The sequence below is a fragment of the Vagococcus proximus genome, from assembly GCF_029143285.1.
GTDB lineage: Bacteria > Bacillota > Bacilli > Lactobacillales > Vagococcaceae > Vagococcus_D > Vagococcus_D proximus.
Map to the genome: position 1 here is coordinate 115,344 of NZ_JAPDSH010000004.1, position 57,671 is coordinate 173,014.

The 57,671-nt window shown below is 35.4% G+C and carries 53 protein-coding genes and 1 riboswitch (1 of these 54 only partly in view); of the genes, 50 read left to right on the plus strand and 3 right to left on the minus strand.

The genetic code is table 11. The annotated features are described in order from the left end of the window. Positions 1–191 carry the end of a carboxylate--amine ligase gene (locus OL233_RS06695; RefSeq protein WP_275471564.1) on the plus strand. The gene continues 1,051 nt to the left of window position 1, outside the view, so only the last 191 of its 1,242 coding nucleotides appear in the window; the start codon falls outside the window, past its left edge; its stop codon occupies positions 189–191. 5 nt (positions 192–196) lie between these two features. Further along, positions 197–907: an aspartate/glutamate racemase family protein gene (locus OL233_RS06700; protein ID WP_275471565.1), complete on the plus strand. Its 711-nt coding sequence runs from the start codon at positions 197–199 to the stop codon at positions 905–907. A 32-nt stretch (positions 908–939) separates the two neighbouring features. Here OL233_RS06700 and trhA read toward each other — a convergent pair whose 3' ends face one another. Beyond that, the gene (trhA, locus tag OL233_RS06705; RefSeq protein WP_275471566.1) at positions 940–1,584 is read right to left on the minus strand and encodes a PAQR family membrane homeostasis protein TrhA; all 645 of its coding nucleotides are present in this window, start codon (positions 1,582–1,584) and stop codon (positions 940–942) included. Between the two features lie 129 nt (positions 1,585–1,713). On the opposite strand from trhA, the gene OL233_RS06710 reads away from it, so the two are divergent. From OL233_RS06710 to OL233_RS06800, 19 genes are all read left to right on the plus strand, one after another. Further along, positions 1,714–2,553 (plus strand): DegV family protein, encoded by an 840-nt coding sequence (locus tag OL233_RS06710; protein ID WP_275471567.1) that lies wholly within the window; start codon positions 1,714–1,716, stop codon positions 2,551–2,553. A gap of 71 nt (positions 2,554–2,624) precedes the next feature. Next, positions 2,625–3,509 (plus strand): GDSL-type esterase/lipase family protein, encoded by an 885-nt coding sequence (locus tag OL233_RS06715; protein ID WP_275471568.1) that lies wholly within the window; start codon positions 2,625–2,627, stop codon positions 3,507–3,509. 8 nt (positions 3,510–3,517) lie between these two features. Continuing rightward, on the plus strand, positions 3,518–4,153 hold the full coding sequence (locus OL233_RS06720; protein ID WP_275471569.1) for a YpmS family protein: 636 nt from the start codon (positions 3,518–3,520) through the stop codon (positions 4,151–4,153). 5 nt (positions 4,154–4,158) lie between these two features. After that, positions 4,159–4,377 carry a YozE family protein gene (locus tag OL233_RS06725; protein ID WP_275471570.1) on the plus strand — a complete coding sequence of 73 codons (219 nt, stop codon included), beginning with the start codon at positions 4,159–4,161 and terminating at the stop codon, positions 4,375–4,377. A 314-nt stretch (positions 4,378–4,691) separates the two neighbouring features. Then, positions 4,692–6,515: an acyltransferase family protein gene (locus tag OL233_RS06730; protein ID WP_275471571.1), complete on the plus strand. Its 1,824-nt coding sequence runs from the start codon at positions 4,692–4,694 to the stop codon at positions 6,513–6,515. Between the two features lie 141 nt (positions 6,516–6,656). Then, positions 6,657–7,697, plus strand: coding sequence for an AI-2E family transporter (locus OL233_RS06735; RefSeq protein WP_367618495.1), 1,041 nt, complete (start codon positions 6,657–6,659; stop codon positions 7,695–7,697). 124 nt (positions 7,698–7,821) lie between these two features. Then, the gene (locus tag OL233_RS06740; RefSeq protein WP_275471573.1) at positions 7,822–8,979 is read left to right on the plus strand and encodes an MFS transporter; all 1,158 of its coding nucleotides are present in this window, start codon (positions 7,822–7,824) and stop codon (positions 8,977–8,979) included. A 142-nt stretch (positions 8,980–9,121) separates the two neighbouring features. Continuing rightward, positions 9,122–10,840 (plus strand): ABC transporter ATP-binding protein, encoded by a 1,719-nt coding sequence (locus OL233_RS06745; RefSeq protein ID WP_275471574.1) that lies wholly within the window; start codon positions 9,122–9,124, stop codon positions 10,838–10,840. A 1-nt stretch (position 10,841) separates the two neighbouring features. Continuing rightward, positions 10,842–12,614, plus strand: coding sequence for an ABC transporter ATP-binding protein (locus OL233_RS06750; RefSeq protein WP_275471575.1), 1,773 nt, complete (start codon positions 10,842–10,844; stop codon positions 12,612–12,614). A 354-nt stretch (positions 12,615–12,968) separates the two neighbouring features. Continuing rightward, entirely contained in the window at positions 12,969–14,750 is a 1,782-nt protein-coding gene (locus OL233_RS06755) for an ABC transporter ATP-binding protein (protein WP_275471576.1), read from the plus strand. Continuing rightward, positions 14,743–16,503: an ABC transporter ATP-binding protein gene (locus OL233_RS06760; RefSeq protein WP_275471577.1), complete on the plus strand. Its 1,761-nt coding sequence runs from the start codon at positions 14,743–14,745 to the stop codon at positions 16,501–16,503. The genes OL233_RS06755 and OL233_RS06760 overlap by 8 nt, the downstream gene beginning before the upstream one ends. Positions 16,504–16,681: 178 nt before the next feature. Beyond that, complete coding sequence (locus OL233_RS06765; protein WP_275471578.1) at positions 16,682–17,356, plus strand: hypothetical protein; 675 nt, start codon at positions 16,682–16,684, stop codon at positions 17,354–17,356. A 13-nt stretch (positions 17,357–17,369) separates the two neighbouring features. Next, positions 17,370–18,401, plus strand: coding sequence for a hypothetical protein (locus tag OL233_RS06770; RefSeq protein WP_275471579.1), 1,032 nt, complete (start codon positions 17,370–17,372; stop codon positions 18,399–18,401). After that, positions 18,394–19,599 carry an ABC transporter permease gene (locus OL233_RS06775; RefSeq protein ID WP_275471580.1) on the plus strand — a complete coding sequence of 402 codons (1,206 nt, stop codon included), beginning with the start codon at positions 18,394–18,396 and terminating at the stop codon, positions 19,597–19,599. Before OL233_RS06770 ends, OL233_RS06775 begins: the two co-directional genes overlap by 8 nt. Continuing rightward, positions 19,596–20,273, plus strand: a complete 678-nt coding sequence (locus tag OL233_RS06780; protein WP_275471581.1) for an ABC transporter ATP-binding protein — start codon at positions 19,596–19,598, stop codon at positions 20,271–20,273. Before OL233_RS06775 ends, OL233_RS06780 begins: the two co-directional genes overlap by 4 nt. A gap of 158 nt (positions 20,274–20,431) precedes the next feature. Continuing rightward, entirely contained in the window at positions 20,432–21,118 is a 687-nt protein-coding gene (locus tag OL233_RS06785; protein WP_275471582.1) for a hypothetical protein, read from the plus strand. Positions 21,119–21,515: 397 nt separating this feature from the next. After that, positions 21,516–22,517, plus strand: a complete 1,002-nt coding sequence (gene trpX / locus OL233_RS06790) for a tryptophan ABC transporter substrate-binding protein (RefSeq protein WP_275471583.1) — start codon at positions 21,516–21,518, stop codon at positions 22,515–22,517. A 15-nt stretch (positions 22,518–22,532) separates the two neighbouring features. Then, positions 22,533–23,417: an ABC transporter permease gene (locus tag OL233_RS06795; protein WP_275471584.1), complete on the plus strand. Its 885-nt coding sequence runs from the start codon at positions 22,533–22,535 to the stop codon at positions 23,415–23,417. After that, the gene (locus tag OL233_RS06800) at positions 23,418–24,185 is read left to right on the plus strand and encodes an ABC transporter ATP-binding protein (RefSeq protein ID WP_275471585.1); all 768 of its coding nucleotides are present in this window, start codon (positions 23,418–23,420) and stop codon (positions 24,183–24,185) included. It begins immediately after the preceding gene. Between the two features lie 27 nt (positions 24,186–24,212). Here the strand turns inward: OL233_RS06800 and OL233_RS06805 are convergent, their stop codons facing one another. Then, positions 24,213–24,935, minus strand: a complete 723-nt coding sequence (locus OL233_RS06805; protein ID WP_275471586.1) for a GntR family transcriptional regulator — start codon at positions 24,933–24,935, stop codon at positions 24,213–24,215. A gap of 197 nt (positions 24,936–25,132) precedes the next feature. On the opposite strand from OL233_RS06805, the gene OL233_RS06810 reads away from it, so the two are divergent. The 8 genes from OL233_RS06810 to thiD all read left to right on the plus strand — a co-directional run bounded on the left by OL233_RS06810 (position 25,133) and on the right by thiD (position 35,634). Further along, positions 25,133–26,869: a class I mannose-6-phosphate isomerase gene (locus tag OL233_RS06810; RefSeq protein ID WP_275471587.1), complete on the plus strand. Its 1,737-nt coding sequence runs from the start codon at positions 25,133–25,135 to the stop codon at positions 26,867–26,869. A 15-nt stretch (positions 26,870–26,884) separates the two neighbouring features. Beyond that, complete coding sequence (locus OL233_RS06815; protein ID WP_275471588.1) at positions 26,885–27,790, plus strand: ROK family protein; 906 nt, start codon at positions 26,885–26,887, stop codon at positions 27,788–27,790. Between the two features lies 1 nt (position 27,791). After that, positions 27,792–30,257: a glycoside hydrolase family 38 N-terminal domain-containing protein gene (locus OL233_RS06820; RefSeq protein ID WP_275471589.1), complete on the plus strand. Its 2,466-nt coding sequence runs from the start codon at positions 27,792–27,794 to the stop codon at positions 30,255–30,257. An 11-nt stretch (positions 30,258–30,268) separates the two neighbouring features. Then, a complete protein-coding gene (locus OL233_RS06825; RefSeq protein WP_275471590.1) occupies positions 30,269–32,356 on the plus strand; it encodes a DUF5054 domain-containing protein in 2,088 nt (695 codons plus the stop codon). 26 nt (positions 32,357–32,382) lie between these two features. Beyond that, a riboswitch (TPP riboswitch) is annotated at positions 32,383–32,471 on the plus strand. Between the two features lie 185 nt (positions 32,472–32,656). Further along, positions 32,657–33,328 (plus strand): thiaminase II, encoded by a 672-nt coding sequence (gene tenA / locus OL233_RS06830; protein ID WP_275471591.1) that lies wholly within the window; start codon positions 32,657–32,659, stop codon positions 33,326–33,328. A gap of 15 nt (positions 33,329–33,343) precedes the next feature. Next, positions 33,344–34,180, plus strand: coding sequence for a hydroxyethylthiazole kinase (gene thiM, locus OL233_RS06835; protein ID WP_275471592.1), 837 nt, complete (start codon positions 33,344–33,346; stop codon positions 34,178–34,180). Beyond that, positions 34,170–34,820 carry a thiamine phosphate synthase gene (thiE, locus tag OL233_RS06840; RefSeq protein ID WP_275471593.1) on the plus strand — a complete coding sequence of 217 codons (651 nt, stop codon included), beginning with the start codon at positions 34,170–34,172 and terminating at the stop codon, positions 34,818–34,820. The genes thiM and thiE overlap by 11 nt, the downstream gene beginning before the upstream one ends. Beyond that, the gene (gene thiD, locus OL233_RS06845; protein WP_275471594.1) at positions 34,807–35,634 is read left to right on the plus strand and encodes a bifunctional hydroxymethylpyrimidine kinase/phosphomethylpyrimidine kinase; all 828 of its coding nucleotides are present in this window, start codon (positions 34,807–34,809) and stop codon (positions 35,632–35,634) included. The genes thiE and thiD overlap by 14 nt, the downstream gene beginning before the upstream one ends. Positions 35,635–35,684: 50 nt before the next feature. Here thiD and OL233_RS06850 read toward each other — a convergent pair whose 3' ends face one another. Next, the gene (locus OL233_RS06850; RefSeq protein ID WP_275471595.1) at positions 35,685–38,039 is read right to left on the minus strand and encodes an ABC transporter ATP-binding protein/permease; all 2,355 of its coding nucleotides are present in this window, start codon (positions 38,037–38,039) and stop codon (positions 35,685–35,687) included. Positions 38,040–38,166: 127 nt separating this feature from the next. Here OL233_RS06850 and OL233_RS06855 point away from each other — a divergent pair, with 127 nt between their 5' ends. The 21 genes from OL233_RS06855 (at position 38,167) to OL233_RS06955 (ending at position 57,660) form a co-directional block, all read left to right on the plus strand. Continuing rightward, positions 38,167–38,844, plus strand: coding sequence for a response regulator transcription factor (locus OL233_RS06855; protein ID WP_275471596.1), 678 nt, complete (start codon positions 38,167–38,169; stop codon positions 38,842–38,844). Then, positions 38,837–39,880, plus strand: a complete 1,044-nt coding sequence (locus tag OL233_RS06860; protein WP_275471597.1) for a HAMP domain-containing sensor histidine kinase — start codon at positions 38,837–38,839, stop codon at positions 39,878–39,880. Before OL233_RS06855 ends, OL233_RS06860 begins: the two co-directional genes overlap by 8 nt. A gap of 219 nt (positions 39,881–40,099) precedes the next feature. Further along, positions 40,100–40,936, plus strand: a complete 837-nt coding sequence (locus OL233_RS06865) for a PRD domain-containing protein (protein WP_275471598.1) — start codon at positions 40,100–40,102, stop codon at positions 40,934–40,936. 128 nt (positions 40,937–41,064) lie between these two features. Then, entirely contained in the window at positions 41,065–42,960 is a 1,896-nt protein-coding gene (locus tag OL233_RS06870; RefSeq protein ID WP_275471599.1) for a beta-glucoside-specific PTS transporter subunit IIABC, read from the plus strand. A 29-nt stretch (positions 42,961–42,989) separates the two neighbouring features. Next, positions 42,990–44,411 carry a glycoside hydrolase family 1 protein gene (locus OL233_RS06875; protein WP_275471600.1) on the plus strand — a complete coding sequence of 474 codons (1,422 nt, stop codon included), beginning with the start codon at positions 42,990–42,992 and terminating at the stop codon, positions 44,409–44,411. A 130-nt stretch (positions 44,412–44,541) separates the two neighbouring features. Then, a complete protein-coding gene (pnuC, locus tag OL233_RS06880; RefSeq protein ID WP_275471601.1) occupies positions 44,542–45,180 on the plus strand; it encodes a nicotinamide riboside transporter PnuC in 639 nt (212 codons plus the stop codon). A gap of 173 nt (positions 45,181–45,353) precedes the next feature. After that, positions 45,354–45,794, plus strand: a complete 441-nt coding sequence (fabT, locus tag OL233_RS06885; protein ID WP_275471602.1) for a fatty acid biosynthesis transcriptional regulator FabT — start codon at positions 45,354–45,356, stop codon at positions 45,792–45,794. Positions 45,795–45,806: 12 nt separating this feature from the next. Further along, positions 45,807–46,793 (plus strand): beta-ketoacyl-ACP synthase 3, encoded by a 987-nt coding sequence (locus OL233_RS06890; RefSeq protein WP_275471603.1) that lies wholly within the window; start codon positions 45,807–45,809, stop codon positions 46,791–46,793. A gap of 56 nt (positions 46,794–46,849) precedes the next feature. Next, a complete protein-coding gene (locus OL233_RS06895; protein ID WP_275471604.1) occupies positions 46,850–47,083 on the plus strand; it encodes an acyl carrier protein in 234 nt (77 codons plus the stop codon). Positions 47,084–47,160: 77 nt separating this feature from the next. Further along, entirely contained in the window at positions 47,161–48,111 is a 951-nt protein-coding gene (gene fabK, locus OL233_RS06900; protein WP_275471605.1) for an enoyl-[acyl-carrier-protein] reductase FabK, read from the plus strand. 16 nt (positions 48,112–48,127) lie between these two features. Then, positions 48,128–49,084: an ACP S-malonyltransferase gene (fabD, locus tag OL233_RS06905; RefSeq protein ID WP_275471606.1), complete on the plus strand. Its 957-nt coding sequence runs from the start codon at positions 48,128–48,130 to the stop codon at positions 49,082–49,084. Next, complete coding sequence (fabG, locus tag OL233_RS06910; RefSeq protein ID WP_275471607.1) at positions 49,077–49,802, plus strand: 3-oxoacyl-[acyl-carrier-protein] reductase; 726 nt, start codon at positions 49,077–49,079, stop codon at positions 49,800–49,802. The genes fabD and fabG overlap by 8 nt, the downstream gene beginning before the upstream one ends. Before the next feature lie 44 nt (positions 49,803–49,846). After that, positions 49,847–51,085: a beta-ketoacyl-ACP synthase II gene (fabF, locus tag OL233_RS06915; RefSeq protein ID WP_275471608.1), complete on the plus strand. Its 1,239-nt coding sequence runs from the start codon at positions 49,847–49,849 to the stop codon at positions 51,083–51,085. Continuing rightward, complete coding sequence (locus OL233_RS06920; protein WP_275471609.1) at positions 51,086–51,553, plus strand: acetyl-CoA carboxylase biotin carboxyl carrier protein; 468 nt, start codon at positions 51,086–51,088, stop codon at positions 51,551–51,553. It abuts the gene before it with no gap. A 23-nt stretch (positions 51,554–51,576) separates the two neighbouring features. Beyond that, complete coding sequence (gene fabZ / locus OL233_RS06925; RefSeq protein ID WP_437184411.1) at positions 51,577–52,014, plus strand: 3-hydroxyacyl-ACP dehydratase FabZ; 438 nt, start codon at positions 51,577–51,579, stop codon at positions 52,012–52,014. Beyond that, complete coding sequence (gene accC, locus OL233_RS06930) at positions 52,014–53,372, plus strand: acetyl-CoA carboxylase biotin carboxylase subunit (RefSeq protein ID WP_275471611.1); 1,359 nt, start codon at positions 52,014–52,016, stop codon at positions 53,370–53,372. Before fabZ ends, accC begins: the two co-directional genes overlap by 1 nt. A gap of 26 nt (positions 53,373–53,398) precedes the next feature. Continuing rightward, entirely contained in the window at positions 53,399–54,274 is an 876-nt protein-coding gene (gene accD / locus OL233_RS06935; RefSeq protein WP_275471612.1) for an acetyl-CoA carboxylase, carboxyltransferase subunit beta, read from the plus strand. After that, positions 54,267–55,055: an acetyl-CoA carboxylase carboxyl transferase subunit alpha gene (gene accA / locus OL233_RS06940; RefSeq protein ID WP_275471613.1), complete on the plus strand. Its 789-nt coding sequence runs from the start codon at positions 54,267–54,269 to the stop codon at positions 55,053–55,055. Before accD ends, accA begins: the two co-directional genes overlap by 8 nt. A gap of 21 nt (positions 55,056–55,076) precedes the next feature. After that, positions 55,077–55,868, plus strand: coding sequence for a biotin--[acetyl-CoA-carboxylase] ligase (locus OL233_RS06945; protein ID WP_275471614.1), 792 nt, complete (start codon positions 55,077–55,079; stop codon positions 55,866–55,868). Beyond that, a complete protein-coding gene (locus OL233_RS06950; protein WP_275471615.1) occupies positions 55,865–56,365 on the plus strand; it encodes a biotin transporter BioY in 501 nt (166 codons plus the stop codon). Before OL233_RS06945 ends, OL233_RS06950 begins: the two co-directional genes overlap by 4 nt. Before the next feature lie 104 nt (positions 56,366–56,469). Beyond that, the gene (locus OL233_RS06955; RefSeq protein ID WP_275471616.1) at positions 56,470–57,660 is read left to right on the plus strand and encodes a GNAT family N-acetyltransferase; all 1,191 of its coding nucleotides are present in this window, start codon (positions 56,470–56,472) and stop codon (positions 57,658–57,660) included. The last annotated feature ends 11 nt before the right edge of the window (positions 57,661–57,671 follow it).

The following is a 57,671-nucleotide window of genomic DNA, read 5'->3' on the forward strand; positions in this document are numbered from 1 at the left end:
AAATCGTTAAGACTTACGTTAAAGATGGTAAGGATAAAGATGAAGCAATGGATATGATTTCAAAAGGTAAATGGGGAACGACAGTCTTTTATAAACAAGATTCTAGTCCAAAACGTTTTGCTTTAATGAAATATAGCTTCTACTTATACCACAAACGTTACAAAGAATACTTTAAAGAAAACAAGGGGTAGAGTCCATGAAAAATTTCTTTACAATATTAGGTGGCATGGGAACTCTTGCCAGCGAGAGTTTTGTTCGTGTCTTGAACCAACGTACAATCGCTAAGACTGACCAAGATTACTTAAATTATGTATTGGTTAATCATGCGACAGTGCCAGATAGAACAGCCTATATTCTTGATAATACCAAAGCAAGTCCCGTTGCGGCTCTTGCCGAAGATATTAAGCAGCACGATCAGATTGGGCCAGAATTTTTTGTATTGACATGTAATACGGCTCATACATTTTATGATGAGCTATGTGAGGTCACAGAGACACCAATTCTTCATATGCCACGTCTGGCGGCTGAAAAGGTTGTTTTAGATTTCAAACCGACGGAAGATAAAGTTATAAAAGTATGCCTATTAGGGACACTTGGTACGGTTAATTCCGGCGTCTATCATAAAGAGTTTGAACAAAAAGAAGGGTACGAGTTAGTGACACCTTCAGAAAAAATTCAAACTGATGTGATGAACTTGATTTATCGTGATGTTAAAGAACATCAATTCCTAAACGAATCATTATTTAAAGATATTTTAGACCAAGTATTAGTACAAGAGGGCTGCGATGTTGCGATCTTAGGTTGTACAGAATTATCTTTAATGAATGAAGTAACGAAACATAATTATGCTGCTGTAGATGCACAATCTGTTTTAATTGACGAAACAATTAAACGTGCACGTAGATAAAAAAAGAAGCCCTTTTGTTAAGGGCTTCTTTTTTATGTATAAAGTAATATAGAAAAATACATTAGCGCAGCAGCTAAAATAACAAATAAATGCCAGACAACATGCATGTATTTTATGTGTTGAAATTTATAGACTAATGCGCCTACAGTATAAGCAACACCACCTAAGACGAGTAACAGGGTACCATTGAATCCTAGTCCATCGTATAGGGGCTTGGCAGCGATTAGACAGAGCCATCCCATAATTATATAGATGAAGACAGCAGCGTTTCCTTTACGACTTAGGAATACTGATTTATAAACAATCCCTAGAATTGCTAAAAACCAAATGACTCCAAATAAAGTCCAACCTAACCAACCTTTAATTGTTAGTAAACAATATGGGGTATAGGTACCTGCAATAAGTAAATAAATCGAGCTGTGATCAAATACTTGAAATACTTTATTCGCCCTTGTAAAAATTAAACTGTGAAATAATGTAGATGCTAAAAATAATAAGATTAATGTTGACCCATAAATCGAGTATGACACGATATGAATAGGGGAGTGAAGTTGTGCGCCTTTGATAATTAAAATAACGAGACCAGCAATACTCAAAGCAGTCCCAATTCCATGTGTGACAGCATTTAGAACCTCACTAATAATCTCATGTTTTTTTGAATGTTGTGTTGAATTCATAATTTCCCTCCTTTTTTATTGGTCTAAAGAGTGAAAAACTAAATAGTTTCTGTTATACTAAAAGTATCAGAGCACTCTGATACCTATTCTACATGAATAATTTCTTTTTTTAAAGGATGGAGTAAAAATATGTCTAAAGTAAAAATTGTAACAGACTCATCTTGTAATATGGAGCCTGGATTAGCAGAAAAGTTAAACATTGAAGTGATTTCATTATCAGTAATGATTGATGGTGTAATCTACAAAGATACCGATTTAACAGGTGGAGAGTTTATGGATATGATGGCAAAAGCTGCTGCATTACCTAAAACAAGTCAACCGCCAATTGGTGAATTTGTTGAGCTCTATGATGAGCTAGGGGCTGACGGAAGTCAAATTATCTCAATTCATATGACAGATTTGATAAGTGGGACAGTTAATACCGCGGAACAAGCTGCTCAAATTTCACAAAGTGATGTTACTGTCATTAACAGTACATTTACGGATCAAGGTCTTTCTTTCCAAGTTATTGAAGCAGCGAAAATGGCTGCAGAAGATGCTGAAAAAGAGGAAATTATTACTAAAGTGAATCAAATCAAGGAAGATACTAATTTATATATTGGTGTAGCCTCTCTTGATAATATGGTTAAAGGTGGCCGCTTAAGTCGCGCGACAGGTGTTATCACAAATTTATTCAATATTCGAGTTGTCATGCAGGTCTTGGCAGAAGAGATGGTAACATTATATAAAGGTCGTGGTGCTAAGGCATTTACTAAATGGTTTGAAGATTTGAAGTCAGAATTAGCCACTAAAGAAAATGTGAAACAAGTAGCAATCACTCATGCTGATGGATTAGAAACAGCATTAAAATTTAAAGAGGAACTTCAAGAAATGTTCCCTGATATGACAATACCAGTATTAGAAGCATCATCTATTATTGCGACTCACACAGGTAAAGGTGCATTTGCTGTCATGTATTATAGCGAGTAACCTCTTTGACAGACCACATTGTTGGTCTGTTTTTTTAAATCAGAAACTAAGTAAATGAGAGGAGTGTTCGCGTGTCGTATATAAAGAAACATTTATTCAGTATTACCATTTTTTTAGCGACAGTAGTAGTTGCTGTAATCATACTTGGGCTTTCATTACCAACAGCTAAGCCTTTACTGAAAAAAACAGCTTCGCAATCTAGTAAAGTGAAATATAAAGAGGTTATTCGTTTTTCTGCTATAGGAGATTCTTTGACTGAAGGGATAGGGGATAGTACTGATTCTGGAGGTTATGTTCCTTTATTAAAGAATGATCTGGTAGAAGCTGAAAAAATTTCTGTTGTAGAAAGTTATAATCACGGAAAAGCCGGGGATACGGTTGAAGATTTAATGAAACGAATTAATAATTCTAAAACTATCCAAGAAGATTTGAAAAAATCTGACTTTATCACAATAACAATTGGTGGCAATGATTTGATGAAAGTGATAAAATCGGAATTATTAAATGGTTTAACATACGAAACATTTAAAAAACCGAGTGAAGAGTACCAATCAAATTTAAAAGATTTATATAAATTAGTGAGACGTTTTAATAAGAAAGCACCAATTTATCAACTCGGTATTTATAACCCATTTTATTTAAGTTTAGATAATATGGATCAATTACAAGAGATAGTTGATTTTTGGAATCAAGCTAGTAAAGAAGTGGTCGTGAAATCTAAAAACAGTTCTTTTATTTCTATAAATGAAGCTTTATATAAAGGGTTAGATGGACAACGCGCATTTGGAAATGATGACACAATACAGAGTAATGATGAAGAAAAAGAATCTGGTATTAATAATCTTATCTCAGATACGGATAATTTTCATCCGAACAGTTTAGGCTATCAAATTATAGCAAATGCTTTTAAAGATGAATTAGTAAGAACCAAAAATGAATGGTTAGAAAGTAAGTAGGTTAGATAATGAAAAATAAACTAGTCGAAAAAGTAAGTGAAATACAAAATAATCCTTGGAAATTTGCTTTCCTTTTATTAGCTGGATTATTATTAGCGATAACCTTAGTTGTTAGTTTTAAAGCCTTTGGGGAAAGAGAACCAGATTACAAGCCTAAGGTGTCTCAACAAACAAAGAAAGAAGATCCAAGTTTTCAAGTACAATTAAAAAAAGAGCAAGTGAATCAAATTATTAGTTTTTATTTGAATGACTATTTGAAAGAGTCTGGAGTGAAATACAACTTTTATCTAGAACAAAATGCGTTGCTGAATGGAACATTCAATGTTCTAGGTTTTGATATGCAATTTTATCTTTACTTTGATCCGTTTGTGATGGATGATGGAAATGTACAACTAAAGGCAACGAGTTTATCAATTGGAAAATTAGCATTACCGATTTCTCAAATAATGAAGTATGTGTCTAAGGAATTCAAATTACCAGAGTGGGTAGAAGTAAGTCCTAAAAAACAAACTATAACCCTTCATCTTAATGATTTTGAATTGCAAAATGGGATGTATTTAAAAGCAGAAAAAATTAATTTAATTGATGATGATATAAAATTTAATGTGTATCTTCCAATAGAGGATACTAAAGGTAAGGAGTAGATCGTTTGAAAAGAAGTTTTTATCATTATATTATGACCCTTAGAGGTCCTAAAATTTCCGATGCAATTACAAAATTTGCTAATGATTTAGCGCATGATAGTCTGTTTCCTAAACAATCCACTGATTATCATGAGGTAAGTGATTATTTAGAAATGACAACAACATATTTAGAAAATATGACCATCTTTGATGAAGCTTGGGAATTATATCTTGAACATAATTAAAAGTACAGCGAAAGCTGTACTTTTTTTAGTAATATTTTGGTAATAAAAAAGATAATAGCTCAATACTATGAATTATTTATTAATTTTTGTTTTCTTACAGTATTTTTTGTTACATTGCTGTAATTATTATGATACAATGTAACATGTGCTAGATGAGGAAGCCGAATGAGCTTACTCATGTTTTTTTATTTTTGTATGAGAGGTGTATTGGAAAAGTGTTTTAAAAAACTGAAATTTTTCATAAAAAATTCAAGTAATTGCTGTAGGGTTACATAGTATTATTAAAAGAAAAATAAATCGGGAGGGAAGGAAAGATGAGGACCAACCGTAACCAAACAAGTTACTTAGCCAGCCTTGATGGTGTGAGAGCATTAGCCATTATTTTAGTGTTAGCTTATCATTTCAATATGTCCTTTTTTAAAGGTGGATTTATTGGTGTTGATATATTTTTCGTATTATCGGGTTATCTCATAACGAGTAAACTATTACAAGAATGGCAAACACATAAACAAATTAATTTGAAAGTGTTTTGGATTAAACGGATTAGGCGTTTAATGCCGGCTGTCATTGCTTTAATAAGTGTGACATTACTTGTCTGTCTTATTTTATTCCCAGCCGTATTTAAAAAAAGTTGGCAGGATGGGATTGCTTCATTATTTTATGTAAGTAATTGGTGGTATATCGTCAAAGAAATTCCGTACTTTGAATCATTTGGTATACCGAGTCCATTTAAGCATTTATGGTCATTAGCAATTGAGGAACAATTTTATTTGATTTGGCCGATAGTTTTTGTAGCTCTACTAAAAACCTTAAAGAAACGTCAGCATGTTCTTAAAGTGATAGTGGGTTCTGCTTTAGTATCAGCTGTATGGATGGCTTTTCTTTACTCACCAGAAAATATAGACCGTGTTTATTACGGAACAGATACGCGACTTTTGACATTAGCAGTGGGGTGCAGTTTAGCTTTTGTCTGGCCTTATTACTATTTAAAATCGGGTATTAGTGAGTTTTCTCGTAATGTTATTGATAGTATTGGTATAGTATCATTAGTAAGCTTGCTTGTGATAGCCACAACGGTAAGTGCTGGTCAGCCATTTTTGTACTATGGTGGTTTTTTATTAGTAGCCATTCTTTCAGCTTTATTATTAGCTACATTAGTACACCCTGATAGTCAAATGGGCTTGTTATTTTCGCATCCATGGCTAGTTTGGCTAGGTAAACGCTCGTATAGTATTTATTTATGGCATTTTCCTGTTACAGTCTTAACGACACCGATTAAAAGTAGTGGGACGTTACATCCAGTACTCATTTTATTACAAATAGCCTTAACGATGGTCTTATCAATCGTATCCTATGAATGGTTAGAGGAACCAATTCGTCGTTTAGGTTTCAAAGCGTATGCTGAGAAAACAAAAGATATTTTAAATTATCGTTCAAAAAAATTAATGTACTGTTTACTTGCTATTGTAGGACTTAGTGGTGCGCTAACCATGGCGTATGATTACTATGATTCAGGGAAAATTTTAGGGTTCATAAAAGAGGCCACTGTACTGCCTAAGCAGTCTGATGAAAAACCAAAAGACACTAAAAAAATTGTCGAAATACATAAAATGTTAGCGGTTGGCGATTCAATCATGTTAAGTCTTAAAAAGGAACTTGAAGAAGAAATCCCTGGCATTAAAGTAGATGGTAAGATTAGTCGCCAACTATGGCAAGCAACAGATTTAGTTAAGAAAAAATATAAAAATTATAATTCGGAAGACAGCCTTGTTGTCTTAGAATTGGGTACAAACAGTGAGTTTAAACAGGAACAATTAGATGAGTTGCTTGATCTTTTTGATAAAGCTCATGTTATGGTTATCAATTCAAGGGTACCTAAACCTTGGGAACAAGTAGTTAATGACATGTTATTGGGTGCTGCAAATGAAAGAGAAAATGTCAGATTGATTGATTGGCATTCAATTGCCGTGTCAAATCCTCAATTATTAAACAGTGATGCGGTTCATCCCAATGAAGAAGGTATTCCAATTTATATTACAATGATTACTGATAATCTTGAAAGGTATGATTTAAAATTACCTGAAGTGAAAAAAGAAACGTCTGAGACTAAAAAAGATAAGACTGATAATAAAAATTAATAAAGTCATTCGACAAAAATCCCACGTTATATCAATAACGTGGGATTTTTGTAAAAAGAATGCAATTCTGAAAAATATTCTTGTTATCTGATAAGAGTATGAGATAATTAAAAAGTATTGATTAGAATTGGGGGAATGTTTGTGGAACTTTTTGAAAAATTCAAAAAGAATGATGGATTAAGACGATTTGCAGTATTGTTAGTTATTTTATTAGTACTATATTTGATTAGAGATATCATCAGTCTAATATTATTGACTTTTATTTTAACGTATCTTATCACTCGTGTTGTAAGTGTATTAAATAAGTGGATAAAATTGCCTAAAAAAATATTGGCAATCATGCTTTATATATTAATAGTAGTATTTATGTATTTTTCAATCACCATTTATGTTCCGAGATTGATTAACCAAACATTTTCAATGGTAGAATCTGTGATTAATTTTTATCAAAATCCTAAAACTGATAATAGTTTAGTGGAATGGCTAAGTAAAAAAATTAGTTTTTCAGAAATAACGGATCAATTGAAGTCAGGTGCTAAAATGCTAGTGACTTATGTAACTAGTGTTGGATCAATGGGGATGACATTCTTAATGTCCTTTATTTTAAGCTTTTTCTTCTGCTTGGAAGAAAATTGGGTCAAAGATTTCAGCAAAAGTTTTTTAACAAGTAAAATTGGCTGTTTTAGTCAAGATGTTGCTTACTTAGGAAAAAAATTTATTAATACATTTGGTGTGGTCTTAGAGGCACAATTTTTAATTGCATTAGTTAATACAGCATTAACAACAATAGGCTTATCATTAATGGGATTCCCACAATTATTGAGTTTAGCCTTAATGATTTTCATTTTTAGTTTAATTCCTGTAGCAGGCGTGATCATCTCATGTATCCCGTTAGCTTTAATCGGCTATACAGTTGGTGGAATTCAAGATGTTGTGTATGTATTAATCATGATTGCTGTTATTCACATGTTTGAGTCATACTTCTTAAATCCTAAATTAATGAGTAGTAAAACAGATTTACCAGTATTTTATATCTTTATTATATTAATGTTCTCAGAACACTTCTTTGGTGTTTGGGGACTTGTCATCGGTATTCCGGTATTTGTCTTCTTATTAGATTTATTGGATGTAAAATCGTCTGATAGACAAAAGTTACCTAAATTACCATTACCTAAAAACTAGCGAAAGCTAGTTTTTTTTATTTTATTCTAGAATAGACTAGAAGCAGTATATCTTTAGTAGTAGAATAAACATAGGTTAAATTGAGAGAAAGAAAGGTGATTGTTTGAAAGTTAAAGAAATACAAATGACGAAACAATTAACATTTATCATGGCAATTGTGTGTGGCATCTCCATAGCAAGTCTGTATTACATTCAGCCATTAGAAGGGTTAGTCGCAAAGGAAATTGGAGTGGACGTAGCTAAAATTGGTTTAGCTCCTACATTAAGTCAAATGGGTTACGCTTTGGGGCTATTGTTCATCGTACCACTAGGAGATATTTTTGAGCGTAAGAAACTTATTATGACGATGCTATCTATTGTAGCGGTCGTGTTGTTTATTACAGGGTCAACAAGCAATTATTTATTATTAATGATTTTAATGTTATTAATTGGATTGTCATCGATTGTACCGCAATTGATTCTTCCGTTTGCTGGTCAGTTAGCTAAGCCAGAAGAACGAGGGTCTGTGTTAGGAATTGTAACAGGTGGTCTTTTGATTGGTATTTTATTATCTCGAACGTTCAGTGGATTAGTCGGAGATGCATTTGGTTGGCGTGTCGTTTATTTTGCAGGTGTTGCACTTGCTCTTATTCTAATCGTACTCGTCTGGTTCATGTTCCCAAGAAATACACCTATTTCTCAAATGAGTTACGGTGAGTTAATGAAATCTTTACCGCATTTATTTATGACGCAACGCGTGGTAAGAGAAAGTGCGTTTAATGGCTTCTTTGCATTTGGAGCGTTTAGTATCTTTTGGTCAACGCTGATTTTCTACATGGAGAGTCCAGCATATAATCTTGGTTCTAAGGAAGTCGGTTATTTTGGACTAGTTGGTGTTATTGGTTCAGCTGCTTCTGTATTGATGGGCCGTGTTGCTGACAAAAAAGGAGCGCGTTTTGGTGTGGGAATAGGTTCTTTCATTGCGATGTTATCTTTTCTAGTGTTATGGATTTTTGGTTCAAGTATTACGGGACTAGTCGTAGGTTTAACCTTACTTGATTTTGGTACCTCAACTACTCAAGTTTCTAATCAATCACGTATCCAGTCATTGGGGGATGAGAATAGAAGTCGTAATAATACAATTTACATGTTCTCATTTTTTGTAGGTGGCGCAAGCGGGTCGTTGTTGGGGTCATTTGCATGGCAATTAGCAGGATGGACGGGTGTTTGTCTGCTTGGAATGATTTATGGTTTAATCGCAATTATTGGCCATCATATTATTTATAAACCTGTTTCAAAATAAGTAGGTTATGAAAAGGGTCTCACCGTACTGTGAGGCTTTTTTCATTATAAAAAATGTTCAAAAAAGAATACTTATCACTTGATATATGAAATATATTTCTGTATCATTAAGAGGTTCTAGCAAAAAGGAAAGAGGGTATGATATGTCTTTAATAATAAATAAAATGAAAGCACAAAAATGGTATGTTTTTTCTTCATTATTACTTACCTGTGTAATTGTTGCCTCACAATTATGGCAACCTAAACTACTTGAAAATGTTATCAATGCAGTATCGACAGATGACAAAGACAAGATTATGTCATTAGGAATTAAGCTATTAATTATTGCATCAATTGGCTTACTTGCTGGTGTCTTAAATACTGTAATCGCAGCACGTGTGGCACGTGATGTTTCAGCAGATATTCGTAAGGACGGATTTGAGAAAATTCAAACATTCTCATTTAGTAATATTGAACAATTTTCAACAGGGAACTTAGTGGTACGTTTGACTAACGATATCACACAGATTCAAAACTTAGTGATGATGATGTTACAAACATTATTACGTATCCCGATTTTATTTATCGGAAGTTTTATTTTAGCAATGATGACAATTCCCCAATTATGGTGGGTAATTATTGCACTTGTTGTCTTAGTATTTGTTACCGTAATGGGACTATTCGGTATCATGGGCAAACATTTTGGAATGATCCAACGTTTCTTAGACCGTGTTAACGGGATTGCTAAAGAAAACTTAGCAGGGATGCGTGTGGTTAAATCATTCGTACAAGAAGAAAACGAAACAGAACGTTTTTCAGATGTCAGTGGAAATTTAACGAAGCATACGATTATTGTAGGTCGTTTGTTTTCTGTTATGGTACCAACGTTTACACTGATTTCAAGTTTAGCTATGGCGTTAACTATTTTCTTCTCAGCTGATTTAGCTAAAGATAATTTAGAAATTATTGGTAAAGTCAATTCATTTATTAACTATTTAATGCAAATTATGATGTCAATTATCATCGGTGGTATGATGACAATGATGGCGTCACGTGCGTTTGTATCATTAGGACGTATGAAAGAAATCTTAAACACAGAAGCAGATATTACATTTGATGATGAAAATGGCGAAGAAATCCAAAATGGTGATGTTGCCTTCAATAATGTCACTTTCCAATACGTGGGAGATGAACGTCCATCATTAGAAAACATTACATTTAACGCAAAACACGGTCAAGTTGTTGGGGTAGTCGGAGCGACTGGTTCTGGTAAATCAACATTGGCTCAAATGATTGCACGTATGTATGATCCAACTGAAGGGTCAATTGAAATTGGTCATGTTGATCTTAAACATACTAAAAAAGAAGATTTACGTGACTCAGTTGCGTTAGTCTTACAAAAAGCTATTTTATTCTCAGGTACGATTGCAGAAAACTTACGTCATGGTAAGAAAGATGCGACGTGTGACGACATGGAAAATGCGTCTAAAATTGCTCAGGCGAAAGAATTTATTGACCGTCAAACTAATGGGTACATGGGTGATGTTGAAGAACGTGGGGCTAACTTCTCAGGAGGTCAAAAACAACGTTTATCTATCTCTCGTGGTGTTATTGGTAAACCTAAGGTCTTAGTTTTAGATGATAGTACAAGTGCCTTAGATGCAAAATCAGAGAAGCTTGTAAAAGAAGCATTAGCAAGTCAGTTAAATGATACAACAACTTTTATCATCGCTCAAAAAATTTCATCAGTGGTACAAGCCGATAAGATTTTAGTTTTAGACGATGGTAAATTAGTAGCAGAGGGCACTCATAAAGAATTAGTTGAGTCTAGCCCGATTTACCGTGAAATTTACGATACTCAAAAAGGAAAAGAGGTGGAGTAGTATGAACAAGAAAAATAGTATTCCAGGCTTTTTCTGGACGTATCTAAAAGCGTTTAAGTTACAACTCCTAATCATTATCATTGCGATTATCGCGTCAACATGGTTACAAGTTCATACAACAAGCTTCATCGGGGATGCGATTAAAGAATTAGCAACGTACGCCTTTACTTATGCACAACTTGGTGATGCAGATAAATCGCCATTTATTAAAGTGATTCAGTTACTGATGATGATGTATGTCATGAACTGGGTGGCGATGTTTATTCAAAATATATTGATGGCTGGTGTGACTGGCCGTTCGACAAATAATATGCGTATTTCATTATTTAAAAAGATGGAACGTATGACAATCAAGTTCTTTGATAGCCACCAAGATGGCGAAATTTTAAGTCGTTTTACAAGTGATTTAGATAATATCTCTAACACAATGAACCAAGCTTTAATTCAAGTGCTTACCAACTTCTCAATGATGATTGGTGTTCTGATTATGATGTTCCAAAAAAATGTGAAAATGACATGGGTAACATTAGGTATAGCACCAGTTGCGATTATCGTAGCGATTGTTATTATCCGTCAAGCACGTAAAAATGTGAACATTCAACAAGATAGTATTGGTGAATTAAATGCTTATATTGACGAACGTATTTCAGGTCAAAAAGTAATTATTACCAATGGTTTAGAAGAAGAAACAATTGAAGGTTTTGACGTTTTAAATGACAAAGTTAAGAAATCAACCTTTAAAGGTCAAGTTTACTCAGGTTTACTTTTCCCAACAATGCAAGGGTTATCCGTTTTAAATACAGCGATTGTGATTTTCTTTGGTAGTATGTTAGTGTTAGACGGTACGATGGACAGAGCGACAGGCTTAGCCTTAATCGTGACATTCATTATGTATTCACAACAATTCTACATGCCACTAACACAAATCTCATCACAATTTAGCATGTTACAATTAGCCTTTACAGGCGCTCGTCGTTTGAATGAAGTCTTCGCAGAAGATGATGAATTTGAACGTGAGAATGTTTCAGATATTACTGGTTTAGAAGAGTCAATCGAGCTTAAAAATGTTGATTTCTCATATAACCCAGATAAACCAATTCTTAAAAACATCAACATCAAAGCGAACAAAGGTCAGATGGTTGCTTTAGTTGGACCAACAGGTTCAGGTAAAACAACAATTATGAACTTGTTAAATCGTTTCTATAACGTAGACGGTGGCGAAATCTTACTTGATGGTCAAGACATTCGTGATATTTCACTACCAAGTTTACGTTCTCAAATCGGTATCGTGTTACAAGAGTCAGTGTTATTTAGCGGAACAATCCGTGATAATATCGTCTTTGGTAAGCCTGATGCAACTGAGGAAGAGATGATTGATGCAGCGAAACAAGCCAACATTCATGACTTTATCATGAGCTTAGAAGACGGCTATGATACAAAAGTAAGTGATGAAAATAATATCTTCAGTGTAGGTCAAAAACAATTAATCAGTATCGCTCGTACGATCATTACTAATCCAGATTTATTAATCTTGGATGAAGCAACTTCAAACGTAGATACTGTAACGGAAAGTCGTATCCAAAAAGCAATGGAAAATATCATTGCTGGACGTACAAGTTTCGTAATTGCACACAGACTGAAAACAATCCTTAACGCTGACTTCATCGTGGTCTTACACCAAGGTGAAATTATCGAAGAAGGAACTCACGAAGAACTCCTTAAAAAAGGTGGCTTCTACGCAGAGTTGTACCATAACCAATTCGTATTTGAATAGGAAGAATAGAATTAAAGCACATGTTAGTGATAAACTACATGTGCTTTTTTTATACATTATATACTCATAATAAACAACAAGTCATAGGGGAACGTTCGTGGTGTATAGCCTGTAAAGAAATAGTGATGAAATCTAACTAACGGAATAGGGGAGTAAAAAAGAGACCTGAATCTTGATTCAGGTCTTTTGCTTTCTAAAAATGGTCAAAAAGGAAATAAAATAAAGTTTAATGAGAGTTTTTTTCTATGTTACACTATTTTTAGGAAAATAGTCCCAAAAAAGGTCACAATTTTTAAAAAATAAAAATGTTAACGCTTACTTTAGCAGTGGGATAGGAAAGTTAGGTGATACTTGATGACATTTAGCAAGCGAGTCTCTGCATTTAAATACTTATTAAAATATTGTAAGTCAATTAGTAATGGTTTATTTCTATTAGGAACTTGTTTGAGTTTAATTAATGCACTATCACCGTTTGTATTTCTATATTTTTCAGCAAAAATTATTATGGTTCTAACTAATGAATCACTAGGTATTGTATTTTTCTTGAAGGTTTTAATAGCATTCATTATGTCTACAGGTGCACTAAGGTTAATACAAGTGATAGTTACTTATTATTATAACTTGAGTATTAATCAATCCAGTATGATATCTGGTATTTATTTTTCTAAAGAGTTGTCTGAACTTAATTATGAATCTTTTGAAAGTAATGATATTCGTGATGAACAACGTAAAATTGCAAATAACTTGCAAGTCGGTGCGATTTTTGAGGAGATTTATACACCATTTTTGAAAAATGGCATGCTAGTAGTGGGTTTTTCACTTATTACATTCAGTGTTCAACCTGTAATATTAGTATGTTTAATTTTTGTAATTATCTTTAAAACAAAATTGACTAAGACTATTTCGTACTATCAAAAAAAACTAAAAGATTTACAAGCCACAGGTGAGCGGCGTTTAGATTACCTTTTTAATTTAATGAGTCAGATTGGGTACGGCAAAGAAGTTCGTTTAAAATCGAGCTTACTTATACTTGAAAGAAAATACGACGAGTATCAATCATTCTTTTATAAAGAATCAAAACGAATTAAGAGGTCATTGACGGGGTATTACATTATAACGAATCTTTTAGATTTAGTATTTTTGATTATACAGTATGGTTATGTCATTTTATTATTTCTAAGTGGGAGATTGTTGATTGGAAAGCTAGTTGTTGTTATAAGTTCAATGCTACAATTTTTTAAAGCAATTAATGATTTATTGGAAGCAATCAGTATGTTAGCTGTGACCTTAAAATCAGTTGAGGAATACCAGTTATTTTTAGTTAATAATAAATCGTTAGTCGGTACAAAGTATGAAAAAGTAACAGTGTATCATAGTAATACATTAACATTTGAAAATGTTTCATTTTCTTATGAAAATAGTGACAAATACGTGTTAAAAGATGTTAGTTTTAGCTTTAATACCGATGAGAGATTAGCATTAGTTGGTCATAATGGGTCAGGAAAAACAACTATTGTAAAATTAATTTGTAAATTATATACACCTTCAAGTGGCCGGATTTTATTTAATAACCATGACATTCAAACAATAGATAATGAGAATTGGAAAGAAATTATAGGTGTTATTTTTCAAGATTTTCAATTATTTTCACTGACTGTATGGCAAAATATTACATTAGATTTACCTAGAGAGGATAGCAAAATTAAGGAAGTATTAAAGAAAAGTGGGCTCTATTCAAAAATTTCAACTTTACCTAGTGGTGTGGACACTGAAATCACAAAATTATTTGATAAAACAGGAATAGAGTTATCTGGTGGAGAAAATCAAAAATTAGCGGTAAGTCGAATGTACTATAAGGAACCACCGATACTGTTGTTAGATGAACCTTCTTCGGCTTTGGATCCTATATCAGAAAGACTATTATATGAAAGCTGGTACGAACTCATGTCCGATCATGCTTCCTTATTTATTACACATCGATTGGGATCAATCTTATTTTGTAATCGTATTATTGTTTTGAATAAGGGTCAAATTATAGAAGAAGGTACCCATGATGCTTTAATGAATAAAAAAGGTCAGTATGCGGAAATGTATAATAGCCAGGCTAGTTATTATTTTGGGGGTAGTGATGAATAAATTAAAACAAAATCCTATTATGATGCTGATTTTTGAAGTATACAGCGCTAATAATCGCTATGTTTATATTAAAGCGCTAATGGTAATTTTAGAGGGTATAAGCCCTTTATTTTCCTTGTTTTTGCTACGTTACCTTTTAAATACGCTAGTGAATCAAACTGTTACTTTTTCACAAATAATAGTCAATATAATTCTATTTATTTGTTGTTATAGTTCTGTCTTATTATGTAGAGATTTATTAAAAGTGCGTCTTCAAGTTGAGTTAAGATTGACTATTTTTGTTCTAAAAAAAAATCTAGGAATGAATTTAGCAACTATTCCTTATGTTGAATCTGAACGTCCTGAAATCCAAAATCTTGGTCGTTTAGCTAATGAAACTGACAATTTTTCAATAATATTTGATAGTTTTGGACGTATTCTTACCGAACTAATTACAATCTTAACATTAGGTTTGGTCATATTAAATGAGCAGCCAATAATTATCTTTTTATTATTGGTTGTCATTAGTATTAGATTGGCTATTGATCAAAAAAATCAAAAGATATGGGAAGAGTGGCGTCAAAAATTTGCCCCAATTATGAGGAAGTTTGATTATTTTTTGATGATATTACGTGAAATAAAGTTTGGAAAAGAATTGAGAATTAATAAAATGTCAGAAACAGTAGAGAATATTTTGAGTGATTTAAGTAAAAATTATAATCAATTAACAACAGGATATAATAAAATCTTATTAAAGAATAATAGTTTTCTAGATTTTGTTCTATTAATTCAAGAATTTATGTTGTATTTGCTTTTGGGTTACAGAGTTTTACAAGGACTTTTACAAATAGGTTCTTTTTCTATGATTTTAGCAAGTATTTCACACTTTACATCTAGTTGTTTAGGTATATTAGAATCAATTGCCTTGTTGCGGAATAAAAGCCTTTTCATAAAAGAGTACAGTCAATTTAAAAGGAAATCACAAAAAAATACCAGCAGTACGGCGTCTTCAGTTGAGAGTATTGAAATGATAGAATTTCGTAATGTTTCTTTTATGTACCCAAATCAAGAGAAGAATACGCTAACTAATATTTCTTTAAAGATATGTAAAGGTGAAAAGATTTCGATAGTTGGAGAAAATGGTGCTGGCAAAACAACATTAATCAAATTACTTTGTGGTTTTTATCAGCCAACAAGTGGGGACATTTTAATTAATGATTTACCTATAAATACTCTTTCCAAAACTGACTTTCAAAGACTCATTGCAACAGTTTTTCAAGATAGTCAATTACTTCCGTTTACAGTTAAAGAAAATATTATTTTGGACCAACACTTGGATAAAAAGCGTTTGGATGATGTTGTTAAAAAAATAGGGTTAGAAGAGTGTTTAAATAGTTTTCCTAATAAATTAGAAACAATTGTTGGAAAAGAGTTGTCAACACAGGGTGTAGACTTTTCGGGTGGAGAGAGGCAAAAAATTGCTATAGCTCAAGCTATCTATCAAGATTCACAGCTTATTATTTTAGATGAACCAACCTCGGCATTAGATCCCATAGCTGAATCAGAACTTTTTGAAACATTAAATGAAGAGCTAGAGGGAATTTGTTCTGTATTTATTTCACATAGGCTAACATCAACACGTTTTTCAGATAACATTTTTGTACTTTCAAGAGGAGAGTTAGTAGAAAAGGGAACGCACAAAAATTTATTAGACAGGAAAGAAGGCTATTATAGTCAATTATTTAAATCTCAAGCAGAGATGTATAAGGGGTGAAGGGATATCTAGTAATACTATTAAATTTAAAGTTCTGACTAATACGTTAGTGCTTTTTTTTATCTAAAAATAGGCATAATTTAATCATACAAAAAACAATGTTAGGATTAATATTACGTGATAAAATGGTTATAGAGGATAATATTCCTTTAACGTGCTATAGATAGGAGTTTTAATTATGAAAAAAATAGTAGTTGTAGCGTTGTTAGTTTTACTTAGTAGTGTTGCATTTTTTAGTGTCAGTACTCATTTTAATGATAAAAAAGAAGCAAATACAAAGGAGAAGGACTCAGCTTTAACAGTGACCTATTATGACTTAGAAGCTATTGCAAGTCCAACTCTTGTCCAAGTCATGAAAAATTCTGCCACACAAGAGACAGCAGAATTAACGAAGAATTTGGCTAGTTTTGATTCCTCTGCTCATAAGGATGAGATTTACTATGTAGCCCCTGATACTTTAATTGACCATAGTTCATTTTTGAAAAGTCCTAATAAAAAGAATTCAGTTGATATAGATAGAGGGAATGGTGTAACAGAAAATAGTATTACGGATTTTGATGTGAATTTTGATGCGAAAACAGAAGGAAAGTATTACTATTATGTCCCGTTATTTGTCGAAACTTCTAAAAAAAATCAATTGACCTCTTTTGATATTGTCAATCATCAGGTTAATACAACCTATCATGCAGATCCTTCTCTTAGTGAAGAACGGTCTGTTCAAGGAGCGTATACGGAATATTTAGTAGGCTTTGAAATCCCATATGATGAGGTGAAAGACCACCTATTAGATATCACGCTCCAGTTAACGATAGGTAATGACTTGCTGACACAGTCGGTAAAATCCAAAGCATAGAAAGGAGTCCATAATGATTTCGAAACAAACCGTCTTAATGACCACTTTTTTCTTAGTCTTTACAACGTATTTGTTTCTTTTTTCAATTGTGAGTGAAGAGCGTGCATTTTATACTTTCTATGAGGAGTATTATTCCAGTGAACACGTGTCCTACCCAAAAGTAGGGTTGAACGAGGAAGTATGGCAGACGCTGTCAAATGATAAAGCTAATTTGAAAGAAGCAAATTTTTCAGGTTTTAACTGGGCATTAGATTACTCCTTTCTTCTTCCTGGAAAGTATAGGGATAGTCTTACACTGTCTTCTGGTCATTTTTTTAAACCGAGTGAGCGAGAAGATAGTGTTGTAATAGGAAAAGACGTGTTTAAATTATTGTCAAAAGAAGAACGAAGTAGAGGTAAAGTCAAACTAGATAATGAGTGGGTCCCAATTGTAGGTGTATTAGCTAAAAGTCCGTTTGATGCAAATGTATTTCTAAATCCAGCCTCTCCTCATTTTTTAAAGAAGTATTTATCTGGTGTGATCAGCCTTTCTATGACACGATACAAACAGGATAAGAAATGGCAACAGATAGTAGACAAAGTAAAAATACCTGAATCAGATAGTGGGTTTCGCTCGCCCATTTATAGTTTAACGAGAGATGAATTTGAACAAGGCAGTCATCGTTTTGATCTCTTTTATCTCGAATTACTTCTCGTCAGTAGTCTTTCAGTTATGATGCAGTTTTATCAACGTCTGGATGCATGGCGATTGGAATTAGCCATTAGAAAACTAGTAGGGGCAAGCGAAGCTCGCTTGGTTTGGGATACGTTTCAGAAATACCTGAAAACAATGACCTTGAGTTTTATACTGAGTTTAGTTGTGGTACTTAGTGGAACTAAATTCATGGAAAAAAGTCTACCCTTTACTTTTCAGTCTGCATTATTAGGGAGTGCTCAGGTGACAGGTGTCTTTATCGTTATGGTTTTATTTTTCTTTTCATTAAGTGTGGTATCGGTCAAAATTATGACGGTCTCACAGTTACTCAGGGAGGTGCGAGATGTCTAAGTATCGGCTCCTAATCTGGAATGAATTGACAAGCTATCTTGCAATTAAAGGAGGCATCATTTTACTCATCTTGTTATCCGTTGTGATGTCTCTTGATTTTATTCAAGGTGAACACAACTATCTCAAATCAGACACTTTTTCTTCTTCAACAAGTGAGCACACGCTTGAAGTGGGTTATGGCGGATGGGAGGAGGATACTGCTCTTAATCCTTATCCCATTATTAAAGCACTTGAAAAGGCGTCAGGTGTATCCGCTAGATATAAAGGGGAGGATGCGACCTTTTTTGCAAAAGAGAAAGACTGGAAGGTCAAACAAGTTAATCCTCCATTAACGTATGACAACAACTCCTATGCTATGCCTAATCAAGTGATTGTTAACGAACAAGGTTTAAAAGAGTGGCCTATCAAGATAATAAAAGGAAAGAGTTTGAAATCGAGCGATTTCACGGCAAAAAAAGAGGATAGAGGACTATTATTAAATAGTGATTTTCAAGCCTATTACAAGGTAGGTCAAACGATTAATTTAAGTTGGTTAAGAGAAACAAAACCTAATGACCTTCAAATGGAGAACCTTCCATTTACCATACGTGGTTTTTTCGAAAAGTTACCCGAAACGTCTGACACACCAAGTCCGGAATTGATAGTCCCATTATTTTTTGAAACACTACCCCAAAATAAAATTATACAATATGATTTAAGCCATTATTATTTTCCTCTTGAAAAACTTGACCTTACAGCCTATCACCTTGATAAAGTCATCAGAGATAATCTGACTGGAACGGGGTACACAAGAGTGACTGTTCAAGACAGAAGGCAATATGAAGATTCTGAGAAGGCTTTTTTCAAAGATAAGGCGGTAGTTTTGGGCTATGAGTCTGTTTTATTTATGTTATTTACGTTATTACAAGTCATGGTGATTTCGGCCTTATTAATTAGAAAAAGAATGCGAACCTATCGTATTTTTTATGCGACAGGTTTAGATAAAAAGAGTTTATTCTTAGGGATTATACTAGCGTACAGTTTTTTATTTATTATTATGCTGTTGTTATTATATTTACTGCAAGTCTACTACCTTCAACATGAATGGGAGTTAAAAAGTATCGTAATAGGTCTTGGATTTTGGTTGGTGACGTATCTCTTAATCGTGAGTATGACCTGCAGGAAACAATTAAAAAAAGAACGGATGGTGATAACGTGACAAAGGTAATCTATCAGTTAAATCATGTCATTAAAACCTATCAAGATGGTGAAAATCAGTCATTTAATGTTCTTGATATTGAGGCATTTACGTGTTTAGAAGGGGAATTTATTGCGATAGTTGGAGAAAGTGGCAGTGGGAAAAGTACGTTGTTAAATGTCCTTGGTGTTCTTGATGGATTTCAAAGTGGTAAGGTCAAGCTTGCAGGAAAGAGTATCGGTGAGCTGAGTGATAAAGAAAAAGCACGGATTAGAAGTCAAAAAATCGGCTTCGTTTTGCAAAATTTTGGTTTAGTGGATGATTTTACAGTCAAAGAAAATATCATGTTGCCTGTTTCTTATTTACCAAAAACCGAACGCAAAGCTTGTCGTGAGCGCTTAGATGATTTGGCAGAGGAATTAGGGATTACCGCATTATTAAAAAAATTACCAAAAAAGTTATCTGGAGGACAAAAGCAACGAGTAGCGATTGCTAGAGCTTTGATTAATGACCCTGCCATTATTTTGGCAGATGAGCCAACTGGGAATTTAGATGTGGTTAATTCTGAACAAGTGATGCTCATATTAAAGGCAAAACAACTAGAAGGTAAGACAATTTTATTAGTGACACACGATGAACAATCAGCCCAAAGATGCGATAGAGTGGTCCGATTGGTGGATGGGAAGATACAATAAAAAGTGAGTTTTATATCGAAAATATAATTAGTGTATTATTAATGGTTTAATGAAAGCATTAACGTTCTAAAACTCCAGTTATGTAGAGTTATGTGATAGTGTATGTTATTCTGAGAGTGAATAATAGGTATTAAATCTGCATAATGGAGGAGATTGTAATGAAAAAGTGTTTTTTTGGTGTTGTATTGTCTGGAATGATTTTTACTATGGTGGGATGTAGTAGTCATTCTATTAAAGAAAAAGACTCTACAAATATTAGTGTAAATCAAGAAGAGGTACAGAAGACTGAGGTTGACATGGCGCAATCTGATGAAAGTGTAGTAGAACAAAAATCATCAGAGAAAGAAAAATTAGCTCAAGAAAAACGTGATGAAGAAGAAGCAGAGAAAGAAAAATTAGAGCAAGAGAAGCGTGATCAAGAAGAAGCAGAGAAAGAGAAATTAGAGCAAGAGAAGCGTGATCAAGAAGAAGCAGAGAGAGAGAAATTGGAGCAAGAGGAAGTAGAGAAAGAAAAAACTAATGCAAGTTCAGATGATAGTTACCAAAAAATATTGGATGACTATACAGTTAAGATTGAAAATGAAGCACCTAAACTTGTTGAGGAATACAATAATGAAGCACCATCTAATGATTCTGGTTTAGAAGGACTTGCAGAGTTATCTAACGAAAAAATATCCAAATTAGCAGAAATTTCTAACGAAGGTATTTCAAAAATGGCTGAAGTTATGTTTAAAAAGGGTTCTGGAAAATATGAAGAATATGAGGAATGGGCAGATAAGTTAATGGAGGTTTATATGAAAGAAGCGGAACAAATTAGTAATGCTTATATGGACTCTGCTATGTAGGTCTAACCAAATGATAAAATAATTATATGGATTAAAACTATTGACATTCTTATTTTTTCAAAGTAAACTACGTATTATATTAAATCAAACAGAAAAGAGGGATTTTCATGAGACAACTATCATTAACGACAAACGAGCAAAGACAAGCTTGGCAAAGCTGGCGTAGATAGTTGTATGTATGACAATCCGTTCATAGATACAACTTTAGAGTACATTCTAAACTTGTATCTATGTGGCTAACTATAGCGTTTTTACCGACCACATAGAGGATATCTATGTGGTTTTTTGCATTTATTTGGCGACTTAATTGTGTATTAAGGGCGTATTCTAAGGCAATGACCATTTATTGGGTCATTGCCTTTTTGTATATAAAAAAATAAGAAATGGGGAAATAAAAATGAAAAACAAAGGATTAATAGCAATTGTACTAATTATTTTAGGGGTATTAGCTAGTCAGTTTATTACAGGGAAACAAGAAATGTCGCAACAAAAAGGGCCAAAAGAAGAAATGAAGACAGTAGGGGTTTTACAGTACGTAAGCCACCCGGCATTAGATGAGATTTACCGTGGGATACAAGACGGGCTAAAAGAAGAAGGCTATGAGGAGAACAAGAATCTAAAACTGGTCTTTCAAAATGGGCAAGCCAATCAAAGTAAGCTGGCAACAATGGGGCAGCAACTTCTTGAAAAAGACTCTGATGTTTTAGTAGGTATCGCCACACCCGCTGCACAAGCATTAGCCAATATAACAAAAGAAGTCCCGCTTGTACTAGGTGCTGTGACAGACCCAAAAGCAGCTCACTTAGTGATGGATAACGACAAACCAGGTGGGAACATTACTGGTGTGAGTGATCAATCACCAGTTGATGCTCAATTAGATTTAGCAGTTAAACTCTTACCTAACGCTAAAATAATTGGTGTTTTATACTCATCAGCTGAAGATAATTCAGCCTACCAAGCAAAACGTGTTGAAGAAGAAGGAAAGAAAAGAGGACTAACCGTTAAAACCTATCCTGTACCATCAAGTAATCAAATTGCACAAATGGTTCAAGTGATGGCATCAGAAGTGGATATGATTTACTTGCCAACAGATAATGTGATTGCTAATGCAATGGAGATGGTAGTCGATGGCGCGAATAAAAATATGATTCCAATTATTCCGTCTGTGGATACGATGGTGGAGCAAGGGGGACTAGCCACTGTAGGGATTAATCAATATGAGATAGGTCGTCAAACAGGTAAGATGGTGGCGGATATATTAGCTGGGAAATCTAAACCAGCGACGACTCCAATCTACACGTTCACAACAGGTGACGTGATTGTCAATGAAAAACAAGCTAAAAAGTTAGGGGTAACATTACCTCAAGAACTATTAGACAACGCTAAAAAAACGAACTAGGAAAGAGGAATAGAGATGATTGTATCAACGATTGGACAAGGGTTAATGTGGGCAATATTAGGCTTAGGAATTTTTATGACTTACCGCATTCTTAATTTCCCAGATATGACAGCAGAGGGATCTTATCCATTAGGGGCTGCTGTGTGTGTGATGGGTATCACGCAAGGGCTATCACCGATAGTCGCCACACTTTTAGGCGTTTTTTCAGGAATGATAGCAGGTCTTATAACAGGGTTACTTTATACGAAAGGAAAAATTCCTATTATTTTATCAGGGATTTTGGTTATGTCGGGTTTGAATTCTGTTATTTTATATATCATGAAATCACCGAGTTTATCGTTACTTAATCAAAAGAAATTACATGATTCAGTCACTGGTTTAGGATTACCTCCCTATTTTGATACAGTCATGATAGGGGCCTGTGCGGTTATTATCATCGTGACATTAGTAGGTGTATTCTTTCATACAACACTTGGACAAGCCTATATTGCAACAGGAGATAATGAAGTGATGGCTCGTTCTTTCGGCATACATACAGATCGAATGAAAATACTTGGACTAACAGTATCAAATGGTATCATCGCGTTAGCTGGAGCGTTACTTGCTCAAAATGATGGCTATGCTAGTGTTGATAAAGGAATTGGTGTTATTGTAATAGGACTTGCCTCGATTATTATAGGGGAAGTTTTATTTGGTCAATTGACCTTAATTGAACGTTTAATCGCTATTGTTGTAGGGAGTATATTGTATCAGTTACTTATTTTGTTAGTCATCAAACTAGGGTTTAATACGAACTATTTAAAATTAATATCAGCAATTATATTAGCAATATGTTTAATGATGCCACAGATTAGAACACGACTATCTAGTCGATTAACGATAAAAAAGGTGGGAAACTAAATGGCAGCAGCAGTATTAGAAATTAAAGAAGGTGTCAAACGATTAGACAATGATGGTTTGGAAAGCCGCTTAATCATGGATCATTTGAATTTAACCGTACACGACGGTGAGTTTATAACGGTATTAGGGGGGAATGGTGCTGGAAAATCAACCCTTTTTAATAGTATTGCTGGGAATTTAACCTTAAGTTCAGGTGATATTTTTATGAAGGGTCAAAACGTAACGCATCAAAAAGAAGAACAACGTTCGAACTATCTCACTCGTGTTTTTCAAGATCCTAAGATGGGAACGGCTCCTCGCATGACCGTAGCAGAGAATTTATTAATAGCATTAGATAGAGGGAAAAAACGAAGATTTAAGCGTCGTAAATTGAAAGAAAATAAAGCCTATTTTGAGGAAGTATGTTCTTTAACGGGGAATGGATTGGAAAAACATTTAGACACACCTGTTGGGCAGCTATCAGGAGGTCAACGACAAGCATTAAGTTTACTGATGGCAACATTAACTAAACCTGACGTGTTGTTACTTGATGAGCATACCGCAGCGCTTGATCCGAAGACTGCACATCAAATCATGACCTTGACCCAAAAACAGATTGAAGACCATGGCTTAACTTGCTTAATGATTACCCATCGTATGGAAGATGCTTTGGTTTACGGGAATCGTCTGATTGTTTTAGAAAAAGGGAAAATTGTTTTAGATTTAACTAAAGAAGAGAAAGATAAATTGAGTTTAACGGATTTATTAGTGTTATTTGAAGGAAAATAAAAAAGTCGTCCTCATGGGCGACTTTTTTTAATCAAAATCCAAGTAGTAACGGTATTTATTACCAATATAATAACATTCTGTATATTCATAAAAATCACGACTCGCTTGTGAAGTAAAGCGAACGCGTTTTAAGAGCGGGTCACCTTCAGAAACTTTTAGAAGTTTTTGTAAGGAACGGTTCGCTACGATAGCCTCTATATATTCACTTTGCTTGTCTACGCGGATATCTTTTGTTTTAAGGTACTCGTAAAAGGACCCATAATAATCTGATGATTTCATGGAATAGGTTGGAAGGTAGATGAAATGGGTTTTAAAATAAGCTAGACGATTACTGCCGTCTCCTCTTATACGTTCTAAAATAAGAATATCATCACCAGGCTGTATTTTTAAATATTTTGCTATTTTATGATCTGCATGTGATTTTGTTAGTGTCGCCTCAAGTGTAGTAGCACGTTTGCCTTGTTCTTTTAGTTCCTGAGTAAAACCTTTAATAACTGTTGCGAAGTCTGAATCATCTGCAACCATTTTCTTTACAAAAGTTCCTTTAGCACGTTGCCGATCAAGTAAATTCTCACTGACTAATTCATTTATAGCTTTTCGAATTGTAATTCTACTGACATGGTAAATATCACACAAAGCCATCTCTGTTGGAATACGCTCTCCTTCAGGCCATTTTTCAGTTTGGATATTTAGACGAAGTTCATCAGCTATTTGTGCATAGAGAGGTTGGTTATTTTGAGTTGATACCATGTGATAGTCTCCTTAATCGTTTAATTGCTTTCATTATAGCACAATAAAATTGGCACTTAGGTTCTATTGTTATAACAATAGGTACAAAATCCTATTATAGCAACGTTTTAAAAAGACATTTCAAAAGATTGAGATATGCTATACTTTTTATGAGTTAAGAAAAGCGCTTTATTTAGCGATATGATGGAGGTTGTATGATGGAATATAATTTTTTTCCTGAGATAAAGATAAAAGAAAAGGTACAAACTTGGGTAGGTGGCATGTCAATTTCTAAAAAAATAAATGATGAAGCAGACAAACTTACTCATAATGTTATAACAATAGAAATATACCCTGGAGTTTCCACCGAGCGTTTTAATAGAGAGCTAGTACCGTCACTTCATGCAGATGTTTTAATAGACAGTCGGACTATTTTTTATGGATCTGATAAATTAGAAGACTTGATTCAAGCAACCTTAACGCAAGATCGTGTTTTTGGTCGATTTGGAGGACATTCTTTTAGTGATTTTATCGATAAAGATCAGTTAGAAAAGTGTCATAAACAAATCGAGGATGCCTTGTCTAATAATAAACGTGTAGTTATCATGGGTGTCGCTGCAAGTTTAGTGTATCCATCCGATATGATTATTTATGCGGATATTCCAAGATGGGAAATCCAAAAGGGATTCAAATCAGGAGTATTAAGTAATTGGCAGGCAGATAATGCAGGTGATGATTTTCTTGCAATGGTTAAAAGAGGTTATTTTTTTGAATGGCCAATGGCAGATAAGCAAAAACAAGATGTCTATTCTAAGGTTAATTATGTCATCGACTCTTTAAGAGAAGACTGGGTGATGGTAAGTCAGGAAAGTTTTAGTGTTGCTTTAAAAGAAGTCGCTAGCCAACCTTTTTCATTGGTCCCTTTCTTTGATCCCGGAGTTTGGGGTGGACATTGGATGCAAGAAACATTTGATTTTAGAAAAGATGATATCAATTTGGCCTGGAGTTTTAACGGTGTACCTGAAGAAAATAGTATCATTTTAAATTTTGAAGGTGTAAAAATGGAAGTGCCAGCTAATACTGTTGTCTTTTTTGAACCAAAAAAACTGTTAGGTGATCGTGTTTATGGGCGTTTTGGAAAAGAGTTTCCTATTCGTTTTAACTTTTTAGATACAATTGGAGGCGAGAATTTGAGTCTACAAGTTCATCCAACAACTTCTTATATTCAAGAAACATTTGGAGCTCATTATACACAGGATGAGAGTTATTATATTTTACAAGCAAAACCCGGTGCTAAGGTGTATTTGGGTCTTAATAATGGTGTGAAGGAAGAAGAATTAATCCCTGCTTTGGAAAGAGCAGCCAGTGGAGGAGAGTCATTTGATGATAAGAAGTTTATTTATCAGCAGGAAATAAAAAAACACGATCACTTCTCTATCCCAGGTGGTACAATCCATTCTAGTGGAGCAGACTCTGTTGTTCTAGAGATTAGTGCAACACCTAATAGATTTACATTTAAGTTATGGGATTGGGATCGTTTAGATTTAGATGGTAAGCCCCGTCCGGTTCATTTGGAACATGGTGCTAAGTGTATTGACTATAGTCGTGATGAGGATTGGGTAAAGGATCAGTTGGTGAACCCTTTTGAGATGATAGAAAAACAAGAGGGGTGGCTAGAAGAAAAAACTGGCTTACATGAGACAGAATTTATTGAAACACGTCGCTTTACTTTTACAGAGCCAATTAAATTAGAAACAAAAGGTAGCGTAAATGTTTTGAATCTCGTTGATGGAACAGAAGCTTGGGTAGAGAGTCTAGCTGGTGAGTTTGAGCCATTTTATATTCACTATGCTCAGACCTTTATCGTACCTGACTCTGTTTCTAGTTATAGTGTACGTCCAACGGAGAAAAGTAAGTCGGAAAAACTAAAGCTTATCCAAGCATACGTGAGATAGGAGTAGTTTATTAATATGAAAAAATGTTATCTTATGATAGATGTTGGTGGGACAGGAATAAAAGTCAATAGTATTGAAGCAGATGGCGGTCTTATTTTTAATGAAAATAAACATTATCCTTCTAGGTCAGATGGGTCTAAAGAAATAATTTTAGAGAACCTCAAGCAGATTTTACTTACTAATTATGATGTACTTTCAGAAATGAGATATGACATAGCTGGGATAGGGATAGCTTTTCCAGGACCATTTGATTACGAAAACGGAGTAAGTTTAATTAAAGGTCTTAGGAAGTATGATGCAATTTATGGTGTAAACTTAAAAGTAGAGATTGATAATTGGTTAAAAGAAGCGTTTAGCATAAGCTTACCTGTTATTTTTGAAAATGATGCTACGGCATTTGGTTTAGGTGAGTTTTATCATCTAAAAGAAAAAGTTAGAGGGATTGGCATTACGTTGGGAACAGGGTGTGGCTCTTCATTCATAGAAGACAATCGTATATGTCGCATAGGTTATGGTCTCAATGATCAAGGTATGATCTACGATACACCTTTTAAAAATGGTGTGATTGATGATTACCTTTCCTCAAAAGGACTATCTTTTATACAAGAAAGTCTTGGAGAAGTACCACTATCCGGAGCAGAGTTATTCCTTTTAGCTTCAAGAGGAGATAAAAATGCTTATGATATTTTTGAAAAATTTGGCGAACTAATCGGAGAGGCGTTACTGCCATTTATAGAACGTTTTAGTCCTGATGAGTTGGTATTTGGTGGGGAAATAGCAGGAAGTTATCATTTTTTTAAAAAGGGCGTTTTGAGAGTGATAGGTGATCACAATCTCAAAACTCGTGTGACACAAAATACAAGCTTGGCTACCTATAAAGGGTTATATTATTTAATTCAAACAAAATCTAAGGAGTGTTAATATGAAAAAAAAGCGTACATTATATTTGGTACATCATTCACATACCGATATTGGATACACAGATCGTCAAGAAAAAATAAGTCGTTATCATGTGGATTTCATAAAGAGTGTCATTAGATTTTTAGATAGTATTGAAGATGAACATCCAGAGTGGCATGGTTTTAACTATACATGTGAAAATTTTTGGCAAGTGGAGCAATTTTTAGAAAATAGTACGAAAGACGAGCAAGCTAAATTTGAAACTTACGTACGTAGTGGTCAGATTGATATTTCATTAAGTTACCTCAACATGACAGAGTTAGTAGATGACGCTGTTTTAAATAAAAAATTTGCTAAAGCAAAAGCATATGTTGAAGGATTAGGCGTACTAAAAGAAAGTGCGATGACGGCAGATATTAACGGTTATTCTTGGGGATATGCTGAAACAATGGCAAAAAATGGTATTAAAAATCTCTATTCATGTGTCCATACGCATCACGGTATGTTTCCACTATTTAAAAAACAACAGCCATTTTGGTGGCAAACAGAGTCAGGTGAAAAGTTACTTGTTTGGAACGGTGACCATTATCAAACAGGGAATGACTTTTTACTAGTACCAAATTCGGATCAAAGTAAACAGTACGGTGTTGAAGGGTACACAGAGGCTGAAGCCGACTTACAATTTGCTGAAACAGAGCGTCGTATTTTTGCTCATTTTGATTTACTTGATGAAGAAGGATATCAGTTTAACTACGTCCCTGCGATGATAAGTGGTATTGTAACTGATAATGCGCCTCCGAATCCAAGAATGATGGAAGTCATTCATAGATGGAATGCTAAGCACGGGCAAACAGTTGAACTTGTATTAGTCACACTAGATGAGTTTTTTAATAGGTTAAGAAAAGAAGCAGCTACTCATGATTTCCCAACGTATTCAGGTGATTGGACTGACTGGTGGGCGGATGGTGTAGGATCAACACCTGCTCCGACTAAAATTTATCGTGATGCTCAGCACAAGTATAGGGTTGCTGCAAAATTAGTAGATGATGTAATTGAAGGGAGACCAGATTTACTAGCTGAGGGTGAAAATCAGCTTATGATGTACGCAGAACATACATGGGGTTATCACTCATCTGTTGCGCAACCGTGGAACACGTTTGTAAATGATTTGGATTATAGAAAAGCAGCCTATGCTATCAATGCGAATAGCTTAATTTCAAGACATTTAGACGACGTTTTAGCTTCCTTAGGTGAGGAATCTATTCAAATGAATAGAGAACCCTATTATAAAATAATTAACCCTCATGAATCAGTACGTCATGAGGTAGCTAAAATCTATGTGAAACACTGGGAGACAGTTGACGATTCTTTCTTCTCTCAATCTACGGAAGGTTTCTGCGAGGTAGTAGATTGTCAGACAGGAGAGGTAATTGACTCTCAAGTAGCTAATAGTTCACTTGGTAAAGAAGTAAGTTTTAACATCACGTTAAAACCTAAAGAACACAAACTTGTGAGGCTACGTCGTGTTGAACCAAATCATGCGTATCGTAGTAATTGGAATCATGCGCATATCGGAACGGATCGGGTGGAAGATGTGGCCAGTTACTTAGGTTACGAACATCATGTGACACCATTTGGAATTGAAACGGATCATTTTATAATAGAATTAGATGAAAAAGTTGGGATATCATCATTAATTGATAAACAGACGGGTGAAGAATTACTTCATCCAGAAAGAAAACAAGCACCTTTTGCAGGTGTGTATGAGCGCACACCAATAAAAACTGATGCTTGTACAGAGCGTCGATTAATGGGGCGTAATCGTAAAGGCAGAGTTGCCCAACGTTATGATGCAAAGTTAAAAGATATTCAAGTTAAAGAGAATGGCTGTTTGTATAGTGTATTAGAGATGTCTTACGAATTAGAAGGGACAGGGATGTATACAGTGAGTATGCGTATATATAAAAATATACCAAGAATTGATGTGACTGTCCGTATTTCTAAAAATAATGAGTGGGCACCTGAAAATCTTTACATCCCGCTACCATTTAAATATGGAGCTGATAATGAGTTATATATTGAAAAATCTGGAACGGTCTTGCGTCCAGCAATCGATCAATTACCTGGTACAAATACAGAGTTTTATTTATTAGACAATGGTTTAACATTTACTAATGGAAAAAATAGCTTAGTAGTAGCCTTGAAAGATACCCCTTTAATCACATTAGGTGGTCTTGAAAGTCATCCGATTGAACTTTGCCAATTAAGTAGTGCTGTAAAGAATAATGAGCTTGTCTATTCTTGGCCAATGAATAACTTCTGGGAAACAAACTTCAAAGTTGATCTAGCTGGTTTTTATGAATTCAGATACAGTTTATTTTTAACAGCGCACTCAGAGTCTCCTGAAAAAGTGCTAACAGAAGCTGCAGAAGTTAACGAAGGAATTTTGACGATTGACTATAACCCCTCACCAGAAGAATTAGGATAAGGAGAAGTAGGATGAAAAAATTACACGTTGTATTTAAAACTCATTTAGATATTGGTTTTACTGATCTAGCAAAGAACGTAATCGATCAATATTTAAATGATTTTATTCCCAGAGCTTTAGAGATTGGGGAAGCATTACCCCATAATTTTGTTTGGACGACAGGGTCCTGGTTAATAAATTTTTATTTGGAACATCCTGATGTTTCAGAACAAGATAAATTACGATTGGCTAACGCTATCAAGCAAGGCACGATAAAATGGCATGGTTTACCTGTCACAACCCATACAGAATTAATGGATAAAGAATTGTTCCAATATGGATTGTCTATTTCTAAAAAACTAGATCAAACTTATAACAAACAAACGATTGCCTCTAAATTAACAGATGTCCCCGGGCACACAATAGGTATGGTTCCATTAATGGCAGAAGCAGGATTAAAGTACTTACACATCGGAGTAAATGCAAGTTCTGCGATACCTACAGTTCCTGAGTTGTTTGTCTGGCGGGCTAAAGATGGTTCTGAAATTGTGGTTCATTATGCACAGGATTACGGGGAAACATTTGAAAGAGCAGGTTGGGAAGAATCCTTGTACTTTGCTCATAGTCATGATAATGCCGGACCGCCAAAAGATGCAGAAGAAGTTACGGAATTAATGAAACGTTTAAAAATAGAACATCCAGAAAAAGAAATTGTAGCATCCAGCTTAGATTCATTTGCAGCATATGCTTGGGAGAAACGCGAAGAACTGCCTGTTATCGAAGAAGAGATTGGAGATACTTGGATTCATGGTATCGCGTCGGATCCTTTAAAAATTTCAAATTATCAAACCTTACTTCGTTTACGTCGCAAATGGTTAGAAGAGGGTGATTTAGATACTCAGTCAACAGAGTATCAGTCATTTTCAGAACAATTAATGCTCGTAGCAGAACATACGTGGGGCGGTAATGGCAATGTCTTTTTACCTGATTATAAAAATTATTTGATTGATGATTTTAATAAGGCGCGAGAACACGATAAGATTACATTTAATCATGATCGCAACACAATGGACTTCGGTGATTTAATGGCAATGATTAGTACGGATATCGATGCAAAAGCATTTGAATCTAAGCGTTCTTATAAACAATATGAAGCATCGTGGCAAGAGCAACGAGATTATATCAAACAAGCCGTCGAGTGTCTATCAGTAGAGCGACAGTTAGAAGCCTCTGCAGCAATCGCTAAAGTACATCAAGAGCAGGTTAGTTTGGAAGATAAGTTAGAGATTATTCCAGGTAAGAACTATCAATTTGGTGATCTTAGGATAGCATTTTCAACATCAGGAGGGATGACAGTTCTCGAAGACTCTAAACACTCTTATATTTTAGAGGGGAAAGAGTTTGGTGGGCTATCCTATGAACGGTTTGATTTTTCTAACTATAGTCACTATATTAGTCAGTATAGTCGTCTAACACGTTGGACCTCATCATGGTGTTTAGTAGATTTTGCGAAAAGAGGGATAGAAGCTTTTCAAACGATTCGTTATGAGTTACTAAAACCAACAACTGTACGGTCTTCATATGTATCATCTGAATACAATACAAAAATAGTATTTGATTTATCTTTTACTCATGACGAACAAATGTCATGGGGATTACCTCGAGAAATTCAACTGTCTTATGACATTAATCATCAAACCAATGCTATTACAGGGGAACTTAAATGGCAGGGAAAACAAGCTAATCGAATGCCTGAGGCTTATTGGTTAGAAACCAGCTTAGCTGTTAAAAATCCGTATCGTTGGGAAATGAATAAAATGGGCAGCTGGTTATCGCCGTATGATGTGCTAGAGAAAGGGAATCGTAATCAACATATCGTATCTGAAGAAGGATTACGCTATAGTGGTGTGGAAGGATCTATCCAACTAACGAGTCACGATGCGCCTTTATTATCATTTGGCCGCAGAAGTATGTTGGTTTTCGACAATAAACAACCGTCACTCAACGAGGGTATCTTTATTAATTTAGCTAATAATATTTGGGGAACAAATTTCCCTGCGTGGTTTGAAGGAGATATGATTTACCGATTTAATGCAACATTACCAAAAAAATCAAGTTAAGTGTGTTATACTCTATGTAATTAAATACGAAACATTTGGGGTGCTTTAGGCTGAGATTATACCCATTGAATCTGCACTAGTTAGGACTAGCGAAGAGAAATGTATTCAATGACTATTTTTAAAGAGAATTATAATGATATCTGTTTATTTATGATACCTTCTATTTTAGTGGAAGTTTTATAAAAACGAAGAGATGTTGTCTCTTTTTTGACGCCTTCTTTTGTTTCTTATTTGAGACGAAAGGAGGTGTTTTTTTATACCACTAATTAAAAATGATACTAAATTCTAGGAGGGAATCAATTGTTTACAACACAAGCAAGAGCACTTTCAATCCCATATTGGGAAGGGAGTTTCGAGCATCCATTTATAAAAGAACTCGCATCTGGCAAGTTAGCGCATGAAAAATTTAGATACTATTTGATACAAGACCGGTATTATTTAGAACATTTTAGTAAGATTCATTTTATGCTTGCTGAAAAAACATCGGATAAACAGATTAAAGAGCTAATGTTAAGTGCCGCCAAGCATTTAGAAGAGGGAGAGCTTGCTATAAGGCAACAATTTTTTGAAGAATTGGCCATCACTCCCCGAGAAATCGAAGAAACTGTGATTGCACCAACTGCCTATCATTATGTCTCTCATATGTATCGTCAACTTTTAACAGGAACGGTTCAGAGCGTCTTAGCAGGTTTACTTCCCTGTCCGTGGCTATATCAGGATATCGGTGAAAAATTAATCGAGGCAGGCTCGCCTAATGGGTTGTATCAACGTTGGATTGAAACGTATTCAAATGATGAAGGCGCTGAAGAAATTGTAAAACAATGTACCATCTTAAATCAACTGTACGAAACGTCAAATGAAGTGGAACAAGCAGATATGCTAGAAGCATTTTTAATCAGTGCCAAAATGGAGTATGCGTTTTGGGATATGTCTTATAATTTAGAAGTGTGGCGTGGTATGAGCAACGATTAATTAGGAGGAAACAATATGACAACAGCATTATTAACAGGAACACCAAGTACTTTTTTTAAAGGGTCACCTTTAATTCAGTGTATTACTAATGAAATTACATGTGAAAGTATGGCAAATGCCTTACTATACGTCAACAGCAAGCCAATTATGGCTGATGATATCAGAGAATTCCCAGAGTTGTTTAAACAGATTGATGGTGTGCTGCTCAATTTAGGACAATTTTCAGTCGCGAGAGAAGAACAAATTAGTCAGGCCAGTCACTATGCTAAAGAGCATGGAAAACCAACAGTTATTGACAGTGTTGGGGTGTCTGTTTCACCTCTTAGGAGAAAATTAGTCATTGAGCTTTTAAAAAATGAGCCAGAAGTAGTAAAGGGGAATACATCTGAACTGCGTCATTTAGTTGGCTTGGCTAGTCTAGGCAGAGGTGTTGATGGTCATGAATCTGATCAGGAAAAAGAGGCACTCCTTGAGTTAGGCAAAGCACTAGGACAATTACAGAAAAAATACCCTAAAACAACATTTTTAGCGACAGGAAAAGTAGATTTAATTGTTGTTGAAGGGTCTCTTATTTTATTAGAAAATGGTGTGCCAGAATTGGACCAGTTAACCGGAACAGGGGATGTTGTAGGTGCGATTATTGCGTCTCTTCTTGCACAAGGTGAAACGATACAAGACAGCACAGTCGGAGCGGTGAGTTATTTCAACCGATGTGGGGAACGTGCTAAAGAAAAATGTGAGGAGCCTATTGGACTAGAATCATTTAAATACCACCTTTACAATGAATTGTCTACGTTATATCAAAGAAACGATTGGTGGACATCAATTAAAGGAGTGCGTTATGAATCCTGATTATTTAGAACTGTACTTAGTAACAGACCGTCGAAAGCTATCAGATGAAGAATTTTTAATAAGAGTAGAGCAAGCCTGTACTGCTGGGGTGACAGTGGTTCAGCTACGTGAAAAGGAGGTTACAACCGCTGACTTTTATCAATTAGCCCTTAAAGTTAAAGCTATAACAGACCGTTATAAATTACCGCTTATCATTAATGACCGTATAGACATTTGTTTAGCGGTAGATGCTGCAGGTGTCCATATTGGAGATGATGAGCTTCCTGTATGGAAAGCGCGTGAACTGATTGGCTCAGATAAAATCTTAGGTGTTTCTGCTAAGACAGTAGAGAGGAGTTTAATTGCACAGTCTGAAGGAGCTAATTATTTAGGTGTGGGTGCGATTTTTCCTACGCAAACAAAAGAGTCTACTCTCGTTCCTTTGGAAGAAGTACGTGCCATAGTAGAACAAACAGACTTGCCTATTGTTGCCATTGGCGGGATTAATGAGACGACTATTCAAACCATTTCAGGTATGGAAGTGTCTGGTGTCGCTATTGTTAGTGAGATTATGTATGCTAAGTCTGTTTCTCAAAAAGTAGTCGATTTAAAATCATGTGTAAAAAAGATGAAAGAGGGAGAATTAAATGAGTATCAATAGTACGCCACAAGTGGTATCAATTGCAGGGAGTGATTCTGGTGGTGGAGCAGGTCTACAAGCAGACTTGAAGACGTTTCAAAATAGAACTGTTTTTGGCATGACCATCGTAGTCGCGTTAACTGCTCAAAATACACTGGGTGTTCAAGGCAGCTACCCCATTCCGACAGCTTTTGTGGAGGAACAATTTAAATCACTCGCTGCCGATTTTAAAATAGGTGCAGCCAAAACAGGGATGTTGTTTGATAAAGAGCACGTAAAATGTGTAGTTGATAATCTTAAGGCTGTCGATTTTGGTCCATTAGTCGTAGATCCTGTAATGATAGCTAAAGGAGGTCATACGTTATTGGATACGGACGCAATCGACTTGATTAAAACTGATTTACTACCGATTGCTTATGTAGTGACGCCCAATATTCCAGAGGCTGAAGTTTTGGTAGGGTATCCCTTAACAAATGATTTAGAGATAATGCAAGCAGCTCAAGATATCCAATCATTAGGTGTGAAGAATGTGATTATTAAGGGTGGACATTTATTAGAATCGCAATCAAGAGATTATATTTTGTTAGAGTCAGGGGAGCGTTACTGGTTGGTGAGTGAGAGATTGGAGACTGTCAAAACTCATGGTACAGGAGACACCTTTTCGGCTTGTATTGCTGCTGAATTAGCAAAAGGTCAACCCATTAAAGAGGCTATCCTAACAGGAAAGCAATTTATCCAAGGGGCAATTTCTAATGCGATTGATGTGGGACACGGACATGGTCCTACAAATCACTGGGCACAACTAGAAGAAACAATCTCTGTTATAGAAGAGTAGTGAGGATTATATACTAAAAAACCAGCTGAAAAAGTTTCAGCTGGTTTTGTTTATTCTGAGCGTAATGCCGTAACTGGGTCTTTTTTAGAAGCCATCTTAGCTGGGATTGCGCCACCAATCATAGTTAAAACCACACTAATTAAGATTAAGATACCGGCATGTACAGGGTTTAACTGTGCCACATTTTCTAAGTCTGCTAGGTTTAAGAAGACTTTATTGATAGGAATAGTTAAAAGATACGTGATAGCAATACCAAGCGAGCCAGAGAAAAGTCCGACAATGAACGTTTCGGCATTGAAAACTCGTGTGACATCTTTTTTACGTGCACCAAGCGAACGAAGGACACCAATTTCTTTTGTTCGCTCTAATACAGAGATATAGATGATAATTCCAATCATAATCATAGATACGAGTAATGAAACACCTGCAAAGGCAATCAAAACAATCGTAATACCATCCATAATATTACCTGTTAAATCAACCATCATGGCTGCTAGATCGGTGTAAATAATTTTGTCTTTTTCTTTTTTACCTTTGTTCCATTTATCTAAATAAGTAATGACTTTATCTTTTGATTCAAAGTTTTTAGGGTGAATATCAATTCCAACCGGCATTTCTGTCGCACCAAGTTGTGCTAAAATCTGTGTTTTTGTCGCAAGTGTTGGAGTGGGCATTGCGTCTTCTGGTCTAAAGCGAGAACTTTCCTTTTCAGGAGCTTTATCATCACCAAAAGGTTGTCCGGTTAAGATATTAAAGTCTGTTTCTTTTTGAGCTTTAACAACATTAGAAGCTAAGGCCTCTTTTATAACAGTTTGCGCTAAGGTATCACTGTATACAATCCCTTCAGGAAGAGTTGAGATTGAGGCATCTTCTTTAATTCGGATGATAGAACTTATTGTTAGTTCCGTATTGTTGTCACTGTTTTTTAATACATCTAAGTCCTCTTTTGATGACTTGACTTGATAGAGATTTCCTTGCTCTTGATACAAGTCATTATTATGAACTAACTGGTATTTTTTCCCAACAATATCACTAAAGTCAATCGGGTTTAATTTATCTAGTCTAAAGCCGAGTTCCGTTAAAACAGTATTTGGCATCTTATTCGATTCATCGACAATTAAAGCTAACTCGGTTTCATTTTGAGGCAATTGTCCAGCAAGTACGTCATAGTTTGTTTCTAGGTAGGTTGTATCAAATGATTTTTTCTTTGTAGGGTAACTAGAAAAAGGCAATTGACTTGTGTTGATTAATTTTGGCTCTTTGGCTGTAGGGTCCAGTAGAGACAGGTTAAGTTGACGTGTGTAGTTAATGCCTTCGACTAACTGACGGTCTAACTTATCAATATAGCTTAAATACTTTTCAGATAATTTATTTTTATGTTGAACCGTCTCTTCTTCTAAATCTACAGGGAAGAGTTGTTTCTTATCTGTAAATTCTTTCGTACCCGCTTTAGTCGAATCAGGTCGTTTGTGCATGCTTTGCATTTGTGTCCCTATTGTGATGGGGTAGTTAGCTAGAGAGCCTTTTTCAAAATCACTGACTTGTTTATTAAAGCCATTGGATAAGGATAAGACAAGTGCTATACCGATGATACCAATACTTGAAGCAAAAGCGGTCAAACCCGTTCGCCACTTCTTAGTAATAATGTTATTTCCAGATAGTTTTAAAGCTGTAAAAAAACTCATACTTGTTTTTTTAGGTTTATATTTTCGACGAGTAGGGGACGGCTCATAAGGATTACTATCAGATAAGACCTGTCCATCAGAAAATCGAATGATACGGTCGGCATAAGCCTCTGCTAGTTCAGGGTTATGGGTCACCATTAAGACTAATTTGTCTTTAGAGATGGACTGGATGAGCTCCATAATCTGTTCGCTCGTGTGAGTATCAAGAGCACCAGTCGGTTCATCGGCTAGGATAACTTCTGGGTTGTTAGCCAGAGACCGAGCAATCGCGACACGTTGCATTTGTCCACCAGATAATTGATTAGGTTTCTTTGTAACGTGATCAGCTAATCCCACTTGTTCTAAAACGTCCAATGCTTTTCGTTGTTTAATTTTTTTCCTTACACCTGAAAGGGTCATTCCCATTTCCACGTTGTCGGCTACAGATAGGTGTGAAATTAGATTATAACTTTGAAATATGAAGCCTACACTGTTATTACGATAGGCATCCCAGTCGCTATCCTTAAATTCTTTAGTACTGGTTCCTTGAATAAGCAAGTCGCCAGAATCATAGCGATCAAGTCCACCGATAATATTAAGTAGTGTGGTTTTACCTGAGCCGCTTGGCCCAAGTATGGCAACAAATTCATTTTTTCTAAAGGTTAGACTCACGTCATCTAAAGCAAGTTGATGAAAGTCTCCTGTTATGTATTCTTTTTTTAAGTGTTGTAATTCAATCATAGAAAGCCTCCTCTTTACTCACTATATTGTAACACGCAACTGTGAACTATATGTTAACAAAGGAGTTAATAGTGAGTTAATCTTTATGTTATAGTATAGTAATTATCTAGGTGTAAAGGAGAACGGTATGGTTAAGATATTGGTAGCAGAAGATGATTTAGAACTTAAAAACTTATATATAGAAGTGTTATCAGGTGTGGGATATGAGGTTATCGAGGCAACGAATGGTAAAGAAGCGTTGTTAGAATTAGAAAAAAATCGAATTGATCTTGTTATTTCAGATGTGATGATGCCTGAAATAGACGGTTTAGAACTGACAGAGTCCATCCGTTTATCGAATAAAACGATTCCTATTTTAATGATTTCAGCAAAAGATACTTTTAGGGATAAGGAAGCTGGTTTTATGGTCGGGACAGATGACTATATGGTAAAACCTGTTGATATTAACGAAATGCTGCTCCGAGTAAAAGCGTTATTAAGACGGGCGCAAATTTTAACCGATCATCAATTGACGTTCGGTGAAACCATCTTAGAGTTAGATGAACTAAAGGTGATGTGGAAAGGCAGTAAACTTATACTACCTCAAAAAGAATTTCTGTTGTTATACAAACTAGCGTCTTCACCAAATAAAATATTCACGCGGCAGCAGTTAATGGATGATATCTGGGGTCTGAATTCGGAAACTGACCCACGAACAGTTGATGTCCATATTAATCGGCTGCGAGACAAGTTAGCAAGTAATCCAGAATTAGCGATTAAAACTATAAGAGGGCTAGGGTATAAGTTAGGGGAAAGAGATGCATAAAAAACATTCGGTAAAGATGATTTTAGCATTCTCTATTAGTGTGTTCGTCATTGTAAGTTTGACGACTCTTTTAGTAGGGTCTGCTATGTATTATTTAATTAAACATGATTACTTAAGAGGCTATAGTCATTTAGCTGTGATTGGAGTTCTTTGTTTATCAAGTATTTTTATTAGTACAATCGTGGCTCATAGTTTAGGAAAATGGTTATTTTCATCTTTTGCCGTGTTGAATAAAGCGACAAAAGAAGTAGCCCAAGGTGATTTTTCTATTCGAATAGAAGAAGATAATTGGATTGATGAAGTGGCAGGTTTGTCACAAAATTTCAATATTATGGTGAGCGAGTTAGGGAAGATAGATAACATGAGGCAAGAGTTCATCGCTAACATCTCTCATGAATTAAAAACACCGATTGCCGCGATTGACGGCTATGCTTCTTTATTAAAGACACCAGGGTTAAGTGAAGAGAAAAAAGCTGACTACATAGAACGTATTGTCGTGAGTGCGAGACGTTTAAATTCGTTATCTAGTGATATTTTATATATGTCGAAATTAGATAACCAAGAAATAAAGGAAAAAGAGACGTTTTTTTCTCTCTCGGAAGAAATTAGACAAGTGCTTTTACTATTAGAAACCTGTTGGTCAGAGAAAGAAATTGAGTTGGACATCGAGATTGAGGATATTGAAATTGTAGGGAATAAAGAACTTTTGCAACACGTTTGGCAAAACATCCTAAGCAATGCCATTAAATTCTCTGATAAAGGTGGAAAAATAACAGTTTGTTTGAAAAAAAACTCAGATAAAATAACATTTTTAGTGAAGGATGAAGGATGTGGCATGACGTTAAGCGAAATCGAGCGTGCGACAGAAAAGTTTTACCAAGGAGATAGCTCTAGAAGTAACCAAGGAGCCGGCTTAGGTCTAGCCATGGTAAGTCGTATTGTAGAGTTAGTAGAGGGTCGTATGGCAATTGAAAGTGAAAAAAATCAAGGAACAATCGTTAGGATAGAACTTTATGAAAGCAAGCATTTACCATAATATAATTATGGTAAACTGCATAAATTAGAACATATGTTTATTTTAGTTGTAAAAATATCTGTTGAAAACGGTTGCCTTTTGTAACAGGTGTGATATAATGTTTTCAAGGCAACAAACATAGCACAGGATTGTTACTGATTCGATCAGGCATAACCTACTTTAATTTACTACTTTTTGTGGTTTATTAGAGTAGGTTTTTTTATTGGAAGGAGGTAGACTATGAAATTTCTTAAAAAAATTAATAATAATGTTGCTTTTGCTAATGATGAAGATGGGACAGGTTATATTGTTTTAGGAAAAGGTATTGGCTTTTCATTAAAAGAAGCGGATGAGATTCCTGATGATGTGATTGATCGTCGGTATATTTTAAAAGATGATGAGAGTGATAATCAAGATATAGAAGTTTTACAAAATATGGCTTCAGATGTTGTTGCGATTACGAGTAAGGTCAGTGAACTTGCAAAAAAAAGGCTCGACATTGAATTTGACAATGCTCATTATCTTATATTGGCTGATCATATCGACTTTGCAATAAAAAGACAAGAACAAGGTATTGAGTATCCAGTATTAAATTATTGGGAATTAAGAAAAATACACCCTGAAGAATTTGCTTTAGCTGGAGAAGCTCTTAATCTTATTAATGATGGGCTGGGTCATAAACTTGATGATTCTGAACTTGAATTTTTAACAAATCATTTTGTAAATGCGTCTAATAAAGACAGCACCTTAAGTGATACAGTACATGTTATTAAACTGATTAAACAAATTGTTAAATTAGTGGAGTATCAATTTCAAATGTCGTTAGATCCTAATCAATTCGCACATGGTAAATTTGTTAATCATTTACGCTATTTTATGTTACGGAAATTATACAGCCAATCCTATGCGAATGAGATGGATGAAGACTTAGTACAAATGTATAAAATGAAATACCCTGAAGAGTATCAGATGGCTGAAAAAATATCAGACTTTCTGCATATGAAAGAGGGGTGGACGATATCGGTAGAAGAAAAAATTTACCTAACCGTTCACTTAAAACGAATAAAATCAATATAGTCACTATTTGGCTTGTAACTGATTCGATCAGGCATTACTGAATAATGAATATAAGTAGGAGAACGTTTAGGTCTCTTTACTTATTTTCATTATTCTTTTTTTATAAAAAAAATTAAGGAGTGAGAAAATTGTCAAAGTATAAAGAAACAGCAACTCAGGTTGTAGAAGCAATTGGAGGGAAAGAAAACGTGGTAAATACGTGGCATTGTGTGACACGCTTGCGTTTTAACTTAAAAGATAAAAATAATATCCCAGTAGATAAAATAAAAAAAATTCCAGGGGTTATGGGAGCTCAGTTTTCAGGAGATCAGTTCCAAGTTATTATCGGAAACACAGTTGCCGATGTTTTTGAAGAGGTAGATTTAATTGTAGGAAGTTCTGGCAGTTCAGAAAAAACAAATGACGATGAAGGATTTTTATCAAAATTATTTGATATTATTTCAGCAATCTTCACACCGATTGTTCCAGCATTAGCAGGAACGGGATTACTTAAAGGATTTGTCGCACTTGCAGTTATTTTCGGTTGGACAACAGCTGAAAGTTCATCATATCAAGTGATTTATGGTTTAGCAGATTCTGTTTTATACTTCCTACCATTCTTATTAGCGGTATCTACGGCTCGAAAATTTAGAACAAGTGAATACTTAGCATTAGCATTAGCTGGTGCAATGATGTATCCTACTTATCTAAATGCTGCCCAGGAAGCAATGCAAGCTAGTTTTACAGGTGGAGAAGCACCTGCACCGTGGCATATGTTTGGAATTATTCCATTACCATTAGTAAGTTACGCAAGTTCGGTATTGCCAATTATTTTCTCAGTGGTACTTTTAAAATATATTGTAAATTGGGTAAAAAAATGGATGCCGGAGAGTTTAGCACTTATGTTTACTCCTATGGTAGCTTTGCTTATAACTTTTCCAATTGCTATGGTCGTAATCGGACCAATCGGAACGTATGCTGGTAACTTTGTAGGAGATGGTATTGCATGGCTGTTTGAAGTTGGAGGACCTTTCGCAGGACTAGTACTTGGTGCAACGTATCCTTTATTAGTTATTACTGGAATGCATTATTCACTAGCACCGATTTCTTTAACAAGCTATGCAAAAAATGGCTTTGAAAATGTCGTAACACCTATTAATTCTGTTACAAACTTAGCACAATCAGGATCGGCTTTTGCAGTTGCATTAAGAACTAAAAATTCATCAATGCGTCAAATCGCAATTTCTTCAGGTATTTCTGCATCAATCGGAATTACTGAACCAGCGATGTATGGTGTTACCTTAAAACTTAAAAGACCGTTTTATGCAGCATTAGCTGGCGGTGGTATTGCAGGTGGCTTCTCGACATTTATGAATTTAAAAGCATACGGCGGAGGCGGAATGCCAGGCTTATTTTCAATTCCTGCTTTTATTCATGATAAAGATACTATGAATGTAATTTGGTTTATCGTTGCTCTAGCTTTAAGTTGGGTATTATCATTTATTTTCACATTAGTTTTAGGTTTTGAAGAAGAAGTTGAAGAAGAGGAAGTAGTTGTAGAAACACCGGTAGTACCAGTTAATCCAGTTGAAAATAACCGTATTTTTTCACCATTAAACGGTGAAATTATTCCATTAAATCAAGTAGCAGATGAAACATTCGCTCAAGAATTAGTAGGGAAAGGAATTGCGATTATTCCATCTGATAATCAAGTAGTTGCCCCAATTTCAGGGATTGTCAAAATTTTTCCAGAATCTAAACACGCTATTGGTATTTTAGGTGATAATGGAGTGGAAGTACTAGTGCATATTGGGATTGATACGGTAGAATTAGGTGGAGAAGGTTTTGATTTAGATTTAACGGTTGATTCTCATATTGAGAAAGGCCAAGTTTTAGGAACGGTTGATTTTGATGGTTTGAAAGCAAAAGGGATTGATGTGACAACAATGGTTATAGTAACAAATACACTTAATTACACTGATGTTTCACCAGCTCAAGAGAATGGTGTTATTTATAAAGAAGAAGAAATTGTACATGTTATTTAATTAATCAAACAAATAAGGAGGAATTTATTATGACAACAAATGTAAAATTTCCAAAAGGCTTTTTATGGGGTGGCGCTACGGCTGCTAACCAGTGTGAAGGGGCATATAATGTAGATGGCAAAGGCTTAACTATTGCAGACATTTCACCAGGTGGAAAACAACGTTTAGGGTTATTAATGTCCGGAGATTTACCGTTAGAGATTAATGAAGAGAAATACGCATACCCAAACCATGCAGGGATTGATTTTTATAATCGTTATGAAGAAGATATTGCTTTATTTGCAGAAATGGGATTTAAAACATTCCGTATGTCAATTTCATGGGCTCGTATTTTCCCAAATGGTGATGATCAAACACCTAACGAAGCAGGACTGGCTCACTATGATAAAGTAATTGATACTTTGTTAAAATATAATATCGAACCAACTATTACAATGTCACATTACGAAACACCTCTTAATTTAGTGAAAAATTACGGTGGTTGGAAAAATCGTGAGTTGATTGGTTTATTTGAAAAATATGCACGTACGATTTTAGAAAGATACCATACTAAAGTAAACTACTGGATGACGTTTAATGAAATTAATACAGGAGTATTCGGTTCATTTTTCAGTACAGCGATGAGAAATGCGACAGAGCAAGATAATTTCCAAGCTTTACATAATCAGTTTGTTGCAAGTTCTCTAGCAACGAAAATAGCTCATGAGTTAAATCCTGAACTTAAAGTAGGCTGTATGAGTATCTATGCAACAATGTATGCGTACGACTGTAATCCGGACACAGTCATGGCCAAAGAAAAACAAAATCGTTTATTCAACTACTTCTGTAATGATATTCAAGTTCGTGGAGAATACCCTAGTTATGCTTTAGCATACTTCAAAGAAAAAGGAATTGACCTAGAGATTGCAGAAGGTGAGTTAGAGTTACTGAAGGCCCATACTGTAGATTATTTATCATTTAGTTACTATATGTCATCAGCGTTCAGTACAGATCCTGAATTAACAAAATCATCAGGAAACTTCTTCGGTGGTACTAAAAATCCATTCTTAAAAGCAAGTGAATGGGGATGGGAAATTGACCCAGTTGGCTTAAGAATTGCCTTAAATGATTTATACGGACGTTACGGTGTTCCATTATACATCTCTGAAAATGGGTTAGGTGCGATTGATAAAGTTGAAGCTGATGGTAGTATTAATGATACATACCGTATTGACTATTTAGAAAAACATATTACAGAAATGGGTAAAGCAATCAATGAAGATGGTGTTGATTTAATTGCCTACACACCATGGGGCTGTATCGATTTAGTAAGTGCCTCTACAGGTGAAATGAGTAAACGTTATGGATTTATCTATGTTGATTTAGATGATGAAGGGAACGGTACGATGGCACGTTCTAAGAAAGCATCATTTGATTGGTATAAAGAAGTAATTAGTAAAAATGGTTTATAAATAAATGAAAAAGAAGAGATACTGTTCAGTATCTCTTCTTTTTATGTAATGCGCTTTCAAAAAGTGATTGTACTCCTTAAAAAAATGTGTTCTAATAATAGATGGTAAAAAAAGTTTTATAGGAGGTTTTATGGTTAAGGATAAAAGTTTATTTTGGTTAGCAGCAATGTATCTTATTCAAACAATCACGTGGACAGTTTTAGGAGTGTCAGATCCTCTGCAGATGGTCGCTACGTTTATGGCACTTACATGTGTCTTTCTAATCGCAAAAGGGAATAAATGGAATTTTGTTTTAGGCTTTATTAGTAGTTTTGTCTTCATGCTATCTGCCTGGAATAATGGTATAAAGGGTGAAGCACTTGTTCAGCTAGGGTATATTGTATTTGATGTTTTTGGTATTTATATGTGGTATCGTTTTGGTAAAGAATATGATGCTGAGGATAAGACAAGTGCACTCTCTGTCAAAGAAGTTACGGGTGCAGTTATCGGTTCAGCTCTTATTTTTATAGTATTACTCTCAACAGTCTCTAATTCTTGGGTCGATGCAACGGCAGGTGCCGTAGGGCTTCTTGCCATGTATTTTACAGCTCGAAAATATAAATATGCTTTTGTGGCTTGGGTTGCAGCAAATGTCTTCCAAGTAGCCGTATGGATGAGTCTACATCATAATGATGGGTTTGCTACAGGTGTGATGTACTTTGTATTTCTTGCCAATTCGTTATATGGCCTATATTTATGGGTATTTAAAAAAGAACAAGTACGCGATTAAACTACTCAAATTTGAGTAGTTTTTTTTATTTTGGTCAAATTCTTAATATTTTGTGAATATAGTTTGATAATCAAAGTATTTTTGTTTAAAGTATTGCTTTTTTTATTTTGCTGTTTTATACTTCGTTTATCAAATAGTTTGATAATCAAAGTAATTAAAAAGGAGGCGACGTGATGGATAAAAGAATCGCACAGGTAAATGATTATCTGGTAGCGGTGTTTAACGATATTTTATCAATCGAAGAGTCAGAGTTACAGTCAGGTCAGTTTTCAGACATTTCAGTAAAAGAGATGCACACGATTGAAGCTATTGGTTTACATGATACTAAAACATCAAGTGAAGTAGCGGAAAAGTTATCGATAACTGTGGGCACATTGACTGTGGCCATTAATAATTTAGTTAAAAAAGACTATGTTGAGCGTGTAAGAACAGATGAAGACCGTCGTGTTGTTCGCTTGAAATTGACGAATAAAGGACGATTATTTTACCGTGCACATGCACAATTCCATAAAAATATGGTAGAGGCTGCGTTATCAGATATGAGTGAGGAAGAACAAGACGCGATCTCCAAAGGATTGAAAAATCTTCATGCTTTTTTACAGAGACATTATTAAGAGGAGCATTCTATGCTTAAAAGAAAGACGATACTATCTATACAAGGGGCAGCAAAGGCATTACCGAGTAGAAGAGTAAGCAATCATGATTTAATGCAACATTTGGATACAACAGATGAGTGGATTGTATCACGTACAGGGATTAAGAATCGTTACGTTGTTACAGATGAAACGACGGCAAGCTTGTCTGTTGATGTGGCTAAACAACTTATAGAGACACATAACTTATTGCCAGAAACACTTGATTTTATTATCGTAGCAACAATGACACCTGATTTTGCAACACCATCTGTAGCGGCATTAGTTCAACGAGACATAAAGGCTGTCAATGCCATGGTTCTAGATGTCAGTGCGGCGTGTTCTGGTTTTGTATCGGCGCTTTCTGTCGCTGAAAAATATCTTGTGAGTAGAACGTATAAGAAAGGCCTAGTTATTGGTGCTGATTGTATGTCTAAGCTCATTGATTGGCAAGACCGGAGTACGGCTGTATTGTTTGGTGACGGGGCAGCAGGTGTTCTAGTAGAAGCCACTGACACTAAATCATCGTATGATTATATCGAATCTTTAAAAGGAGTCGGTGAAATGGCGGATTCTTTAATAGGAGGAGAGCAAGTAAATACAAGTCTGTATGCAATGAATAAACATACACTTACACCGTATTTAACTATGAACGGACGAGATATTTTTGATTTTGTTAGCAGGACCGTTTCAAAAGCTATTAAAGAGTTACCTTCAGATGAGCTGAGTTCATTTGAGTATGTGGTTGCTCATCAAGCGAATTTGAGATTACTGTCTACGTTAAGTAAAAATACAGGTATTTCAAGTGACAAATTCTTAACAAATATTGAGCACTATGGGAATACATCAGCAGCATCTATCCCAATTTTATTAGCGGATAAGATAGAAGATGGTACATTAAAATTAGGGAGTAATCAAAAAGTATTATTGGCTGGTTTTGGTGGAGGCCTTTCTTTTGGTCTGATGTCTGTACAACTCTAAAACAGAATTAACTATAAAAAAATAAAATAATTTAAAACCTTTAGGAGGAATTTAACATGTCAAGTTTCAATAAAATTCAAGAGATTATTATCGATCAATTAGGAAAAGAAGAAAATGAGGTTACGTTAACAACAAGTTTTAAAGAAGGGTTAGAAGCAGATAGCTTAGATGTTTTCCAAATCATTAATGATATCGAAGATGAATTTGATGTTAAATTTGAATCGGATGATGACTTCAGTACCGTTGGTGATGTGGTTACTTTTGTAGATGAACAATTGAAAACTAAATAATAACGTATAAAAAAGTAGCGTCAAACACATGTGTTGATGACTGCTTTTTTATTAAAACTAAAATTGAGGAGAAAAGAATGAAACGATCAAAAATATGTAAAATGTTGAATATAAAATACCCTATTTTTCAAGGCGCAATGGCATGGGTTGCTAAGGCAGAACTCGCAAGTGCAGTATCTAATGCAGGTGGTCTAGGAATCATTGCATCTGGTCATGCTCCAGCCGAATTTGTCAAAAGCCAAATTGAACAAGCGAAAGCATTAACTGATAAGCCCTTTGGTGTCAATATCATGTTACTCTCTCCTCATGTTGATGAAGTAGTCGAAGTGGTGTGTCAGTCTGGGGTGAAAGTAGTAACAACAGGAGCTGGGTCACCAGCTAAATACATGTCTCAATTTAAGGAAGCGAATATTACAGTTATTCCAGTAGTGGCTTCAGTTGCATTAGCGAGAAGAATGGAACGAGACGGAGCAGATGCGGTAATTGTTGAAGGCATGGAGGCCGGTGGCCATATCGGGAAACTTACAACCTTAGCTCTAGTACCACAAGTAGTCGATGCGGTTTCGATTCCTGTTATTTCTGCAGGTGGTATAGGCGATGGAAGAGGTGTAGCAGCGGCCTTTATGTTAGGTGTCGATGCCGTTCAACTTGGAACAAGATTTTTAGTATCAAAAGAAACAGATATTCATTCAAATTATAAAGAAGCAGTGTTAAAAGCGCGTGATATTGATACAGCTATCACTGGATTATCAACGGGACATCCCGTTAGAGGAATTAGAAATAAATTAACACGTCAGTATGATACGGCTGAGCGGGAAGAATTAAAGAAAGAGCAACCGGATTGGGATCGTTTAGAAGATCTAGGAAAAGGAGCTCTAAAAAGAGCCGTAGTTGATGGCGATACGGAAAACAGTTCGATGATGGCTGGACAAATCGCCGGTCTTGTAAACAAGAGAAATCAGACTTGCCAAGAAATTGTTGACGAGTTGGTAGAAGAGTATTATGCCGCAATAAAACGGGCACAATAGTTAAGGAGGGACAAAATTGGCTATAGCATTTGTCTTTAGTGGTCAAGGCTCACAATATATTGGAATGGGAAAGGAACTCTATGATACTTTTCCAATAGTTAAATCAGTTGTAGATGAAGCATCACGTCTATTAAAAATCGATATGACTAAGCTTTGTTTTGAAGAAAATAACAAATTAAACGAAACAGCGTATACGCAACCTGCAATTTTAACGATAAGTGTTGCGATTTCTAAGTTATTAATAGAAAAGTTTGAAATTAAACCAGACTACCTAGCTGGATTGAGTTTGGGAGAATACAGCGCACTAGTGGTAAACGGCTCGTTATCATTCGAAGAAGCACTTTGTCTTGTGAGGAAAAGAGGAACCTTTATGGAGGAGGCTTTTCCGAGCGGACAAGGGGGAATGTGTGCTGTTATGGGATTAGATAGCACTGAGATAGAGCGTATCTGTGAAGAAATCACGAAAGAAAAAAGAGGGCTCGTTAGACCGGCTAATTATAATATGCCAAATCAAACTGTTATTTCAGGAGAGATAGAGGCATTAGAGTTAGCAAAAAAGCGTTTGACTCAAGCAGGAGCCAGAAAACTAATTCCTTTAAATGTTAGTGGTCCTTTCCACACAGAGTTGCTAGAACCTGCAGCTCAATTATTAGAAAATGAATGTAACTTTTTAAATTTGAAAACTGGAAATTATCCTATCGTTGCCAATGTAACGGGGGAACTAATTTCTTTAGATAGTGATATAAAACAATTATTAGTGACACAAGTGAAATCACCTGTCTTGTGGCAAAAATCAGTAGAGACATTGTACGAAAAGGGTGTGACAACTTTTATAGAAGTAGGACCAGGTCGCAGTTTAAGTACTTTTATAAGAAAAATAGTAAAACAGGCGACTACCTTCAACGTAGAGGATTTAAAATCGTTAGAAAAAGTCAGGATAAACTTAACGACAGAGGAGAAAAAGGATGTCTAAAAATAAAGTTGTGATTGTTACGGGAAGCACGCGCGGTATTGGAAAAGCATTAGCTGAAGCATTTTTAAAAGAAGGGCATTCCGTTGTAATCAATGGCCGTGGTAAGGAAGCTCCAGAATGGCTAGCAGATTATCAAGAAACCAGTTATTACATCTCTGGTAATGTTTCAAAGCTAGAAGAAGCAATGAGCGTAATCAACAAAACAGTTGAGCATTTTGGACGATTAGATGTCTTAATAAATAATGCAGGAATCACGCGTGACACGTTGTTAATGCGTATGACAGAAGAAGATTTTGAGGAGGTGTTGTCGATAAATTTAACAGGTACATTTAATACCATTAAAGCAAGCAACAAAATTTTCTTAAAACAAAGAAATGGTCATATTATAAATATCGCAAGTGTTGTGGGTCAACTTGGTAATGCAGGTCAAGCAAATTATGCGGCAAGCAAGGCTGGTGTTATTGGTTTAACAAAATCAGTTGCTAGAGAATTAGCCAGCCGCAATATTTATTGTAATGCGATCGCACCAGGTTTTATTTCGACGGAAATGACCGACGTTTTAACTCAAGACCAACAAGAACATGCAAAAACTCAGATCCCATTAAAAACCTTTGGGACGGTAGAAGATGTAGCACAAGCCGCTTTATATTTAGCTAACCAAACATACGTAACAGGACAAGTCTTAAACGTTGATGGTGGTATGGTAATGAACGGCTAACTAACCAGTTCGGTAAGAAAATTGGAATAAGGAGAAAATAAGTCATGAGAAGAGTAGTTGTAACTGGGTTAGGAGCGATTACCCCTTTAGGAAATACAGTAGAAGAATTTTGGAATAATGTAAAACAAGGAAAGTTAGGAATAGGTCCTATCACACGATTTGATGCAAGTGAAACAGGGATTTCAGTAGCAGCAGAAGTTAAAGATTTCGACCCCATTCAATACATGGAAAAAAAAGCAACCAAACGAATGGATCTTTTTTCAATCTATGGTGTTTCAGCTGCCCTACAAGCAATGCAAGACAGTAACTTGACAGTAGAGGCTATTGACCCGGAGCGATTAGGCGTTATTGCAAGTTCGGGTATTGGTGGTATGACCACAATTCAAGAACAAGTTATTAAGATGTCTACTAAAGGACCACAACGTGTAGCACCGTTATTTGTTCCGATGGCGATAGGGAATATGGTTGCTGGAAATATCTCTTATTATATTGGTGCAAAAGGAATTTCTACTTCAATTGTTACGGCGTGTGCATCTGGTACTAATGCAATCGGCGAAGCTTATCGAACAATCAAACACGGGTATGCAGATGCTATAGTAGCTGGTGGAGCTGAAGCGACGATTTGTGAAATTGGGATATCTGGTTTTGGTGCATTAACAGCATTAACAAAAGAAACAGACCCTACAAGAGCCTCTATCCCCTTTGATAAAGATCGTTCAGGTTTTGTTATGGGAGAAGGGGCAGGGATGCTTGTTCTAGAAGAATTAGAGCACGCCTTAGCTCGTAACGCTAAGATTTATGGAGAAGTAGTTGGCTATGGCGCGACAAGTGATGCTTATCATATGACTAGTCCAAATCCAGATGGTTCAGGAGCAGGTCGCGCCATGCAACAAGCTATGGAGGAAGCAAAGATAACAGCAACTGATTTAGATTACATCAATGCACATGGAACAAGCACGCCTAATAATGATTCAGCAGAAACAACGGCTATTAAATTTGCTCTTGGAAAAGAGGCCTCAAATGTAGCTATTTCAAGTACGAAAAGCATGATTGGTCATTTATTAGGTGCAGCAGGAGCAGTTGAGGGCATCGTATGTCTTAAATCCCTTACAGATCAATTTGTGCCCCCAACGTTAGGCTTGAAACATAATGATCCTTTGTGTGACTTGGATTACATACCGAATGAAGGCAGAGAGCAGACCTTAACTTACGCAATGAGTAACTCACTAGGCTTTGGTGGTCATAATGCAGTTTGTCTCTTCAAAAAGTGGGAGGGTCAGTAAGTGAAACATAACGAATTGAAAGACTTAATAACATCTATTGATCATAGTTCTATTAGAGAATTTAATTTTGAAACAAACGATTATAAACTCTACATTAATAAAAATGAAATGACTACCTTATCAAAACCTGAAACAACAGTTGTAAGTGAGGTGGCTCCTAGCGCTGTAGCAAAAGAAAATCAAGACGAGGTAGCGCCACTAGAAGATAAAGTTGTGCCACAGGCTGACGGTGAATATATTACCTCACCGTTAGTTGGGATCGCCTATAGTAGTAGTGATCCTACGAGTCAGCCGTTTAAAAAAGTAGGCGATACGGTTGAGATAGGTGAAACAGTTTGTATTGTCGAATCAATGAAGATAATGAACGATATTCCAAGTCCTTTATCGGGGACTGTATCTAAAGTGTTATTCAGTAATGAAGAGGTTGTAGAGTTCGGTCAACCTTTGTTTGAAATTCAAAGCAATTAACTTAATAAATCTAATCGGAGGATATTAATATGCAATTAAATGTACAAGAAATTATGGAAATCATCCCAAATCGTTACCCTATTATGATGGTTGATAGAGTTTTAGAATTAGAACCAGGTAAGCGTGTGGTTGCTATTAAAAATGTAACCTACAATGAACATTTCTTCCCAGGTCATTTTCCAGGAGAACCTGTTATGCCAGGTGTGCTTATACTAGAAGCACTAGCTCAAACAGGGTCAATTCCATTACTAAAAAGTCCAGAATTTGAAGGTCAAACAGGTTATTTAGGTGGGATTGATAAAGTTAAATTCCGTCAAAAAGTTGTACCTGGAGATGTGTTAAAGATGGAAATGACAATTATTAAACAAAAAGGAAATATTGGTGTCGGTCAAGCGGTTGCTTATGTTGAAGATAAGAAAGTGTGTGAAGCTTTAATGACCTTTATTATTGGGGCGAAATAATGTTTAACAAAGTACTTATTGCTAATAGAGGAGAAATAGCCGTTAGAATTATCAGGGCTTGCCAAGAGATGGGGATTGCAACCGTAGCGGTTTACTCTGAAGTAGATCGCTATGCGCTACATGTCGAATTAGCAGATGAGGCAGTCTGTATTGGCCCTGCTCACGCTAGTGATTCTTATTTAAATCAACAGCAGCTTTTAAGTGCAGCTGTTTTAACTGGTGCAGAAGCGATTCACCCTGGCTTTGGTTTTTTATCAGAAAACAGTACGTTTGCCGCTATGTGTCAAGACTGTCAGATTGCATTTATTGGTCCTAAGCATGAGACTATCGAATTGATGGGGAATAAAATCAACGCTAGAAAGACAATGATAGATGCAGGTGTTCCAGTGATTCCAGGTAGTGATGGTAAAATTGCTACGCTAGCTGAAGCGAAACAAATTGCTGAAACTATTGGTTATCCTTTAATGATAAAGGCTGCTGCAGGTGGCGGTGGAAAAGGTATTAGAAAAGTATTAAATCAAGAAGAGTTAACAAGCCAATTTCAAAGCGCTCAGCAAGAAGCTTTGTCAGCATTTGGGAATGATGATATGTACATCGAAAAAATAATTTACCCAGCCAGACATATTGAAGTCCAAATTTTAGGGGATCAGTGCGGGACTATTATTCATTTAGGAGAACGCGATTGCTCTCTACAACGTCATAATCAAAAAGTATTAGAAACAGCACCAGCTATAGATTTACCTGAGGAAGCACGAACAGATATTTGTCAGTCGGCTGTTATGGCAGCTAACGCTGTGCATTATGAGAATGCTGGAACAATAGAATTTTTAGTAGACGAACATGACAATTTTTATTTTATGGAAATGAATACTAGGATTCAAGTGGAGCATCCTGTTACGGAAATGATTACAGGAGTCGATATTGTAAAAAAACAAATTGAGATTGCTTATGGCATGCCTTTAATGCTTAGTCAATCTGATATATTAGTTGAAGGATTTAGTGTTGAATGCCGCATCAATGCTGAAGACCCTAGCTTTAATTTTGCACCTGTGCCAGGACGTCTTACTCATCTTCATTTACCAAGTGGTGGCATGGGGCTTAGAGTAGAAAGTGCGATGTATTCAGGATGTGATATTTCACCTTATTATGATTCTATGGTTGCGAAAATCATTACGCATGGCAAGACCAAACTAGAGGCTTTCTCTAAGATGCAACGAGCTTTATCAGAACTGAGAGTAGAAGAAATTGTCACAAATAAACAATTTCAACTTGATCTAATTGCCAATCAGAGTGTTTTGGATGGCCATTATGATACAAGCTTCTTAGAAGAAAAATTTTTACCTCAATGGTTTGATTAGTTAACAGTTAGGAGGTGTAACTGCCTATGGGATTATTTAAAAAAAAGAGACAGTACATACCGATTGCCTCGAAACAACCATTGGATACACACATACCAAAACCGAGTGTGCCTAATGATATGTGGGTTCAGTGTGAGTCATGTAGAAAAGCAATTTATGTTAAAAGTATAACGGCTCATCATTTATGTCCGCACTGTGATTTCGCCTTTAAATTAGGAGCAAAAGATCGACTAAACCTAATTTGTGATGTGGGGACATTTAAAGAATTAGACAGTACGATTATGGGGCAGGATAAACTAAACTTTCCAGGCTATCAAGAAAAAATCTGTGGGGAACAAGTCAAAAGTGGCTTAACCGAAGCAGTTGTGACAGGGAAAGCAAAGATTAATGCTCACCCCGTTATGATTGCTGTTATGGATAGTCATTTTATGATGGGAAGTATGGGTCAAGCCGTTGGCGAGAAGATTACGCGTTTATTTGAATATGCCACGGAAAAGCGCTTGCCTGTTGTTATTTTTACTGCATCAGGTGGTGCCCGTATGCAAGAAGGTATTATCTCGCTTATGCAAATGGCTAAAATTACAAATGCCGTTAAGAGACATAGTAATCAAGGATTATTTTATTTAACAGTCTTAACAGACCCGACAATGGGCGGTGTGACCGCTAGTTTTGCAATGGATGGTGATATTATTTTAGCAGAACCTAATGCTCGTATTGGTTTTGCAGGTGCACGCGTAATTGAACAAACAATTCAACAAAAGCTGCCAGATGATTTCCAACGTGCTGAATTTTTATTAGATCACGGTTTTATTGATAAAATTGTACCACGAAAAGAATTGAAGGATACGATAGGTGTATTTCTGCAATTTCATTGCCAGGGTGAGGAGGGTATTGATGGTTAAAAAAAGTCCTAATGAAATCGTGATGATCGCAAGACAACTCTCTCGCTTAAGTCCACTCGATTACATCGATACTATTTTCGATGATTTTATTGAATGTCATGGAGATCGGTTCTTTGGTGATGATCAAGCTTTAATTGGTGGATTAGCCTATCTTAATAAACAACCTGTAACGATTTTAGCGATTCAAAAGGGCCGTGATTTACAGGAAAATATGAAGCGTAATTTTGGTTCACCACATCCTGAGGGTTATCAAAAAGCGTATCGTTTGATGAAACAAGCAGAAAAATTTAATAGACCGGTGATAACCTTTATTAATACGCCAGGAGCTTTTTGTGGCATTGAAGCAGAAGAGAGAGGGGCCGGTGCTGCTATAGCGAAGTGTTTAATGGCATTAAGTGACTTAACTGTTCCTACTATTGCTATTTTCACTGGTGAAGGAGGAAGTGGTGGGGCGCTAGCTCTTGCTTTAACAGATCGAATTATCATGCTAGAGCATAGTATCTACTCCATTTTATCTCCAGAAGGTTTTGCTTCTATTTTATGGAAAGACGCAAGTCGTACAAAAGAAGCGGCAGATTTAATGAAATTAACAGCTGGTGAATTAAAAGAATTAGGTGTTGTAGACAAGGTTGTGTTAGAAACGAACAAGGACATACCATTAGCTTCAAATTATATTATGGCTAACTTGAAAAGAACAGTTGTTAAGGAATTAAGCGTCCTACAAACTTTATCTTTGGAAGACTTACATGAGCAGCGCTATGCTAAATATCGTAAATTTTAATTAGGGATGTGACATAAAAAGATGATTAAAAACGTAATGATTGAAGATGAGTTGTTTTATTTTGAACATCTTAGTGAGGTGACATCTACTAATACCGTAGCAAAACAATATAAAATTAGAGATACCTCTAAAAACTGGTTGATTGTATCTGACTGTCAAACAGCAGGTTATGGTAGGTTTGGTCGACATTTTTATTCGCCCAAAGAATCTGGAATTTATTTTACCTTTACGTTGCCTTCGAGGTTTAATATAACCGAAAATGATTGTTTGACCTTTTTAGCAGCTCTTGCAATAGCAACGGAAATAGAAGAAAGAACCTCTAAGTCACCTGCAATAAAGTGGGTGAATGATATTTATTTACACGGTAAGAAAGTAGCTGGTATTTTAGCAGAGAGCACTTTTTTTCCAGTAGGAAACCAGAATTTAATGGTTGGCATTGGTATTAATATAAGTCGTAGTGAAACAGAAAAAGAACCGCACGACCTACACAATAAAAGAGGCTTTGTGTATGAAGAAACGAAAGAGTTAACAGTAGAAGATAAAAAAGAATGGGCTGTTTCGATTGTAAGGCGGATACTAGCGATGGTTGAAGATAAAAAGACATCAGATTATCTAAAAACGTATCAATCTAAATGCTTAACTTTGAATAAAAAAATCTCTTGGAAAAAAAATGGAGAAACAATGGTAGGAAGAGCACAAAAATTGACGGCGTATGGTCAGTTAGTTGTGAGCATGGAAAATAATAGAGTTGAAATCCTTAATCACGGGGATACAAGTATTTTAGCATGTGAAAAAGAGGAAGTATTGCGATGATAAGACAATTGCCTAAAGTTGCTTTATTAGGTGCACTATCTTTTGTGAGTGGGTATTTATCATTATCAATGGGACCTGTTCCACTAACACTTCAAACACTAATTGTGCTTTTATCAGGAATAATCCTATCTCCTAGAGAAGCTGCATGGTCGCAGGTGATACATATCCTGTTGAAGTTTTTAACAATGGGAGTTGGTATAGTTATCTTGCCCAGTTTTGGTTTTCTTTTGAGCTTCCCACTAATAGCAAGTCTACTTTCTTGGTATTACCGTAGACACCGTGAGCAATCGAAAGCTTTAGTCAGCGGTATAATTGCTGTAAGTTTGTTATCTTACGTTATAGGCCTAAGCTATATGTGGCTTATATTGGTTAAAATACAAGGGCAAACCTTTACAATAGGTCAACTAATACAAATGGGTATGCTAGTATTTATTCCAGGTGATGTAGTCAAAGGGATAGTAGCTTATCGTATTACTAAAAGAATTAAGATTAAATAATTAAAAAACTACTCAATTCGGGTAGTTTTTTTTAGGTTTAAATTTGCGAACAAAAAGGATAAACGTTAAACTAGAGTGACTAATAATAAAAAGAGGTGTTTAGTATGACCATCAAAAAATTTAATTCAGAACATGACCAACAACAATTTTTAAACTTAAATTCTTATGCATTCAATTATACAAGAACAGCAGAGCATGATAAGCGCTCATTAGACATGATGAAGCATTGTGATTTATGGGGAGCTTTTGATGAGGATCACCTAACAAGTCAGATTATGGTTTTACCCTATAGAGCTAAAATTGGGACTCAAGACGTTAAAATGGCAGGAATAGGCAGTGTCGCAACTTATCCTGAAAACCGAGGGAATGGTGGAATCAGAGCTTTATTTAAAGACATCTTCAAAGAACTGGAAGAAAAAGAAGTTCCGCTCTCTTATCTAGCCCCTTTTAGCCAACCTTTTTATCGTAAATTTGGCTATGAAACAGTATTTGAAACAATATCAGGAACATTAACTCGAGAGACAGTAACCCAATTACCTTTTACAAGCGAAGGAAGCATAAAACGTGTCGATAAAAATGCCCCTGAGTGGCGAGACGTTTTGAAAAAACTATATAGCGAAACATTAGGAAAAGACTTTGGCGCCGTAGTACGTGATGATTGGTGGTGGGAAGCCAAACTGACTCGTAAAATAGATGAAGTAGCCATTGTTTTTGATAATTTGGAAGAACCAGTGGGCTATTTAATGTATAAAATGGAAGGCTCTCAATTTATCATTAAAGAACTAGCTTATAAAACAAAACAAGCACTCTATAAATTAAATGGCTTTATTTCGTCTCACAGTGGGACGTTTGAAACATTCCATTACACTGCAAGTTTGTTAGAAAAAATGACCTTATTATTCCCAGAATGTCGCGTACTAGAACAAAAAATTGAGCAAGATATGATGGTTAAAATCGTGTTGTTTGATAAGTTCATGGCAGCCTATCCGTTTAATCCAACTGCTAATTTATCTGTCTCTTTAGCTATCGAGGATAATTCGAGCGACTATAACAATGGGACATGGCAATTAACCATTAAAAATGGAGAAGCTAGTTGCCAAAAGCTTTCCAATGATCTGTTAGAAACTGCTGATTTTTCTGGGCCTATTCAAAAATGGACGCAAGTATTTATGGGACACTCTAAGTTTAACAGTCACATTTTCTTAGAATACATAACCGTAAACTCAAAAGAAAAAGTCCAAGAACTAGGGGATTCAATACCAAACGTAACACCGTGCTTGTATGACTATTTCTAAAACTAAAGTCC

Bases quoted from the DNA above. Each gene is read 5' to 3' on its own strand.
- OL233_RS06750 (WP_275471575.1), top strand. From the start codon at position 10,842: ATGAACAAGAAAAATAGTATTCCAGGCTTTTTCTGGACGTATCTAAAA.
- OL233_RS06800 (WP_275471585.1), top strand. From the start codon at position 23,418: ATGGCAGCAGCAGTATTAGAAATTAAAGAAGGTGTCAAACGATTAGAC.
- OL233_RS06860 (WP_275471597.1), top strand. From the start codon at position 38,837: ATGCATAAAAAACATTCGGTAAAGATGATTTTAGCATTCTCTATTAGT.
- OL233_RS06745 (WP_275471574.1), top strand. From the start codon at position 9,122: ATGTCTTTAATAATAAATAAAATGAAAGCACAAAAATGGTATGTTTTT.
- OL233_RS06755 (WP_275471576.1), top strand. From the start codon at position 12,969: ATGACATTTAGCAAGCGAGTCTCTGCATTTAAATACTTATTAAAATAT.
- trpX (WP_275471583.1), top strand. From the start codon at position 21,516: ATGAAAAACAAAGGATTAATAGCAATTGTACTAATTATTTTAGGGGTA.
- OL233_RS06765 (WP_275471578.1), top strand. From the start codon at position 16,682: ATGAAAAAAATAGTAGTTGTAGCGTTGTTAGTTTTACTTAGTAGTGTT.
- OL233_RS06710 (WP_275471567.1), top strand. From the start codon at position 1,714: ATGTCTAAAGTAAAAATTGTAACAGACTCATCTTGTAATATGGAGCCT.
- fabG (WP_275471607.1), top strand. From the start codon at position 49,077: ATGTCTAAAAATAAAGTTGTGATTGTTACGGGAAGCACGCGCGGTATT.
- OL233_RS06775 (WP_275471580.1), top strand. From the start codon at position 18,394: ATGTCTAAGTATCGGCTCCTAATCTGGAATGAATTGACAAGCTATCTT.
- fabT (WP_275471602.1), top strand. From the start codon at position 45,354: ATGGATAAAAGAATCGCACAGGTAAATGATTATCTGGTAGCGGTGTTT.
- OL233_RS06700 (WP_275471565.1), top strand. From the start codon at position 197: ATGAAAAATTTCTTTACAATATTAGGTGGCATGGGAACTCTTGCCAGC.
- OL233_RS06805 (WP_275471586.1), bottom strand. From the start codon at position 24,935: ATGGTATCAACTCAAAATAACCAACCTCTCTATGCACAAATAGCTGAT.
- accA (WP_275471613.1), top strand. From the start codon at position 54,267: ATGGTTAAAAAAAGTCCTAATGAAATCGTGATGATCGCAAGACAACTC.
- thiD (WP_275471594.1), top strand. From the start codon at position 34,807: ATGAGTATCAATAGTACGCCACAAGTGGTATCAATTGCAGGGAGTGAT.
- OL233_RS06820 (WP_275471589.1), top strand. From the start codon at position 27,792: ATGAAAAAAAAGCGTACATTATATTTGGTACATCATTCACATACCGAT.
- OL233_RS06720 (WP_275471569.1), top strand. From the start codon at position 3,518: ATGAAAAATAAACTAGTCGAAAAAGTAAGTGAAATACAAAATAATCCT.
- OL233_RS06875 (WP_275471600.1), top strand. From the start codon at position 42,990: ATGACAACAAATGTAAAATTTCCAAAAGGCTTTTTATGGGGTGGCGCT.
- OL233_RS06770 (WP_275471579.1), top strand. From the start codon at position 17,370: ATGATTTCGAAACAAACCGTCTTAATGACCACTTTTTTCTTAGTCTTT.
- OL233_RS06865 (WP_275471598.1), top strand. From the start codon at position 40,100: ATGAAATTTCTTAAAAAAATTAATAATAATGTTGCTTTTGCTAATGAT.
- fabK (WP_275471605.1), top strand. From the start codon at position 47,161: ATGAAACGATCAAAAATATGTAAAATGTTGAATATAAAATACCCTATT.
- OL233_RS06760 (WP_275471577.1), top strand. From the start codon at position 14,743: ATGAATAAATTAAAACAAAATCCTATTATGATGCTGATTTTTGAAGTA.
- thiE (WP_275471593.1), top strand. From the start codon at position 34,170: ATGAATCCTGATTATTTAGAACTGTACTTAGTAACAGACCGTCGAAAG.
- OL233_RS06850 (WP_275471595.1), bottom strand. From the start codon at position 38,039: ATGATTGAATTACAACACTTAAAAAAAGAATACATAACAGGAGACTTT.
- OL233_RS06785 (WP_275471582.1), top strand. From the start codon at position 20,432: ATGAAAAAGTGTTTTTTTGGTGTTGTATTGTCTGGAATGATTTTTACT.
- trhA (WP_275471566.1), bottom strand. From the start codon at position 1,584: ATGAATTCAACACAACATTCAAAAAAACATGAGATTATTAGTGAGGTT.
- OL233_RS06855 (WP_275471596.1), top strand. From the start codon at position 38,167: ATGGTTAAGATATTGGTAGCAGAAGATGATTTAGAACTTAAAAACTTA.
- OL233_RS06825 (WP_275471590.1), top strand. From the start codon at position 30,269: ATGAAAAAATTACACGTTGTATTTAAAACTCATTTAGATATTGGTTTT.
- accC (WP_275471611.1), top strand. From the start codon at position 52,014: ATGTTTAACAAAGTACTTATTGCTAATAGAGGAGAAATAGCCGTTAGA.
- OL233_RS06895 (WP_275471604.1), top strand. From the start codon at position 46,850: ATGTCAAGTTTCAATAAAATTCAAGAGATTATTATCGATCAATTAGGA.
- OL233_RS06815 (WP_275471588.1), top strand. From the start codon at position 26,885: ATGAAAAAATGTTATCTTATGATAGATGTTGGTGGGACAGGAATAAAA.
- OL233_RS06950 (WP_275471615.1), top strand. From the start codon at position 55,865: ATGATAAGACAATTGCCTAAAGTTGCTTTATTAGGTGCACTATCTTTT.
- OL233_RS06740 (WP_275471573.1), top strand. From the start codon at position 7,822: ATGACGAAACAATTAACATTTATCATGGCAATTGTGTGTGGCATCTCC.
- fabF (WP_275471608.1), top strand. From the start codon at position 49,847: ATGAGAAGAGTAGTTGTAACTGGGTTAGGAGCGATTACCCCTTTAGGA.
- OL233_RS06890 (WP_275471603.1), top strand. From the start codon at position 45,807: ATGCTTAAAAGAAAGACGATACTATCTATACAAGGGGCAGCAAAGGCA.
- OL233_RS06730 (WP_275471571.1), top strand. From the start codon at position 4,692: ATGAGGACCAACCGTAACCAAACAAGTTACTTAGCCAGCCTTGATGGT.
- accD (WP_275471612.1), top strand. From the start codon at position 53,399: ATGGGATTATTTAAAAAAAAGAGACAGTACATACCGATTGCCTCGAAA.
- OL233_RS06795 (WP_275471584.1), top strand. From the start codon at position 22,533: ATGATTGTATCAACGATTGGACAAGGGTTAATGTGGGCAATATTAGGC.
- thiM (WP_275471592.1), top strand. From the start codon at position 33,344: ATGACAACAGCATTATTAACAGGAACACCAAGTACTTTTTTTAAAGGG.
- OL233_RS06810 (WP_275471587.1), top strand. From the start codon at position 25,133: ATGGAATATAATTTTTTTCCTGAGATAAAGATAAAAGAAAAGGTACAA.
- OL233_RS06945 (WP_275471614.1), top strand. From the start codon at position 55,077: ATGATTAAAAACGTAATGATTGAAGATGAGTTGTTTTATTTTGAACAT.
- pnuC (WP_275471601.1), top strand. From the start codon at position 44,542: ATGGTTAAGGATAAAAGTTTATTTTGGTTAGCAGCAATGTATCTTATT.
- OL233_RS06955 (WP_275471616.1), top strand. From the start codon at position 56,470: ATGACCATCAAAAAATTTAATTCAGAACATGACCAACAACAATTTTTA.